This window comes from Vibrio sp. bablab_jr001, assembly GCF_016464285.1.
GTDB classification, from domain to species: domain Bacteria; phylum Pseudomonadota; class Gammaproteobacteria; order Enterobacterales; family Vibrionaceae; genus Vibrio; species Vibrio fluvialis.
The window spans coordinates 1-57,316 of the sequence record NZ_JACDWZ010000076.1 but is presented as its reverse complement, the minus strand read 5'-3'; the positions used below and the strand labels follow the sequence as shown (position 1 = coordinate 57,316).

Annotated in this window: 55 protein-coding genes, 9 tRNA genes and 2 pseudogenes (1 of these 66 cut by a window edge); 26 read left to right on the top strand and 40 right to left on the bottom strand. The window is 50.7% G+C overall.

Annotation, left to right across the window (positions count from 1 at the left end):
• The 11 genes and pseudogenes from JIG40_RS12375 to JIG40_RS12325 all read left to right on the top strand — a co-directional run.
• On the top strand, positions 1–352 hold the end of the coding sequence (locus JIG40_RS12375; RefSeq protein ID WP_348541339.1) for a DUF6701 domain-containing protein. It extends 1,802 nt beyond the left edge of the window; only the last 352 of its 2,154 coding nucleotides appear in the window; the start codon falls outside the window, past its left edge; it ends in the stop codon at positions 350–352.
• 149 nt (positions 353–501) lie between these two features.
• Positions 502–1,545 (top strand): rod shape-determining protein, encoded by a 1,044-nt coding sequence (locus tag JIG40_RS12370; protein WP_020332232.1) that lies wholly within the window; start codon positions 502–504, stop codon positions 1,543–1,545.
• A gap of 54 nt (positions 1,546–1,599) precedes the next feature.
• Complete coding sequence (mreC, locus tag JIG40_RS12365) at positions 1,600–2,487, top strand: rod shape-determining protein MreC (protein ID WP_199465395.1); 888 nt, start codon at positions 1,600–1,602, stop codon at positions 2,485–2,487.
• Positions 2,477–2,965, top strand: a complete 489-nt coding sequence (gene mreD / locus JIG40_RS12360; protein ID WP_020332234.1) for a rod shape-determining protein MreD — start codon at positions 2,477–2,479, stop codon at positions 2,963–2,965. The genes mreC and mreD overlap by 11 nt, the downstream gene beginning before the upstream one ends.
• A pseudogene (locus JIG40_RS12355) lies at positions 2,965–3,541 on the top strand (Maf family protein). Before mreD ends, JIG40_RS12355 begins: the two are co-directional and overlap by 1 nt.
• A gap of 23 nt (positions 3,542–3,564) precedes the next feature.
• Complete coding sequence (gene rng / locus JIG40_RS12350) at positions 3,565–5,034, top strand: ribonuclease G (RefSeq protein ID WP_020332236.1); 1,470 nt, start codon at positions 3,565–3,567, stop codon at positions 5,032–5,034.
• Positions 5,035–5,045: 11 nt separating this feature from the next.
• Positions 5,046–8,936, top strand: a complete 3,891-nt coding sequence (locus tag JIG40_RS12345) for a YhdP family protein (RefSeq protein ID WP_199465394.1) — start codon at positions 5,046–5,048, stop codon at positions 8,934–8,936.
• Between the two features lie 10 nt (positions 8,937–8,946).
• A complete protein-coding gene (locus JIG40_RS12340) occupies positions 8,947–9,774 on the top strand; it encodes a carbon-nitrogen hydrolase family protein (protein WP_199465393.1) in 828 nt (275 codons plus the stop codon).
• A gap of 2 nt (positions 9,775–9,776) precedes the next feature.
• Positions 9,777–11,222: a metalloprotease TldD gene (tldD, locus tag JIG40_RS12335; protein WP_020332239.1), complete on the top strand. Its 1,446-nt coding sequence runs from the start codon at positions 9,777–9,779 to the stop codon at positions 11,220–11,222.
• A gap of 216 nt (positions 11,223–11,438) precedes the next feature.
• Positions 11,439–11,858 carry a ribonuclease E inhibitor RraB gene (rraB, locus tag JIG40_RS12330; RefSeq protein ID WP_020433210.1) on the top strand — a complete coding sequence of 140 codons (420 nt, stop codon included), beginning with the start codon at positions 11,439–11,441 and terminating at the stop codon, positions 11,856–11,858.
• Between the two features lie 120 nt (positions 11,859–11,978).
• Positions 11,979–12,785 carry a hypothetical protein gene (locus JIG40_RS12325; protein WP_020332669.1) on the top strand — a complete coding sequence of 269 codons (807 nt, stop codon included), beginning with the start codon at positions 11,979–11,981 and terminating at the stop codon, positions 12,783–12,785.
• Between the two features lie 49 nt (positions 12,786–12,834).
• On the opposite strand, the gene JIG40_RS12320 is transcribed toward JIG40_RS12325, so the two are convergent.
• The 5 genes from JIG40_RS12320 to argR form a co-directional block, all read right to left on the bottom strand.
• Positions 12,835–13,224 (bottom strand): DUF2061 domain-containing protein, encoded by a 390-nt coding sequence (locus JIG40_RS12320; protein ID WP_199465392.1) that lies wholly within the window; start codon positions 13,222–13,224, stop codon positions 12,835–12,837.
• A 145-nt stretch (positions 13,225–13,369) separates the two neighbouring features.
• Complete coding sequence (locus JIG40_RS12315; protein ID WP_020332671.1) at positions 13,370–13,807, bottom strand: universal stress protein; 438 nt, start codon at positions 13,805–13,807, stop codon at positions 13,370–13,372.
• 107 nt (positions 13,808–13,914) lie between these two features.
• Entirely contained in the window at positions 13,915–16,494 is a 2,580-nt protein-coding gene (locus JIG40_RS12310; protein ID WP_171933311.1) for a TRAP transporter permease, read from the bottom strand.
• Positions 16,495–16,664: 170 nt separating this feature from the next.
• Positions 16,665–17,633: a TAXI family TRAP transporter solute-binding subunit gene (locus tag JIG40_RS12305; protein ID WP_047460013.1), complete on the bottom strand. Its 969-nt coding sequence runs from the start codon at positions 17,631–17,633 to the stop codon at positions 16,665–16,667.
• 348 nt (positions 17,634–17,981) lie between these two features.
• Positions 17,982–18,452 (bottom strand): transcriptional regulator ArgR, encoded by a 471-nt coding sequence (gene argR, locus JIG40_RS12300; RefSeq protein WP_020332675.1) that lies wholly within the window; start codon positions 18,450–18,452, stop codon positions 17,982–17,984.
• Positions 18,453–18,781: 329 nt separating this feature from the next.
• On the opposite strand from argR, the gene mdh reads away from it, so the two are divergent.
• On the top strand, positions 18,782–19,714 hold the full coding sequence (gene mdh / locus JIG40_RS12295) for a malate dehydrogenase (RefSeq protein ID WP_020332676.1): 933 nt from the start codon (positions 18,782–18,784) through the stop codon (positions 19,712–19,714).
• Between the two features lie 353 nt (positions 19,715–20,067).
• Positions 20,068–21,474 (top strand): basic amino acid/polyamine antiporter, encoded by a 1,407-nt coding sequence (locus tag JIG40_RS12290; protein WP_020332677.1) that lies wholly within the window; start codon positions 20,068–20,070, stop codon positions 21,472–21,474.
• A gap of 70 nt (positions 21,475–21,544) precedes the next feature.
• On the opposite strand, the gene ispB is transcribed toward JIG40_RS12290, so the two are convergent.
• A complete protein-coding gene (gene ispB, locus JIG40_RS12285) occupies positions 21,545–22,516 on the bottom strand; it encodes an octaprenyl diphosphate synthase (protein WP_158151516.1) in 972 nt (323 codons plus the stop codon).
• A 271-nt stretch (positions 22,517–22,787) separates the two neighbouring features.
• Between ispB and rplU the strand changes: the two genes are divergently transcribed.
• From rplU to folA, 6 genes are all read left to right on the top strand, one after another.
• Positions 22,788–23,099 carry a 50S ribosomal protein L21 gene (gene rplU / locus JIG40_RS12280; RefSeq protein ID WP_020332679.1) on the top strand — a complete coding sequence of 104 codons (312 nt, stop codon included), beginning with the start codon at positions 22,788–22,790 and terminating at the stop codon, positions 23,097–23,099.
• Positions 23,100–23,119: 20 nt separating this feature from the next.
• Complete coding sequence (gene rpmA / locus JIG40_RS12275; protein ID WP_014205843.1) at positions 23,120–23,377, top strand: 50S ribosomal protein L27; 258 nt, start codon at positions 23,120–23,122, stop codon at positions 23,375–23,377.
• 219 nt (positions 23,378–23,596) lie between these two features.
• A complete protein-coding gene (gene cgtA, locus JIG40_RS12270; RefSeq protein ID WP_158142407.1) occupies positions 23,597–24,772 on the top strand; it encodes an Obg family GTPase CgtA in 1,176 nt (391 codons plus the stop codon).
• A gap of 169 nt (positions 24,773–24,941) precedes the next feature.
• Positions 24,942–25,703, top strand: a complete 762-nt coding sequence (locus tag JIG40_RS12265) for a threonine/serine exporter ThrE family protein (RefSeq protein ID WP_020332683.1) — start codon at positions 24,942–24,944, stop codon at positions 25,701–25,703.
• A 1-nt stretch (position 25,704) separates the two neighbouring features.
• The gene (locus JIG40_RS12260) at positions 25,705–26,178 is read left to right on the top strand and encodes a threonine/serine exporter family protein (protein WP_024373459.1); all 474 of its coding nucleotides are present in this window, start codon (positions 25,705–25,707) and stop codon (positions 26,176–26,178) included.
• A 39-nt stretch (positions 26,179–26,217) separates the two neighbouring features.
• Complete coding sequence (folA, locus tag JIG40_RS12255) at positions 26,218–26,712, top strand: type 3 dihydrofolate reductase (RefSeq protein WP_020332685.1); 495 nt, start codon at positions 26,218–26,220, stop codon at positions 26,710–26,712.
• 31 nt (positions 26,713–26,743) lie between these two features.
• Here folA and apaH read toward each other — a convergent pair whose 3' ends face one another.
• The 6 genes from apaH to lptD form a co-directional block, all read right to left on the bottom strand.
• Positions 26,744–27,559, bottom strand: a complete 816-nt coding sequence (gene apaH, locus JIG40_RS12250; protein ID WP_199465391.1) for a bis(5'-nucleosyl)-tetraphosphatase (symmetrical) ApaH — start codon at positions 27,557–27,559, stop codon at positions 26,744–26,746.
• A gap of 11 nt (positions 27,560–27,570) precedes the next feature.
• The gene (apaG, locus tag JIG40_RS12245) at positions 27,571–27,951 is read right to left on the bottom strand and encodes a Co2+/Mg2+ efflux protein ApaG (protein WP_020332687.1); all 381 of its coding nucleotides are present in this window, start codon (positions 27,949–27,951) and stop codon (positions 27,571–27,573) included.
• Positions 27,952–28,019: 68 nt separating this feature from the next.
• Positions 28,020–28,835, bottom strand: a complete 816-nt coding sequence (rsmA, locus tag JIG40_RS12240) for a 16S rRNA (adenine(1518)-N(6)/adenine(1519)-N(6))-dimethyltransferase RsmA (protein WP_020332688.1) — start codon at positions 28,833–28,835, stop codon at positions 28,020–28,022.
• A 20-nt stretch (positions 28,836–28,855) separates the two neighbouring features.
• Complete coding sequence (gene pdxA, locus JIG40_RS12235; RefSeq protein ID WP_172557947.1) at positions 28,856–29,866, bottom strand: 4-hydroxythreonine-4-phosphate dehydrogenase PdxA; 1,011 nt, start codon at positions 29,864–29,866, stop codon at positions 28,856–28,858.
• Entirely contained in the window at positions 29,847–31,142 is a 1,296-nt protein-coding gene (gene surA, locus JIG40_RS12230) for a peptidylprolyl isomerase SurA (RefSeq protein WP_171933316.1), read from the bottom strand. The genes pdxA and surA overlap by 20 nt, the downstream gene beginning before the upstream one ends.
• Before the next feature lie 61 nt (positions 31,143–31,203).
• On the bottom strand, positions 31,204–33,558 hold the full coding sequence (lptD, locus tag JIG40_RS12225) for an LPS assembly protein LptD (protein WP_199465390.1): 2,355 nt from the start codon (positions 33,556–33,558) through the stop codon (positions 31,204–31,206).
• A gap of 149 nt (positions 33,559–33,707) precedes the next feature.
• Between lptD and djlA the strand changes: the two genes are divergently transcribed.
• Positions 33,708–34,568 (top strand): co-chaperone DjlA, encoded by an 861-nt coding sequence (gene djlA, locus JIG40_RS12220; protein WP_047460026.1) that lies wholly within the window; start codon positions 33,708–33,710, stop codon positions 34,566–34,568.
• Between the two features lie 148 nt (positions 34,569–34,716).
• Here the strand turns inward: djlA and JIG40_RS12215 are convergent.
• From JIG40_RS12215 to mutY, 13 genes are all read right to left on the bottom strand, one after another.
• A tRNA-Asn gene (locus tag JIG40_RS12215) sits at positions 34,717–34,792 on the bottom strand.
• A gap of 14 nt (positions 34,793–34,806) precedes the next feature.
• Positions 34,807–34,882, bottom strand: a tRNA-Thr gene (locus JIG40_RS12210).
• Positions 34,883–34,919: 37 nt separating this feature from the next.
• A tRNA-Asn gene (locus JIG40_RS12205) sits at positions 34,920–34,995 on the bottom strand.
• Positions 34,996–35,012: 17 nt separating this feature from the next.
• Positions 35,013–35,088, bottom strand: a tRNA-Thr gene (locus JIG40_RS12200).
• Between the two features lie 48 nt (positions 35,089–35,136).
• Positions 35,137–35,212 (bottom strand) — tRNA-Phe (locus JIG40_RS12195).
• Positions 35,213–35,446: 234 nt separating this feature from the next.
• Positions 35,447–37,072 (bottom strand): methyl-accepting chemotaxis protein, encoded by a 1,626-nt coding sequence (locus tag JIG40_RS12190; protein ID WP_199465389.1) that lies wholly within the window; start codon positions 37,070–37,072, stop codon positions 35,447–35,449.
• 346 nt (positions 37,073–37,418) lie between these two features.
• Positions 37,419–37,494: transfer RNA gene (locus JIG40_RS12185), tRNA-Asn, on the bottom strand.
• A 36-nt stretch (positions 37,495–37,530) separates the two neighbouring features.
• Positions 37,531–37,606 (bottom strand) — tRNA-Phe (locus tag JIG40_RS12180).
• A gap of 7 nt (positions 37,607–37,613) precedes the next feature.
• Positions 37,614–37,689: transfer RNA gene (locus JIG40_RS12175), tRNA-Thr, on the bottom strand.
• A gap of 55 nt (positions 37,690–37,744) precedes the next feature.
• Positions 37,745–37,820, bottom strand: a tRNA-Phe gene (locus tag JIG40_RS12170).
• A gap of 109 nt (positions 37,821–37,929) precedes the next feature.
• Positions 37,930–39,057, bottom strand: coding sequence for a membrane-bound lytic murein transglycosylase MltC (mltC, locus tag JIG40_RS12165; protein ID WP_199465388.1), 1,128 nt, complete (start codon positions 39,055–39,057; stop codon positions 37,930–37,932).
• A 104-nt stretch (positions 39,058–39,161) separates the two neighbouring features.
• Positions 39,162–39,434, bottom strand: coding sequence for an oxidative damage protection protein (locus JIG40_RS12160; protein ID WP_032080478.1), 273 nt, complete (start codon positions 39,432–39,434; stop codon positions 39,162–39,164).
• A 13-nt stretch (positions 39,435–39,447) separates the two neighbouring features.
• Positions 39,448–40,512: an A/G-specific adenine glycosylase gene (mutY, locus tag JIG40_RS12155; protein WP_047460033.1), complete on the bottom strand. Its 1,065-nt coding sequence runs from the start codon at positions 40,510–40,512 to the stop codon at positions 39,448–39,450.
• Positions 40,513–40,799: 287 nt separating this feature from the next.
• Here mutY and trmB point away from each other — a divergent pair, with 287 nt between their 5' ends.
• From trmB to JIG40_RS12140, 3 genes are all read left to right on the top strand, one after another.
• Positions 40,800–41,519, top strand: coding sequence for a tRNA (guanosine(46)-N7)-methyltransferase TrmB (gene trmB / locus JIG40_RS12150; protein WP_199465387.1), 720 nt, complete (start codon positions 40,800–40,802; stop codon positions 41,517–41,519).
• 172 nt (positions 41,520–41,691) lie between these two features.
• A complete protein-coding gene (gene glsB, locus JIG40_RS12145; RefSeq protein WP_024374554.1) occupies positions 41,692–42,612 on the top strand; it encodes a glutaminase B in 921 nt (306 codons plus the stop codon).
• Positions 42,613–42,642: 30 nt separating this feature from the next.
• Positions 42,643–43,278, top strand: a complete 636-nt coding sequence (locus tag JIG40_RS12140) for a DNA-3-methyladenine glycosylase (RefSeq protein WP_158129776.1) — start codon at positions 42,643–42,645, stop codon at positions 43,276–43,278.
• Here the strand turns inward: JIG40_RS12140 and hemW are convergent.
• From hemW to JIG40_RS12105, 7 genes are read right to left on the bottom strand one after another with little or no spacing between them, the layout of a single operon-like run.
• Positions 43,275–44,447, bottom strand: a complete 1,173-nt coding sequence (gene hemW / locus JIG40_RS12135; RefSeq protein WP_158151879.1) for a radical SAM family heme chaperone HemW — start codon at positions 44,445–44,447, stop codon at positions 43,275–43,277. The two genes, JIG40_RS12140 and hemW, sit on opposite strands and share 4 nt — an antisense overlap.
• Entirely contained in the window at positions 44,447–45,046 is a 600-nt protein-coding gene (locus tag JIG40_RS12130) for an XTP/dITP diphosphatase (RefSeq protein ID WP_024374557.1), read from the bottom strand. Before JIG40_RS12130 ends, hemW begins: the two co-directional genes overlap by 1 nt.
• 23 nt (positions 45,047–45,069) lie before the next feature.
• Positions 45,070–45,501 carry a DUF4426 domain-containing protein gene (locus tag JIG40_RS12125; RefSeq protein WP_158151512.1) on the bottom strand — a complete coding sequence of 144 codons (432 nt, stop codon included), beginning with the start codon at positions 45,499–45,501 and terminating at the stop codon, positions 45,070–45,072.
• Between the two features lie 59 nt (positions 45,502–45,560).
• On the bottom strand, positions 45,561–45,851 hold the full coding sequence (gene yggU / locus JIG40_RS12120; protein ID WP_154184783.1) for a DUF167 family protein YggU: 291 nt from the start codon (positions 45,849–45,851) through the stop codon (positions 45,561–45,563).
• Positions 45,851–46,408 carry a YggT family protein gene (locus JIG40_RS12115; RefSeq protein ID WP_024374560.1) on the bottom strand — a complete coding sequence of 186 codons (558 nt, stop codon included), beginning with the start codon at positions 46,406–46,408 and terminating at the stop codon, positions 45,851–45,853. Before JIG40_RS12115 ends, yggU begins: the two co-directional genes overlap by 1 nt.
• Before the next feature lie 51 nt (positions 46,409–46,459).
• Positions 46,460–47,278 (bottom strand): pyrroline-5-carboxylate reductase, encoded by an 819-nt coding sequence (gene proC, locus JIG40_RS12110; RefSeq protein WP_199465386.1) that lies wholly within the window; start codon positions 47,276–47,278, stop codon positions 46,460–46,462.
• Between the two features lie 36 nt (positions 47,279–47,314).
• Positions 47,315–48,022 (bottom strand): YggS family pyridoxal phosphate-dependent enzyme, encoded by a 708-nt coding sequence (locus tag JIG40_RS12105; RefSeq protein ID WP_154184781.1) that lies wholly within the window; start codon positions 48,020–48,022, stop codon positions 47,315–47,317.
• 25 nt (positions 48,023–48,047) lie between these two features.
• Here JIG40_RS12105 and JIG40_RS12100 point away from each other — a divergent pair, with 25 nt between their 5' ends.
• Together JIG40_RS12100 and JIG40_RS12095 are read left to right on the top strand one after the other, a co-directional pair.
• Entirely contained in the window at positions 48,048–49,085 is a 1,038-nt protein-coding gene (locus tag JIG40_RS12100) for a type IV pilus twitching motility protein PilT (protein ID WP_024374563.1), read from the top strand.
• A gap of 11 nt (positions 49,086–49,096) precedes the next feature.
• Positions 49,097–50,203: a PilT/PilU family type 4a pilus ATPase gene (locus tag JIG40_RS12095; RefSeq protein ID WP_199465385.1), complete on the top strand. Its 1,107-nt coding sequence runs from the start codon at positions 49,097–49,099 to the stop codon at positions 50,201–50,203.
• Between the two features lie 61 nt (positions 50,204–50,264).
• Here the strand turns inward: JIG40_RS12095 and ruvX are convergent, their stop codons facing one another.
• The 8 genes from ruvX to metK form a co-directional block, all read right to left on the bottom strand.
• Positions 50,265–50,690, bottom strand: a complete 426-nt coding sequence (gene ruvX / locus JIG40_RS12090; protein ID WP_199465384.1) for a Holliday junction resolvase RuvX — start codon at positions 50,688–50,690, stop codon at positions 50,265–50,267.
• A gap of 61 nt (positions 50,691–50,751) precedes the next feature.
• The gene (locus JIG40_RS12085; protein WP_032080468.1) at positions 50,752–51,315 is read right to left on the bottom strand and encodes a YqgE/AlgH family protein; all 564 of its coding nucleotides are present in this window, start codon (positions 51,313–51,315) and stop codon (positions 50,752–50,754) included.
• Positions 51,316–51,354: 39 nt separating this feature from the next.
• Entirely contained in the window at positions 51,355–52,311 is a 957-nt protein-coding gene (gshB, locus tag JIG40_RS12080) for a glutathione synthase (RefSeq protein WP_024374566.1), read from the bottom strand.
• A gap of 12 nt (positions 52,312–52,323) precedes the next feature.
• Positions 52,324–53,055, bottom strand: coding sequence for a 16S rRNA (uracil(1498)-N(3))-methyltransferase (rsmE, locus tag JIG40_RS12075; protein WP_032080467.1), 732 nt, complete (start codon positions 53,053–53,055; stop codon positions 52,324–52,326).
• Between the two features lie 96 nt (positions 53,056–53,151).
• Positions 53,152–53,853, bottom strand: a complete 702-nt coding sequence (locus JIG40_RS12070; RefSeq protein WP_199465383.1) for an endonuclease — start codon at positions 53,851–53,853, stop codon at positions 53,152–53,154.
• Between the two features lie 118 nt (positions 53,854–53,971).
• A complete protein-coding gene (locus tag JIG40_RS12065; RefSeq protein WP_199465382.1) occupies positions 53,972–54,472 on the bottom strand; it encodes a SprT family zinc-dependent metalloprotease in 501 nt (166 codons plus the stop codon).
• Between the two features lie 74 nt (positions 54,473–54,546).
• Entirely contained in the window at positions 54,547–55,344 is a 798-nt protein-coding gene (locus JIG40_RS12060; protein WP_047460058.1) for a DUF2189 domain-containing protein, read from the bottom strand.
• 263 nt (positions 55,345–55,607) lie between these two features.
• Positions 55,608–56,762: a methionine adenosyltransferase gene (metK, locus tag JIG40_RS12055; RefSeq protein WP_044366730.1), complete on the bottom strand. Its 1,155-nt coding sequence runs from the start codon at positions 56,760–56,762 to the stop codon at positions 55,608–55,610.
• Between the two features lie 323 nt (positions 56,763–57,085).
• On the opposite strand from metK, the pseudogene JIG40_RS12050 reads away from it, so the two are divergent.
• Positions 57,086–57,316, top strand: a pseudogene (locus JIG40_RS12050) (transketolase); the annotation flags it as partial.

Sequence of the window (57,316 nt, the reverse complement as noted above, 5' to 3'; positions counted from 1 at the left end):
CGGCAGTGGCTCGAGTTCCAAACTCACCGGCTCCGATACGCCTTCCAGCTGGGCGAAAGTGGCTTCGGGCAAGAGTTCAGTGGTGTTTGCCACACCGGCTTCTTCCGATGAAACGGCCGATGTACGCGAACAGGTGCGCTTCTGGCTACGACTGGATGATGACGCTCGCTCGTCGCCCCAGCTTTCAGAGAGTGGTGTTAACTGCGGTACGCAATATACCTCTCAACCTTGGTTGCAGTACAACTGGCGCGACAAAGGGGATGAGGATCCGTCGGCGGTCGTGACCTTTGGTATTCATCGTGGCAACGACAAAGTGATTTTTCGCGGTGAGACCCGCCTGACCGGACAGTGATTCGCGATTTTTTCTAACCCAAGTTAGGAATCTGTTAGAAATTGCGTGTTTCAGTCCATGTTTATACGTCAATGCCTTGCTGTGATGGCAAGGCATTGGTACATTTAGTGCAATTTTCATCTTCATATCTTGCAGGACGAGCGAAGAATATGTTCAAAAAACTTCGTGGCATGTTTTCAAACGACCTATCTATCGATTTAGGTACAGCCAACACACTTATTTACGTCAAAGGACAGGGCATTGTTCTTGATGAGCCTTCAGTAGTCGCCATTCGCCAAGACAAAGGTCGCGGCGGAAAAACCGTCGCAGCCGTTGGTCACGCTGCAAAACAAATGTTAGGTCGTACGCCGGGCAATATTTCTGCCATTCGTCCGATGAAAGACGGCGTTATCGCTGACTTCTACGTGACTGAAAAAATGCTGCAACACTTCATTCGCAGCGTGCACGACAACAGCATTCTGAAACCAAGCCCGCGCGTACTGGTTTGTGTTCCTTGTGGTTCGACTCAGGTTGAGCGTCGTGCGATTCGTGAATCGGCACTGGGTGCAGGTGCTCGTGAAGTTTACCTGATCGATGAGCCAATGGCGGCCGCGATCGGTGCTGGTCTGCGTGTTTCTGAACCGACGGGTTCAATGGTGGTCGATATCGGTGGCGGTACAACCGAAGTGGCGGTTATCTCGCTGAACGGCGTGGTTTACTCGTCATCTGTTCGTATCGGTGGTGACCGTTTTGATGAAGCGATCATTAACTACGTGCGCCGTAACTACGGTAGCTTGATCGGTGAAGCAACTGCAGAAAAGATCAAACACGAAATCGGTTCAGCGTACCCAGGCGATGAAGTTCAGGAAATCGAAGTCCGTGGTCGTAACTTAGCAGAAGGTGTGCCACGTAGCTTTACGCTGAATTCGAACGAAATTCTGGAAGCGCTGCAAGAGCCACTGACTGGTATCGTATCTGCCGTGATGGTTGCGCTGGAACAGTGTCCGCCAGAGCTGGCTTCTGATATTTCAGAAAACGGTATGGTGCTGACTGGCGGCGGTGCGCTGCTGAAAGATCTGGATCGCCTGCTGACTGAAGAAACGGGTATTCCTGTCGTTATCGCTGAAGATCCACTGACCTGTGTGGCTCGTGGCGGCGGTAAAGCTCTTGAAATGATCGATATGCATGGTGGTGATCTCTTTAGCGACGAGTAATGGCTTGTCAGGCGCTCGCAAGGGCGCCCGAATACACTCTAGGATTGTTATAAGATGAAGCCAATATTTGGTCGTGGACCATCCCTTCAACTGCGCCTGTTTTTCGCGGTTGTTTTGTCAGCCAGCCTTATGCTGGCTGATAGTCGTTTAGGCGCATTCTCACATGTGCGTTTTTTACTCAATAGCTTAGTCGCTCCAATTCAGTATGCTGCCGACCTGCCGCGCGGCATGTTTGATGGTTTCTACGAAAATTTCAATTCCCGTCAGCAACTGATGGAATCGAACCGTGCCCTCAAACGGGATGTGCTGACGCTGAAAAGCGATTTGATCCTGTTGGATCAGTATCGCGAAGAAAACCAACGCCTGCGCAAGTTGCTCGGTTCCTCGTTTGTCCGTGATGAAAAGAAAGTGGTCACGGAAGTGATGGCGGTGGACACCTCGCCGTATCGTCATCAGGTAGTGATCGATAAAGGCCGGGTTGATGGTGTTTATGAAGGTCAGCCGGTGATCAACGAAAAAGGTATTGTTGGTCAAGTCACGTTCGTGGCAGCGCACAACAGCCGCGTGCTGCTGCTGATTGACCCAAACAACGCCATTCCGGTGCAGAATATTCGTAACGACATTCGTGTTATTGCCTCAGGCAACGGCCAGACGGATGAGATTCAGCTTGAGCACATTGCAACCAGCACAGATATCGAAGTGGGTGACCTACTGGTGACTTCCGGTCTGGGTGGCGTTTACCCGGAAGGGTATCCGGTTGCTTACGTGTCGGAAGTGGATAAAGACACCCGCCGTGAGTTTGCCTCGATCAAAGCCAAGCCTGTGGTGGATTTTGATCGTCTGCGCTACCTGCTGCTGATTTGGCCGAACGAAGATCGTCAACAAAAAGCGATGAGTGCGGAAAATCAATCAATGACTGAGGACGTAAGCAATGGCCAATAATGATTGGGCAGGCCGTTTGGTTATCTGGGCCTCATTCTTCTTTGCATTAGTCTTGCAGACCATTCCATGGCCGGGTTCGCTGGACTTGCTCAGACCGTCCTGGCTGCTGCTGGTGACCTGTTACTGGGTCTGTGCTTTGCCACATCGTGTCAACGTCGGAACGGCGCTGGTCATGGGCTTGCTGTGGGATTTGCTGCTCGGTTCCACGCTCGGTATTCGCGGCATGATGATGTCGATTGTGGTCTACATCGTCGCGATGAACTTCCTGGTGCTGCGTAACATGGCTCTGTGGCAACAGTCGATCGTGATTGGCCTGCTGTCGATGGCGCTGGAAGTGCTGATTTTCTTCGGCGAATATTTGATTCAGGATGTGACATTCAACCCTTTGTCACTCTGGAGTGGTTTAATTAGCTGTATACTTTGGCCGTGGTTGTTTTTATTGCTGCGCCGAGTGCGGCGTCACTGGCATGTGAAATAGTGGCCAACAATGATTAACAGAAAACTGATCCTGGCATCGGGTTCGCCGCGACGCCGGGAATTGCTGTCTCAACTGGGGTATCAGTTTGAGATTCTGGTTCCCAATGTTGAGGAATCCCAGCAAAGTGACGAAAACGCAGCGCAGTACGTAGAACGTTTATCACGTGATAAAGCGCTGGCTGGTTTGCAACTGGCGACAGAAGACGTTGTGGTACTGGGTTCTGACACCATTGTCGTTCAGGATGGACTGGTGCTGGAAAAACCGCATGACTTTGCGGACGCACAACGGATGTTGCAACACTTATCAGGTAACCGTCATCAGGTGATGACGGCGGTAACGGTCGCTACACAACAGCAGGTTCGTTCTGTGGTAGTGACCACAGATGTATGGTTTAAAGTTTTGTCAGCAGAAGAAATCGAACAATATTGGCAAAGCGGTGAACCTCGCGATAAAGCTGGCAGTTATGGCATTCAGGGATTGGGTGGACGATTTGTAACAAGAATAGAAGGTAGCTATTACGCCGTCGTCGGGCTACCCCTCTACGAAACTGACCAGCTCTTGCACGAATTCTTATAATTTAAAACTATTGAGGTGCGCTCATGAGTGCAGAGTTGCTCTTAAACGTCACGCCGAGTGAAACTCGCGTGGCGATGATTGAAGGCGGTGTCCTTCAAGAAATCCATATCGAACGTGAAGCAAAACGGGGCATTGTCGGCAATATCTATAAAGGTAAAGTCAGCCGTGTCCTGCCGGGTATGCAAGCGGCGTTTGTCGACATCGGGCTCGACAAAGCGGCTTTTCTCCATGCCTCTGACATCGTACCGCACACCGAGTGTGTGGCTGAAACCGAGAAACAACAATTTCAGGTGCGCGACATTTCTGAGCTGGTTCGCCAGGGACAGGATATCGTGGTGCAAGTGGTCAAAGATCCGCTCGGCACCAAAGGCGCGCGTCTGACCACCGATATCACCTTACCTTCGCGTTATCTGGTTTATATGCCGGGTGCCAGCCATGTCGGCGTATCGCAGCGGATTGAAAGCGAAGCCGAGCGTGAACGTCTCAAAGAAGTCGTTGCCCACTACTGTGATGAGCACGGTGGCTTCATCATCCGCACCGCAGCTGAAGCGGCGAAAGAGAAAGAGCTGGCGCAAGATGCCGCGTTCCTCAAGCGCTTGTGGTGCAAAGTGATGGAGCGTCGCGAGAAATACAAAAACCGTTCAACTCTGTATGGGGAGCTGGGCCTTGCTCAGCGTATTCTGCGTGATTTCGTTGGCACCGACCTGACCAAAATTCTGGTCGACTCCCGTCTGGAATATGAAAACCTGCTGGAGTTCACGTCCGAGTTTGTGCCGGAACTGACCGACAAGCTGGAGCTGTACGAAGGCGATAAACCTATTTTCGATATGTACGACACCGAAAATGAGATTCAGCGTTCTCTGGAGCGCAAAGTGGAACTCAAATCGGGCGGCTACCTGATCATCGATCAGACGGAAGCCATGACCACCATCGATATCAATACCGGTGCCTTTGTGGGTCGTCGTAATCTGGAAGAGACTATCTTCAACACCAACATCGAAGCGACTCAGGCGATTGCGCGCCAACTGCGTCTGCGCAATCTGGGTGGCATCATCATTATCGACTTCATCGATATGATTTCAGAAGAGCATCGTAAGCGAGTACTAACTTCACTCGACGCGGCACTGAGCAAAGATCGTGTGAAAACTAACATCAACGGTTTCACTCAACTCGGCTTGGTGGAAATGACCCGTAAACGTACGCGCGAAAGTATTGAACATGTGCTGTGTTCTACCTGTCCAACTTGTGAAGGCCGCGGTACGGTGAAAACGGTGGAAACGGTGTGCTTTGAAATTCTGCGTGAAATTACTCGTGTGAACCGCGCCTACGACGCCGACAAGTTTGTGGTGTATGCCTCACCTGCGGTCGCTGAGACCCTGCAAGGTGATGAATCACATTCACTGGCGGAACTGGAAGTGTTCATCGGTAAGGAAGTACGTATTCAGGCCGAACCTTTGTATGTGCAAGAGCAATTTGATGTCGTGATGATGTAATAGGACTACGGGTGATCTCAACCTTAACTCGCCTTGGGCGAATTGTATTGTGGCTGCTGGTCAGCCTGCTAGTTTTGTTGGCCATCGCCATCACGGCTCTGCGCGTGCTGTTACCGGAAATGAACCGCTTTAAAGGCGAAATTCAGGACTGGGTCAGTGAGCAGAGCCATATACAATTTGTGATCACGGATGTGTGTGGTTTCTGGCGAAACACGCACCCCTCTCTGGCTCTGCAAGGTGTGCAGGCCAATCTGCCGGATGGCAGCAAAATTCAGTTCAACACCGGGCGGATTGACGTCGAATTCGACTTGGTACAAACCGTCCTGCAACGTGAACCAGTTATCGCGAATCTGATTATTCATCAGCTCAAACTGGATATTCGTTCCATTGACTGGACGCGCCTCAATCAAGCGGATGATTCGGCCAGTGACTCAAGCGAATCGAATGCGCAGAGCAAAATTCTGCAGCGTCTCGATGACCTGTTTTTGCGTCAGCTCGACGATTTCACCGTGCAAGATTCCACCGTGCTTTACCAGACTCTGGCGGGCGATATGCGCCAACTGGACATCGATAAGCTGCACTGGAAGAACAAAGGTAAACGCCACTTTGCGGATGGTGAAATCAGTATTGCTGATACTGAAATTAACTCATTGCAAGTGAGTGCTAACTTCGAAGATCACGGTTCGCTCGGCGATATCTCCGGTGATTTCTACGTTAGTGCTGACAAGTTACGGGTACGCCCTTGGTTGAGTCGCTATTTGAAAGATGAAACGGGCATCGAGCGTGGCGTAGTCAGCTTTAATGCCTGGATGACGCTGAAAAACAGCCAGCCTGTCGACGGGTATGTGGAACTCAAACCGTCGGAGTTGGTGTGGCAGGAAAATGAGCGTCATGAACTGCTGCTGGAATCAGGCATTGTGCAACTGTCGCCGACAGAAAAAGGCTGGCAGGTAAATGCGCACTCACTTCAACTGCGCACGGACGATACGCCTTGGCCGGAAGTGGACGCTGCGCTTGACTGGCAACCCCAGCAATGGCGCCTGAATGTGTCGCAACTCGACATCAAAGCCCTGCTGCCATTAATCAAACTGGTGCCAGAATCCAAACAGACAAATCAACTGTTGGAGCAACTGAAACCCAGCGGCCTGGTGGAAGACTTACGGATCGCGCAAGGAGCTGATGAGGCGCCGCTGCGTTACTCGGCCACGCTGACGGATGGCGCGATGGCGCAGTGGGAACTGTTGCCAGAAGTGCATCATCTGCAAGCACAAATTTCCGGCACGCCGACCAAAGCGGTGATCAAAGCCTCACTGGTTGATGATGAGTTGCCGTATGGTGAAGTGTTCCAGGCGCCACTCAATATTCGTCAGGGACAAGTGGACTTGGTGTGGCAAAGTGATGACGCCGGCTGGTCGTTGTGGGCCGATAAAGTGACGGCGGCAACGCCGGATCTGCAGGTGCTTGGTGCGTTTCGTCTCGATTTCCCCAAAGAGAAGAGCCCGTTCCTGTCGTTTTATGCTGAAGCGGATGCTTACAACGCAGGCGAAACCTGGCGCTATCTGCCGACACTGGCGCTTGGTCATGACCTGACCGACTACCTCTCTACTGCGATTCAGGGCGGTAAAGTCAAAACCGCCAAGCTGGTGTGGTACGGAGAGTTGGGAGATTTCCCTTATCGACACCACAACGGTATTTTTCAGGCCTGGGTCGGACTGCAAGACGGCAAATTCAGTTTTGATACCGCCTGGCCGGCGATCACCGACATGCAGCTTGACCTGTTGTTTGAAAATGACGCCATGTACCTCGACTCGCATTCAGCCACTCTGATGGATGTGAAGGCCAAGCGCATTACCGGCCGCATTCCTGAACTGGCACCAGATGGGCATATTGAAATTGAAGCGACCGCGGTTGCTCAGGGCAATGCGGTACGCGATTACATGACCGCGACTCCGCTGGTGGACTCGGTGGGCGCCGCACTGACCGCGATTCAGGTCAGCGGTGAGGTCAACTCCGAGTTTCAGCTCAACATTCCGTTTACCACGGACAAAGAGCCGCGCGCCTGGGGCTGGGCGGATCTCAAACGCAATCACGTTGAAATCGATTCACCGCCCATGACGCTCGAAGCGGTCTCGGGCCGAATCAAGTTTGACAATGATGTGGTGACAGCCGCCGGGCTGTCGGCCAAACTGCTGAAACAGCCCATCTCGTTTGATTTCAAAGGCGAGAGTGCCCAACAAGGCTATGCGGTGAATATCGACTTGGTGGGTGACTGGGACATTAAGCCGTTAACACCTTATGTCGGCAGTCGCTGGCTAAGCAGGTTGCAGGGTGACGCTCCTTGGCAGATGGGGGTGGATATCCAGCTCAATGATGTGGGTTTCACCTATCAGATTGATGCGCAAGCGAACCTCAAGCGCGTGGCCAGCCGTTATCCGTACCCGCTGAGTAAAGCCATCAATACACCGGGCAGTGCACGTTTGCAGGCTTCGGGTAATCAGGAAGCGATTTCCGCGCGGCTGCAACTGCCCAATGCCAAATATCAGGCAGAGATCGACATTACCAAAAAGACACCGGTACTGACCGCTACCAATTTAGTGTTGGGCCAGGGCAGTTTCAAAATCAGTCCGGTTGTCGGCCATCACGCGCAGGTGCGTACGGATAAATTCAATCTGGATGACTGGATCTCCGTGGCGAGTGACGAACCTCAGACGAAATCCACTAAGCCCGCAGCACTGGATTCCCTTAATACGCCGGAGATTCCGTTGCCGCAACGGGTTGATTTGAAGGTGAAAGAGCTGACTCTGGCCGGAATTGAGTGGCATGACGTCAATTTCACTGCGCGGGAAAAAGATCTTGGCTGGTTGATGAACATTGATAGCCAGGAAGTGAATGGTCAGGCTAACTATATTGAACCTTATGACCTGTCGGTTTCGCTGAAGCGTTTGCACGTCTATCTGCCGCAGTTGGACAACAGCGATGGTAAAGCGCGGCTGGTGGATGTCAATAAACAAAATACCCCACTGATTTCAGACTTTGATCGCCAGTTCCATGCGTTGATGCCGAACCTGACTCTGGTGATCGACGATTTCTGGCTACAGGGTTATAAAGTCGGCAAGCTCAACATGGATTTCGAGCGTCATGGCAATACTTTGATGTGGAAACGCATCGACGCCGCCAGCGGAACCAACCAGGTACACATCAACGGCAGTTGGACACTCACCGATACCACCAGTCGAACCGAAATGAATCTGGATATGAAAGGTGACAACAACAGTGACCTGATGGAGCGGTTTGGTATCAGCTCCGGGATTCAGAAAGCGCCGTTTGAGATGTCGAGCCGTACCCAATGGGATGGCGCGCCGTGGTCGATGAAAATCAATACGCTGCAGGGTAATCTCGAGACTAAACTGGGTAAAGGGGTGATCTCCAACGTCAGCGGTGCCGCGCGTCTGCTTGGTCTGTTCAGCCTTGATTCGATCATCCGCAAGATGCAACTCGACTTTAGCGACGTGTTTGATAAAGGGATGGCGTTTAACTCGATTACGGGCAGCGGTGAGTTGTCGCAGGGCGTGTTTGTCACCAATAACATCAAAATGGATGCGGTGGCCGGTGAAATGACCATCAAAGGTCTGGCCGATCTCAATACGCGCATGGTAGACGCTGAAGTGAATTTCGTGCCGGATATTACTTCCGGCATTCCGGTACTCACCGCTTTTGCGGTCACTCCGGCCACAGCGCTGTATGTGCTGGCGGTGACCACGGTGATTTCACCCGTAGTCGAGATTTTCACTCAGGTTAACTATGAAGTGAAAGGCCCGCTCGACTCTCCGACGGTGAAAGAGCTGTCGCGCAGCAGAGGTGAATTCAAATTACCGAAAAAACTCAGAAAGCTGGTTGAATAAGGATAAACACATGGAACGTGTCGGCATCATTCAAATGACCTCAGGCCCGGTCGTCGCAGACAATCTGGCCTACATCGCGGCGCAAGCCAAAGCGCTGGCGGCTCAGGGAGCGACTTGGCTGGTGACGCCAGAAAATGCGGTGGTGTTTGGCACTCGCAGCGATTATCACCAACACGCTGAACCGATGGGCGAGGGCCCGATTCAACGAGAACTGGCCGAGATTGCGCGCAAGAATCAGGTTTGGCTGCTGGTGGGCAGTATGCCTGTCGCACGTGCCAGTGGCGTGACTACCACATCGATTTTATTTAATCCACAAGGCGAAGCGGTAGCACATTATGATAAGCTGCACATGTTTGATGTGGATGTCGCCGACAGTCACCAACGTTACCGCGAATCGGAAACCTTTACGCCGGGCGATGGATTGACGGTGGTTTCGACGCCGTTTGGTCAGTTGGGACTGTCGATTTGTTATGATGTGCGTTTCCCGCATCTTTATTCGCAACTGCGTCGTCAGGGTGCGCAAATTTTACTGGTGCCCGCGGCGTTTACCGCAGTCACCGGACGTGCGCACTGGGAAGTGCTGCTGCGCGCCCGAGCGATTGAAACCCAATGTTGGGTCGTCGCAGTCGGCCAAGGGGGGCATCATCCTTGTGGCCGTGAGACCTGGGGACATTCAATGGTGATTAACCCGTGGGGTGAAGTCGTGGCTTCGCTTGGGCAGGAGGCGGCCACGTTGGTTGCTGACATCGATTTGCATCAGGTGGATCAAGTCCGCCTGACCATGCCTATCATTGAGCACACGCGCTTTGATAATCAATTTAAAGAGAAAAAGAGTTAGCTATGAGTATTACCCGAATTGAAGAAGCACTATTAACCCCCGCAGGGCTGACAGAGCAAGATATCGCTGACACTCTGGCGACCATCGCCACTCGTGAAATTGATTATGCGGATATTTACTTTCAATCCAGCTGGCATGAGTCACTGGTGCTGGAAGACAGCATTATTAAAGACGGCTCGTTCAACATCGACTGCGGTGTGGGTGTGCGTGCTGTGACAGGCGAGAAAACCGGTTTTGCTTACTCTGATCAGATTCAGTTGGAAGGCTTAAAGCAGAGCGCGATTGCGGCTCGCGGTATCGCTCAGCAAGGCCAGAATGGCCGTGTGCAGGCGTTTAAGCGTTCTGACAATCAAAGCTACTACGCGGCAGACAACCCGCTGCAAAGCTGGGAAAAGCAGAAGAAAACCGAACTGTTGATGCAGTTGGATGCTTACATTCGGACCAAAGAGCCGCTGATCCAGGAAGTTTCCGTCAGCCTGAGCGGCGTCCATGAGCAGATGCTGGTGGCGGCAACCGATGGCACGTACGCAGGCGACATTCGTCCGCTGGTACGTCTGTCAATCAGTGTGCTGGCACAGAAAGGCGATCGCCGTGAGCGTGGCAGTGCCGGTGGCGGTGGCCGCTTCAACTACGATTACTTCCTGACCGAAGAGAATGGTCAGAAAATGGCGTTTGCTTACGCGGATGAAGCGATTCGCCAGGCATTAGTGAACTTAGAAGCTGTTGCGGCTCCTGCGGGCACTATGCCTGTAGTTCTGGGGTCAGGTTGGCCGGGCGTGCTATTGCACGAAGCGGTTGGTCATGGCCTGGAAGGCGACTTTAACCGCAAAGGCTCGTCGGTGTTCTCGGGCAAAATGGGCAAGAAAGTGACTTCAGATCTATGCACCATCGTCGATGACGGTACGCTGAAAGATCTGCGTGGTTCCCTCAACGTCGACGATGAAGGTGTCAATGGCCAGTACAACGTGCTGATCGAAAACGGTGTGCTGAAAGGCTACATGCAAGACAAGCTCAACGCGCGCCTGATGGGAGTGGCGCCAACGGGTAACGGTCGCCGTGAATCATACGCACATCTGCCGATGCCTCGTATGACCAACACCTACATGCTGCCGGGTCAGCATACGCCGGAAGAGATCATCTCAACCGTGAAAAAAGGCGTCTACGCACCCAACTTTGGTGGTGGTCAGGTGGACATCACCTCCGGCAAGTTCGTGTTCTCTGCATCGGAAGCGTACCTGATTGAAAACGGTAAGGTGACTCGCCCAATTAAAGGCGCCACATTGATCGGTTCGGGTATTGAAGCGATGCAGCAAGTCTCGATGGTGGGCAACGACCTGAGCATTGACCGCGGCGTTGGTGTGTGTGGTAAAGCAGGGCAGAGCGTGCCGGTCGGGGTTGGACAACCCACACTCAAACTCGACGCGCTGACCGTTGGTGGCACCGAGTAACTCTTTTAAAAGCTGCGTTCAACGCAGCTTTTTTGTTCGCTCCCGAAGTTGATGCCAAAGGGGCGATCGCGCGCCGCAGCATTTGCGACTATTTTTGGCGCTTACAACCAGAAAGATCGCGCGGAGATCGTTTTGTGGGTAGCAATTCGTGACGATCCGTGCCATATTTCGTCGCACTGAAATTTGATCCAACTTAACCATTCTGGAGCCACATTTATGTCTCACGAAGATGAATATCTGTCCGTTGAAGATTTTATTGAGATTCAAAAAGAAGAGACTCGCGACATCATTCAAGCGTTGCTCGAGGACGGCAGTGATCCAGAAGCTTTGTATGAGATCGAACACCACTTCTTTGCTGAAGATTTCGACAAGCTGGAAAAAGCTGCGGTTGAAGCATTCAAACTAGGTTTTGAAGTTCTGGAAGCCGAAGAAGCAGAAGATGAAGACGGCAGCAAACTGCTGTGCTTCGATGCCACGATGCAATCTGTGCTGAATCCAGAAGCGATCGATGCACAAGTTGAGAAACTGGTGAATCTGGCGGAAAAATACGACGTTATTTACGACGGTTGGGGCACTTACTATGAAGGTGAAGATGCACTGTATGCCGACGAAGACGAAGATGACGACGAAGAATAATTCGTAAAGCATCGTACGATACCAGCCCTCAGGCTGGTATTTTTTTATGCAACAGGGGTTTGTAAGCGCGAAATGAACTGTGTTTAAATGGCGCAAACCCGCACGACGTGATCATTGACTATGCAGCTTTCCCTCGCCGGACTCTGGCAACTTTCTCCGCTGACCGATTTATCCATTCCTCAGGACGACATTACCTTTCCTGCGCCACTCAGTGCAGTGCTGCCGGAAGCGTTGTCTGAAGAGACGATTGCCACGCAAGAGTGGCACCTGATGCACGATATCGAAGTGGATGATGTGCTGCTGGGTTTTGCGGCGATTGATCTGGTGCTTGAAGGGGTCGATTACCATGCCGAAGTACGCCTCAATGGCGTGGCGCTGTTTGATTGTGATGGTTCTCAGTCGGTATACAAAAAAGATATCCGTCCGCTGCTCAATCCGGGACGCAACCGCTTTGAGATTCTGTTTCTTGAACAGGAAGAAGAGTGGCTAATTGATGACGAGGACGATTCTGGGGAGTTGTGTTCACTGGCACAAACCCAAGTGGAACCTTACGATTCCCGCATCGGGATTTGGCGTGCGCCTTATCTGCAATGCATTCGTCATCTTCGCCTTGAGCATGTGGCGACGGAGCAAATCTGGCACCATGGCGGAGGGTGTGAGCTGTTGGTGAACCTGTTTTTCACCACGTATTCGCCTGGTCTGGTATCTGCGGCGGTGCGTTTTGATGGCATGACCTACCATTTACCCATTGATGTGCGTAGTGATCATGCCAGCGCTCTGTTTCAGGTCGAAGCACCGAAATATTACGATGCGGAGCACCCGAACCCCGGCGATCTTTACGATGTCAGTGTGGAACTCGATGGTCAGCGTCAGGCTTTTAAACTGGGTCTCAGCCACGATCTGTGTGTCACCCATTTCCCGGTGTGAATTCTGAATAACACAAAGCCCCGTTTAAGCGGGGCTTTGTGTTTCTATCTCAGTGGGCACATTGCCAAGGCGTAGAACCCTCGTGTTTGCTTTGCCATACTTTTTCATGGAAGTAGTAAGCACAAGTGTTAAAGCTTGGTTCAATCAGTGCCATTACACCACCTACCAGGAAGCTACCGGTCAGAAGGTAGGCGACGTTGAACGCAACGGTAAAGTGAATCACAGCAAAACTGGCAGTTTTGAGGCGAGGATTCGAGGCGTAACGTTGCAGCGGTGCATATTGGTTCCACGTTTTTTCGTGGAAGTAGAAGGCAACCGTGTTCACCATTGGTTCGAGCATCGCGATCAGGCTACCGATGATGATGTCACCGGTTAGGGCGTACGCGACGGTAAAAGCAATGCTAAAGTGGATAGCGGCAAAACTCAGCGTCTTTTTCATGGTAATCGTCCAATCTCGTTTCTCTTTGATGGGGTTATTATTGATAACTATTCTCATAAAAGAAAATGGGAATGAACGATTAGTTTGATAGTTAAAAACTAATAAAAAAGGCGCATTGAGCGCCTTAATCTATTAATTCTTAGTTTCAGCCTTGCGGCTTGACCACCAGAACGTTGATCGGGGAGTGTTCCACCACTTTACTGGCGACGGAACCGAGCATCACTTTGTCGATTCGCGAGCGTTTATGGCTTGGCATCACGATCAGGTCAGCCCCCAGTTTTTCCGCGTAGTCGAGAATGGTGGTGTAAGGTTTACCTTCGGCGACGTGCAGTTTATACACTACGTCTTCCATTATGTGCTTTTCCGCGAACGCTTTAAGCTGCGCGCGCACATCGTCTTTCATCTTGGCGGCGGCATCTTTCGGAAAGTATGTCGCGACCATAGACATATGAATACCTGGCAGCACGTTAAGCAGGTGTAGCTCCGCATTGGAATGTTTCGCATGCCATACAGCAAGCTGAACGGCTTTGTCGGAAAAGCCTTTTTCATTCAAATCAACAGGAACAAGGATGTGTTTATACATTATTCGTTATCTCTGTTTAGGTTGAGCCTGACGGCAACAGTTCGTTGGCTTAAGTATATGCCCTGCTGACGCAGGGCATTTTGATTAAGCGCGGATTTTGTTAAACATTAACTACGAATAGCTTCTTTGGCGGCCCGTCGTTTCTGGTTCCAGCCTAAAAGCAGAGTCAGCAGCAGCGCAGGCACAAACACCCACTCTTTCATCGGGCGATCGCTATCCACTACGATAGAACGGATTTCCCAACCAAAATCGATTCCAGCAGATTCAGCCGGACTGCCGAATTCCACCATGTCGATCATCATACGGTTCTTCTCGTGATTGAGCATCAGACCCATAGACGCGATACGATCCTGCGCGGTCGTTGCTCGGTCATCAAACGGCAGTAGTACGGTTTTCGACACATAGTCTCCATCCAGCGTTTCGCCCGCGACCAGCATTGCGATCGATTGGCCAACCGGAGTTTGCTCAACGATGTGTTCCAATTCCGTTCCCGGATAGAGGGTTTGCGCCGGGTAAATCATGTCCCACCAGAAACCCGGGCGGAAGAAGGTAAACGTCAGCAGCAGCAGCGCCAAAATTTCCCACCATTTGGTCTTGGTAAACCACCAGGCTTGCGTTGCTGCCGAAAAGAGCAGCATCGCTATGATGGAGGATCCGACCGTCAACGCGAGATGCCACCAAGTGTCGATACCCATCAGGAGCAATTGAGTATTGAACACGAACATAAACGGCAGAATGGCCGTTCGAATATCGTAGGCAAAGCCCTGAATACCAGTGCGGATCGGGTCCGACTTAGCGATCGCCGCTGCGGCAAACGCGGCCAAGCCCACCGGTGGCGTGTCATCCGCGAGAATACCGAAGTAGAACACGAATAAATGCACGGCGATGAGCGGAATGATCAAGCCATGTTGCGCGCCCAACGTCACGATAACCGGAGCCATCAGAGTCGATACTACGATGTAGTTGGCGGTGGTTGGCAGGCCCATTCCCAGGATCAGACTGATGACTGCAGTAAAGATCAACATCATGATCACGCTGCCGCCGGAGATGAACTCAACGAAGTCGGTCATCACCAGACCAATCCCCGTCAGGGTGACCACACCGACAACTGTACCCGCCGCCGCGGTGGCAACACCGATACCAATCATGTTGCGCCCGCCTGAAACCAGACTTTCAAGCAGGTCGGTGACCCCTTCCTTCGCTTGCGAAGCCAGATCACCTGACTGGTTAAAGATAGCCATCAACGGGCGCTGCGTGAGCAGAATAAAGATCATGAACACCGTGGCCCAGAATGCAGACAGACCCGGTGAGAAACGCTCAACGGTCAGGCACCAGACCAGAACCACGATCGGCAGCAGGTAGTGCAGCCCTGATTTAACAGTCGGGCCGGTATCTGGAATTTCCTGAATGTCTTCATCGATGTCCATTCCGCCTTCAGAAGCGTATTTGGACGAAATGCGCACCAACAGCACGTAAACCAGCAGCAATGCCACCGTGACAATCGGTGTGGCGGCAGCGCCAAACACATCTTTGGTCCAGCCAACGCCGTAGTAAACCACGGCACTGATGACACACAGACCGAGAATGGTGCCAGTAAACGACAATAAGCTTTGCAGCAGAGTCGGGTTGTGACGACGCGGAAGGCCTTTCATTCCTGCCTTACATGCTTCCAGGTGCACGATGTAAATCAGAGCGATGTAAGAGATCAATGCCGGCAGCAGTGCCGCACGAATCACTTCCACATAAGAAATTCCGACATATTCAACCATCAGGAATGCTGCGGCGCCCATGATAGGCGGCGTAAGCTGACCGTTAGTTGAGGCGGCGACTTCTACCGCACCTGCTTTGGTGCCCGGAAAGCCGACACGTTTCATCAGCGGAATGGTAAAGGTACCAGTAGTCACTACGTTCGCGATGGAGGAACCGGAGACCAAACCCGACAGACCCGATGCCACTACAGCGGCTTTCGCCGGGCCGCCACGCATATGGCCGAGCATTGAGAATGCGACTTTGATGAAGTAAGCCCCGGCGCCCGCCCGCTCCAGCATGGCGCCAAACAGCACGAACAAGAACACGAAAGAAGTGGATACTCCCAGTGCGACACCGAATACGCCTTCGGTGGTCAGCCACAGATGAGACATCGCTTTATTCAGGCTCGCACCTTTGTGAGCGATAACTTCCGGCATATACGGGCCCGCGAAAGTGTACAGCAGGAATACGGCTGCAACCGCCATCAACGGAGGACCGAGTGCCCGACGGGTAGCTTCCAGCAGCAGCAACATCCCCATAACCGACACCACAACATCGAGAGTCGTCGGTGCGCCAGAGCGGCTTGCCAGCTGCTCATAGAAGATATAGATGTAGGCGGCGGAAAAGCTCCCTGCCAGCGCTAAAATCCAGTCTGCCAACGGAATGTGATTGCGTGACGAGTTTTTCATTGCCGGATAGGCAGTGAAAGCGAGGAAAATAGCAAAGCTGAGGTGAACAGCTCGAGCTTGTGTATCGTTGAGTACGCCAAAATCGAAAATGAACGGCAGCGGAGAAGCGTACCACAACTGGAACAACGACCAGCATAACGGCACCAGCCACAGAATGCGGCCCGGAATGCCCTCTGGATTCCTTGCGCCTGTATCAGCCTGTGCAACCATCTCTTGCACATCTTGCGACGGAGTATTTGTCTGCGTCATGTACGTTATCCTTATTATTTGATGGTCTTAAAAGAGAAAGGTGGCTTTCTTAAACGGTGTTAAAGCCAAGTTGAGCATGGTGTCTAAGTTCGATTTCGCATCAGACCCAGAACCAATATCAATAAGGAGGCACCAGGCCTCCTTATTTAATGGAGCGATATCTGACTTAATTACTTAAGCAGACCCACTTCTTTGTAGTATTTCACTGCACCTGGGTGTAGCGGAATTGAGATACCCGCTTTAACCATGTCTTCTTTTTTCAGGTTAGCAAAAGCCGGGTGAAGACGAGTAAAGGTGTCGAAGTTTTCAAACACAGCTTTGGCTACGTTGTAAGCTACTTCATCTGGCACGTCTGAACTGGTCACCAGTGTTGCTGCCACACCAAAACTTTTCACGTCAGTGTCTGTACCACGGTACATACCAGCCGGGACGGTGCTGTATGCGTAGTAAGGGTTTTGTGCCACGATTTTATCGATTTCTGGACCAGTTGCTGGTACCAGTTTGGCATCACAAGACGTTGTTGCTTCTTTGATTGAACCGTTCGGGTGGCCAACCATGTAGATGAATGCGTCGATCTTGTTGTCACACAGGGCTTGAGAACGCTCAGAGCCTTTCAGTTCCGATGCCAGTTTGAAGCTGTCGTTAGTCCAGCCAAAAGCATCCATCACAACCTGCATGGTCGCGCGGTCACCAGAACCCGGGTTACCGATGTTAACGCGCTTGCCAACCAGATCTTTTACGTTGTTAATGCCTGAATCTGAGCGAGCGATAATGTTAAAAGGTTCTGTGTGAAGAGAGAACATTGCGCGCAGTTTCTTGTATGGGCCTTGCTGCGCAAATTCACTGGTACCGTTGTAACCGTGATATTGCCAGTCAGACTGAACGATACCGAAGTCCAGTTCGCCAGAACGGATAGTGTTGACGTTGTAGATAGAACCACCAGTGGATTCTACAGAGCAGCGGATGTTGTGTTCCTTACGGTCTTTGTTAACCAGCTTACAAATTGCACCACCAGTCGGGTAGTAAACACCAGTTACCGAACCCGTACCAATTGTGATGAATTCCTGAGCGTTAACCGCGCCTGCACCCAATACTGCAGCAGCAATCGCACCGACCTTAATAATTTTATTCAAAACCATGAATTTCCCTTCCTTCTTTTCATTATTTGCCCCAAAACAAGTGTAGTTGCTTTGGACGTTTCTTCATCGAGAAACGGAAGCTTTTTCAATCCATATGTTGAAAAAGTGGCTGAATAATACCAAAAAATTGAAAGATAATTATAGGATTGTAAAAAAATGTAGCGAAACAGGCTGGTTTTCTAACCAGAATTCAGTGGGAAACTGATGGGCTAACTATCTAAGAATCAAAGGGTTAGAAGTGGTTGTCAGCAGGGAAGAAGAGTTAGTTAAGATGTGATTGGAGTCACGCGCAACGAGCACTGCGTGACTCCATCATTCTGTTTTCTCTACAATTTCTCAATTGTGAGATTAGCCGGCGTACTCAAAAAGTTCACATACGGACTTAAACAGCTGCTTGGTGGTGATACTCATGGTCGGCGTGATGAAGATAGTGTCATCGCCGGCGACAACACCTAAAATGCCTTCAGATTTACCCAGTGAATCCAGTAGACGGGCAATCAGCTGAGCAGCGCCTGGGCCAGTGTGGATCACGACCAGAGCACTGTTGTGGTCGATATCAAGTACCAGTTCACGCAGTGAGCTGGAAACGGTCGGTACACCAAGCTCAGCGGGCAGACAGTAAACCATCTCCATTTTCGCATTGCGGGTACGAACTGCGCCGAATTTGGTCAGCATGCGTGACACTTTCGATTGGTTAATATTATCAAACCCTTCGTTTTTCAGTGCGTCCACAATATCGCCCTGAGAGCCAAAGCGTTCCTCTTTAAGCAGAGCTTTAAAAGCTCGGACTAGATTGTCTTGTTTGTCTGTATGGCGCATCGTTCTTCTTACTATCGCTGATTCAATAACTGTCGCACATTTTCCCATAGGTGGGGGAGCTGTGCCAAATTATCGCTCAAAACTGTCTAAAGGGTCACTGTAAAAGTGACAATTATTCGCTTAGATAGCACTTTAAACCTTTGTCATCGAAGAAAAATAGACCCATAATCGCCCGCGGAGTTGTAGCACGCCAATGCGTGGTTGCGCAAAGTCGCAAAGCTGAGGTTAATTGATTGTAATCAACTTGTGATTGCTATAGCTTCTTGGGGTCGGATACTAGATACCCTACCAAAACATTAATAAGAGAATTACTCTCAAGGAGAACTACGATGAAAGTCGCTGTTATTGGTGCCGCTGGCGGCATCGGTCAAGCCCTAGCTCTATTATTGAAAAACCGTCTTCCTGCAGGTTCTGATCTTGCTCTGTACGATATTGCTCCGGTAACTCCGGGCGTTGCAGCGGACCTGAGCCACATCCCAACTCCTGTTTCTATTAAAGGTTACGCAGGCGAAGATCCAACTCCGGCACTGGATGGCGCAGATGTTGTTCTGATCTCTGCAGGTGTGGCTCGTAAACCAGGTATGGATCGTGCGGATCTTTTCAATGTCAATGCGGGTATTGTCAAAGCACTGGCTGAGCGCATCGCGGTAGTTTGTCCTAATGCATGTATTGGTATCATCACTAACCCTGTTAACACGACTGTGCCAATCGCGGCAGAAGTGCTGAAGAAAGCAGGCGTATACGACAAGCGCAAACTGTTCGGCGTGACGACTCTGGACGTGATCCGTTCTGAGACATTCGTTGCTGAGCTGAAAGACAAAGATCCAGGTCAGGTTCGTGTTCCGGTTATCGGTGGTCACTCAGGTGTGACTATCCTGCCTCTGCTGTCTCAGGTTGAAGGTGTTGAGTTCACGGCAGAAGAAGTAGAAGCGCTGACTAAGCGTATCCAAAACGCAGGTACTGAAGTGGTTGAAGCTAAGGCGGGTGGCGGCTCTGCAACTCTGTCTATGGGCCAGGCTGCATGCCGTTTCGGTCTGTCTCTGGTGAAAGCACTGCAAGGCGAGAGCGTGGTTGAATACGCTTACGTTGAAGGTGCAGGCGAGCACGCGCCATTCTTCGCACAACCAGTGAAACTGGGCAAAGACGGTGTTGAAGAAGTACTGAGCTACGGTGAGCTGAGCGCATACGAGCAAGCTGCACTGGAAGGTATGCTGGACACGCTGAATGGCGATATCCAGATCGGTATCGACTTCGTGAAATAATCACGTCGTATCCGAAGATTCAAGGGAGCCGCTTATCGCAGGATAAGCGGCTTTTTTACGTCTATGGTTGGGTGATTAGCAATAGAGCACACTCGTTAAGTTGCTGAATTAATAGTCATTAAGTTTATGTTGTTGCGTATTTTTGTTTAAACATGCTGTTTAAATTGTATTATCTGGAGTTTTTTACCAACTAAAGAGAATTTTGCGTGCAGAAGTGTAAGACTTTTTGATCATTGGCAATGAATGTGTCGTTAATGACACTTTCTCGGTGACATGGATCACGCCATGTCTGCAGACTTGTTCAATTTGTCATTAAAATAGCGCTCTTCTCGAATGCAGAATCGGAAATCACCATGGATAACAAACTGGGTTTAGGCTCTTTAACCGCGTTGGTCATTGGTTCAATGATTGGCGCTGGTGTCTTTAGTCTGCCGCAAAACATGGCCGCAGTCGCAAGCCCTCTGGCTGTCATGATCGGCTGGACCATTACCGGGGTGGGCATGATCTTTCTTGCACTCTCATTTCAGCAACTGGCTATGCACAAGCCACACATCAACAGCGGTGTGTTCGGTTATGCACGCGAAGGTTTTGGCGATTTCACCGGATTCTGCTCCGCCTGGGGTTACTGGTTCAGCGCCATGGTGGCGAATGTCTCGTATCTGGTTATTGTCTTCAGCACGCTCGGCATGTTGTTTGATACACCGGAGCGTACCCTATTTGGCAGCGGAAATACCTTGCTGTCGGTCGGCGGGGCATCAGTGCTGCTGTGGGCTGTCCATCTACTGGTTCTGCGCGGTGTTAAAACGGCTGCCCTGATAAATGTCGTTACCACCTGCGCGAAGATGGTGCCATTGCTGCTGTTTATCGTCTGCGCCGCATTGGCGTTTAAATGGCAGACATTCACGGTCGATTTCTCGGGGCTCCATTTTGGCGCGGATCATGATCTCTGGGCGCAGATCAAAGCAACCATGTTGATCACTGTGTGGGTATTCATCGGTGTCGAAGGGGCGGTCGTCGTTTCCAACCGTGCGCGTCATCGTAAAGATATCGGTCGGGCAACCATCCTTGGCCTGCTGACCGCGCTGTCCATTTACGTATTTGTGACGTTGCTTTCAATGGGGGTGATTCGTCCGGTTGAACTGGCGCACTACCAGAACCCGTCAATGGCAAAAGTACTTACAGAGATACTCGGCCCGTGGGGCCAGTACATCATTGCGGGGGGGCTGCTCATTTCAGTGTGTGGTGCGTTCCTGAGCTGGACGGTATTGGCGTCAGAAGCACCTTATCTTGGCGCCAAGGACAAGATGTTTCCGTCACGTTACGCCAAGCAGAATGCGGCTGGCAGCCCATATCAAGCTCTGACGCTGACCAACATCTGTATTCAGATTTCACTGATCCTAGTGATGTTTGCAGGTAGCACTTACGACACGCTGCTGGTATTGGCGTCTGAAATGATCCTAGTGCCGTATTTTCTGGTGGGCGCTTATACCCTGAAACTGGCGCTGGAGCGCAAGGACAGAGGCCGCATGCTGGCGATTGGTGTCGGGGCAAGTCTGTATGGTGTTTGGCTGTTGTACGCATCCGGGCTCAATTACTTGATGCTGTCAGCGCTGCTATATCTGCCGGGGATGCTGTTTTACGTCAAAGCAAAGAAAGAGCAAGGCAGAAGCCCGTTTATGGGAAAAGAGCGCTTGGGTGCTTATTCTCTCACGGCCGTCGCGGTGGTGGCATGCGGTATGCTATGGCAGGGATGGCTGTAAGTCGCTTGAATGGCTAATAAAAAGCCTCGCAATGGCGAGGCTTTTTTTGCTCAAAGCAAAGTGCAGGAGATTATTTACTGCGATTGACGGCCATGTGCGCCAGTGCCACCAGAGCCTCTTTGTATTCACTCTCGGGCAGAATCGCCAGCTCTGTGATCGCTTTATCCGCTTCTTCGTTAGCTTTGGCAATGGTGTATTCCAGCGACCCCGTTTCTTGCATCGCCGCTAAAATTTCTTCCAAGCGTTCCATGCCGTTCGCTTTCTCAATCGCTTCGCGAATCATCTCTGCTTGCTGAGGGTTACCGTGGCGCATCGCGTACAGAAGCGGCAGAGTTGGTTTACCTTCAGCGAGATCATCGCCGACGTTTTTACCCATCTCTTTGCCATCGGAGGTGTAGTCCATGACATCATCAATCAGCTGGAATGCGGTGCCCAAATATTTACCGTAGTTTTGCAACGCGGTTTCAATCTCGGGTGATGCATCGGCTAAGATGGCTCCAATTTGAGTGGCTGCTTCGAACAGACGGGCGGTTTTGGAGTAGATGACCTGCATGTAGCTTGCTTCAGTGGTGTCCGGATCGTTGCAGTTCATTAATTGCTGCACTTCACCTTCAGCAATGACGTTCACGGCTTCACTCATTAGTTGCAGGATCTTCATGGATCCCAGTTCAACCATCATCTGAAACGAGCGAGTGTAAATGTAATCGCCGACCAACACGCTGGCGGCATTGCCAAATGCAGCGTTTGCGGTGGCTTTACCACGGCGCATGTCCGATTCATCGACCACATCGTCGTGCAGCAGCGTGGCGGTGTGGGTAAATTCGATAAATGCGGCTGCGAGTGTATGACCTTCGCCTCGATAACCCAATGCTTTTGCTGATAACACAGCCAGTAGCGGGCGTAGACGTTTACCACCACCACTGACAATGTAGAAGCCAAGTTGGTTGATGAGAGAAACGTCAGAGTTGAGTTGGGCTTGAATAGTTTCATTCACTTTTGCCATGTCATTGGCAGTAAGCGTTTGGATAGCTTTAAAATCCATCGTAAATCCGGCTGAAGTTAGAGCGTGTAAGGCATTTTGTTCTTCGATAATCAGTGAATAATACACTAAAAAATATTGATTAATACATGGCTTAAAGGCATGATTGCGGCACTTTTGATTGGCGATTAGCTTTTCGCCAATTTTTTTCAAATATGGCTTGTCATAGGGACGCCATTCACGTAGAATCTGCGCCCTATTGATGATTAGTTTAGCGCACACCCTTATTGCTCAAAATATAAGCATTGGCTGTGCGGAAAGAGCGGAGTAAAATATGTACGCTGTTTTCCAATCTGGTGGTAAACAACACCGTGTAAGCGAAGGTCAAACTCTTCGTTTAGAGAAATTAGACGTTGAAACTGGCGCAACTGTAGAATTTGATAAAGTTCTGCTGGTTGCTAACGGTGAAGAAGTGAAAGTTGGCGCTCCTCTTGTAGAGGGCGGCAAAGTGACTGCAGAAGTTGTACAACACGGTCGTGGCGATAAAATTAAAATCGTTAAGTTCCGTCGTCGTAAGCACTCTCGCAAGCAACAAGGTCACCGTCAGTGGTTCACAGAAGTGAAAATCACTGGTATCAACGCTTAAGTTATTAGGAGAGTTTAACAATGGCACACAAAAAAGCTGGTGGTTCTACTCGTAACGGCCGCGATTCTGAAAGTAAACGTCTAGGTGTTAAACGTTTCGGCGGTGAATCTGTTCTTGCAGGTAACATCATCGTTCGTCAACGTGGCACTAAGTTCCACGCTGGTACTAACGTAGGTATCGGTAAAGACCACACTCTGTTCGCTCTATCTGACGGTAAAGTGAAGTTCGAAGTGAAAGGTCCTAAAAACCGTAAATTCGTTAGCATCGAAGCTGAATAAGTTTAGTTTCTCGATGAATTTAAAAGCCCTGCCGTTAGGTGGGGTTTTTTATTTATCTGGACGTGAGAAGAGCCAATAACAAGAGGCCCTGCGCTGCAGAGCGGCTTGTTATCTGTTCCCAAGCAGAAGGTCTGGACCGTTCATTGCGGTGGCACTTCTGCTAAAATTTATATCATTGGTAAGTGATGATATTGCAACGCAAGTAATGCGGAGTAAGTAATGAAATTCGTTGATGAAGCGGTAATTAAAGTCGAAGCGGGCGATGGCGGTAACGGTGTTGTTAGCTTTTGGCGTGAAAAATTCGTAACGAAAGGTGGCCCTGACGGCGGCGACGGCGGCGATGGTGGCGATGTCTACATCCAAGCTGATGAGAACTTAAATACCCTTGTTGACTATCGTTTCCAGCGTTTTTACGCAGCAGAACGTGGTCAGAACGGTGGCGGTGGTAACTGTACTGGTAAGCGCGGTAAAGATATTACTCTGAAAGTGCCTGTAGGTACTCGCGCAGTGGATATTCACACCAATGAAATCGTGGGTGAAGTCGCTGAACACGGCAAGAAAGTGATGGTTGCAAAAGGCGGCTGGCACGGTCTGGGTAACACCCGTTTTAAATCGTCTGTAAACCGCGCTCCACGTCAAAAGACGATGGGTACCAAAGGTGAAGTTCGTGAACTTCGTCTTGAGCTTCTGCTGCTTGCTGACGTAGGCATGTTGGGTTTACCAAATGCAGGTAAATCAACCTTTATCCGCTCTGTATCAGCAGCGAAACCAAAGGTTGCGGATTATCCGTTTACGACCTTGATCCCTAGCTTGGGTGTGGTGAGTGTTGTACCTGAGAAAAGCTTTGTCGTTGCTGACATCCCAGGACTTATCGAAGGTGCCGCTGAAGGCGCAGGTCTGGGTATTCGCTTCTTGAAGCACCTTGAGCGTTGTCGCGTACTATTGCACATGATTGATATTCTGCCGATTGATGGCAGTGAACCGGCACAAAACGCTCTGACCATTATGGATGAGCTGGAGCAGTACAGTGAAAAGCTCGCGAAAAAACCAGTTTGGTTAGTGTTTAACAAAGCCGATCTGATGCTTGAAGAAGAAGCGGATGAAAAGATCCAAGAGATCTTAGAAGCGCTGGCGTGGGAAGGTCCATACTTCAAGATCTCTGCGGTCAACAAGCAAGGCACTGCTGAACTTTGTCGTGAACTGGCTGATTTCATGGAAACTCTACCTCGTGCAGAAGAAGAGTTAAGCGAAGAGCAAAAAGTGGAGTTTATGTGGGACGATTACCACAAAGACGCCATGGCTGGCCGCAATGTTATCACTGAAGAAGATGACGACGACTGGGATGACTGGGACGATGAAGAAGATGACGGCCACGTTATCTACGTCCGCGAATAATTCATTTCTGATGAAATAATCAAGAGCCGCATAGTATTTGCGGCTTTTTTGTGTCTAAATCATGTTTCGTTGCGTTATTTTCATGCAGACTATTGGCTTGTGCCGTTTATTGGGCACACATTTTTATTGAGTCATTTTTTGTGGTAAGTCGGACGTTAGGAAAGGAATCATGGCATCCAAACAGAGAGCGGTTTCTCGTTTGATTGCTCAGGCCGGGCAAATGCTGCTGGCCCATGGAGCAGAAAGTACTTTAGTTGGCGACATCATGCGTCGTATCGGGCTGGCGAGCGGCATGAGCGAAGTCGAAGTGTCATTGTCAGCTAGCTCACTGGTCGTGACCACGGTCTATCAGGAACACTGCATCACGACCACTCGGCGCTGTCCGGATCGTGGTATCAACATGCGCGTGGTGACTCAGATCCAGCGGATCTGCATCATGATGGAGAAGGGCATTCTCGATCATTCACTGGCACAAAAAAAACTCAACGCGATCAGCCCTGAACGCTATAACCGTTGGTTGGTCGTGTTGATGATAGGACTATCCTGCGCTGCTTTCAGTCGTCTAGCTGGCGGTGACTGGACCGTATTCGCGATTACTTTTGTTGCCTCTTCTGTCGGGATGATTGTGCGTCAGGAAATCGGCCACCGTCATTTCAACCCTCTGCTTAACTTTGCCGCAACCGCTTTTGTCACCTCGGTGATTTCCGCCCAAGCGGTGATTTATCATCTCGGCAATAAACCCACGATTGTGATGGCTTCATCGGTATTGATGCTGGTGCCCGGTTTTCCGTTGATAAACTCGGTGGCAGACATGCTCAAAGGTTACATCAATATGGGCATTGCCCGCTTTGTCATGGCGAGTTTACTCACATTAGCCACTTGTCTGGGAATTATCGCGGCGATGAGTGTGACCGGAATATGGGGATGGTAACATGTTGAGCTGGCAACTTTTGTTCGGACTGATTAACGATATGTTCTTTGCCGCCATTCCGGCGGTGGGGTTTGCGTTGGTGTTTAATGTGCCGGCTCCGGCACTGAAATACTGCGCGTTGGGCGGCGCAATTGGTCACGGCTCGCGCTACCTGATGATGCACTTTGGCGTTCCGATTGAGTGGGCTACCTTCTTTGCTGCCACCATTGTTGGCATGATCGGGGTACAGTGGTCGCATAAATTCCTCGCTCACCCTAAAGTGTTTACGGTGGCCGCGCTCATCCCAATGGTGCCCGGAGTCTTCGCTTATAAAGCGATGATTGCGATGGTTGAGATCAACCATCTTGGCTTTACACCTGAGCTACTGGAAACCTTACTGGAAAACTTCCTCAAAGCGATGTTTATCATTGCGGGCTTGGCGGTTGGCCTTGCGGTTCCGGGGCTGCTATTCTATCGCCGCAAACCGATTGTATAGATCCCACCGACCTGGTGGCACGAGCTTAGGAAGAAATTGATGATCATCAGCATGATTGCCGCGATGGCAAGCGACCGAATTATCGGCAAGGATAATCAGATGCCGTGGCATCTTCCGGCAGACTTTGTCTGGTTTAAACGTTGTACGATGGGAAAACCGGTGGTGATGGGGCGTAAAACGTATCAATCTATAGGCCGTCCATTGCCGGGTCGTCAGAACATTGTGATTAGCCGGGATCCGAATCTGGTCATTGAGGGTGTCGATGTAGTGACCTCTATTGATGCTGCGCTGGACAAAGCGGGAGCGGCACAAGAAGTGATGATCATTGGTGGAGGAAGCATCTACGCAGAATGTCTGCCGCGCGCGGATAAGCTGTATGTAACGCTGATTGATGCTCATCTTGACGGTGATACTCAGTTCCCGGATTGGGGGACTGGATGGTTGGAAACTCATCGCGAACACTATCACTCGGATGAGAAAAACCAATACGACATGGATTTTGTGATTCTGGAACGTGAGTCAGTGCGCGAATGAAAAAGCCCGGTGAGACCGGGCTTTTTGCTGTTTAATCGTCGTAGCGTAGTGCGGGTTGTTCAAAGTACGTTTTGTCTTCCCAGCGCAGCAGGGTCAATGTGCCGCCCCATACACAGCCTGTATCCAGGCCGATGATGTCACTACTGCGATAGCCTTCCAAAGCGGCCCAGTGACCAAACACCACGGTTTTATCAAGTGCAATACGGTTTTGCAGTGCAAACCAAGGCACCAAGCTGCCATCGGTGACCTCATTCGGGGGCAGTTTGCATTTCATGTCCAACCGCCCGTCAGCAAAACAAAAACGCATCCGAGTGTAGCTGTTAATAATGTAGCGGTAGCGTTCGATACCACTGAATTCGTCATTCCAGTGATCCGGTTGATTGCTATACATATTCTCAATTAGCCAGCCCCAGCGCTCACTCTGTAGCAGGGTTTCAATTTCTCTGGCTGTCGAGCGGGCAGTGGGTAAATCCCACAGTGGAGAGATACCAGCGTGGGCCAAGACAAATTCATCGTGCTCTTGCAGCAGTGGCTGTTGGCGAATCCATTCCAATAGCGCAGGGCCATCCTCTGCCTCTAATATCGGCAGAGTTTTATCTTTCTTTTTGATCGGATGAATGCCACGAGCGACGGCCAGAAGATGCAGATCATGGTTACCGAGCACGACTTTAGCTGATGTGCCCAACTGGCGGATAAAACGCAGGGTTTCGAGCGATTTTGGCCCGCGGGCAACCAGATCGCCGGCAACCCATAGAGTATCTTGCTCGGGATTAAACGCTACCCGATCAAGCACCAGCTGCAATTCGTCGAAGCAGCCCTGAATGTCACCAACAATGTAATTCGACAATGCAGACTCCGTTAATTCAGTACATTGGGAACTGCAAGGCGGAACGGCTCGATATCGGCAATAAATTCCTCACCTGCCTGATTATGCATGATGTAGTGGCCTTGCATGACGCCAACCGGGGTTTCCAGCGCGGTACCGCTGCTGTAGGTGTATTCGTCATTGGCCGGAATCACGGGTTGTTCTCCGACCACGCCATCGCCTTCCACGGTCATCTGTTTGCCGTTGGAATCAGTGATGAGCCAGCGGCGGCTGATCAGTTGCACGTTTTCATTGCTGAGATTTTTAATCGTGATCAGATAGGCAAACACATAACGCTGGAATTCTGGGTTGGATTGCTCAGGGATGTATTTGGTGTGAACCTGGATCTTGATACAAGGATTGGAAATATCCATGAAAACTCCTTATCCGGATATCGAGGCGTGAAAATAGACAAAGGATGACACTCGGTCATCCTTTGTATTTATGCCTGTTGCACGTGGTTGGCGTCAAGCCAGTTGGCCATGGCCACGAACTGTTGCAGGGTCAGGTTTTCAGGGCGCATGCCAGCATTGACACCGAGCTCTTCCAACACCTCAAGCTCAAGTAAGCCTTTGTAGCAGTTGCGTACCGTTTTGCGACGCTGGTTAAAGCCTTCACGCACTACGCGATCCAGCCATTTCAGGCTGGTGGTTGGGTGTGGCAACACTTCATAAGGCACCAGACGTACCACGGCAGAATCTACTTTTGGCGGCGGAACGAACGCTGTTGGTGGCACTTCCAGTACAGGCACCACTTTACAGTAATACTGCGCCATCACGGTCAGACGTCCGTAAGCTTTGCTGCCTGGGCCTGCTGCCAGACGATTGACCACCTCTTTTTGCAGCATGAAATGCATGTCCTGAATATCTTTGTGAAATTCGAACAGGTGGAACATCAGCGGTGTAGAGATGTTGTATGGCAGGTTGCCGAAGATGCGTAGTTTATTGTTTGGCTTCACCAGCTGGGTGAAATCAAAACGCATCGCATCGCCTTCATGAATGGTCAGTTTATCGGCCAGTTCAGGGTGATTACGCAGACGCTCAGCCAGATCTCGGTCCAGCTCAATCACAGTAAACTTATCGACTTCGCGGCCAACAGGTTCGGTGATCGCGCCCAGACCCGGACCGATCTCAACCAAGTTTTGACCCGGTTTAGGGTTAATCGCTGATACGATTCCATCAATGATGTAAGGATCGTTCAGGAAGTTCTGACCAAAACGTTTACGCGCTTTGTGTCCTAAGTGGACATCGTTTCTCATAGTGTTCTCGACATTCTAGATCATCGACAAGAGGATGATTTCTTATCAACTAATTCAATAGCTTGAGCGAGTGCTGTTCTAAAACTTCCCACATCGGCCTGACCAGTACCCGCTAAATCGAGCGCGGTGCCGTGGTCGACGGATGTTCGAATAAAAGGCAGACCCAACGTGATATTCACGGAGCGGCCAAAGCCTTTATATTTCAGGACGGGAAGAACCTGATCGTGGTACATGCCCAGAACAGCATCGGCTTGCTGCAAATATTTGTCATTGAAGATGGTGTCGGCCGGTAACGGGCCAATCAGTTGCATGCCATCTTGCTGACGTAATTTTTCCAGGGTAGGGGTGATGGTGTCGATTTCTTCGTGACCCAAAACACCGTCTTCCCCGGCATGTGGATTGAGGCCGCATACATAAATGGTAGGCGTTTCAATCGCAAATTTCTCGACCAAATCCTTGTGGAGAATGTGAATGATCTTTTCCAGACGTTCGCTGGTGACCGCTTTAGACACATAAGCCAATGGAATATGTGTTGTCACCAGTGCCACACGCAGTCCTTCGGTTGCCAGCATCATCACCACCAACGGGGTGTTGGATTGCTCGGCAAAGAACTCAGTATGACCACTGAATGCGACGCCTGCCCGGTTGATCACTCCCTTGTGAACGGGACCGGTGACAATAGCATCAAATTCATCATTCATACAGCCCGCAGCGGCTCTTTCTAGTGTTTTTAACACATAATGGCCGTTACTTTCGTCCAGTTGCCCGGCAATAACCGGGGTAGCTGCTGGAACATGATCGACGACCAGAGTGCCTGCCTGCTGTGGTTTTGGCTCGGCACTGGCATCGTAGTCTAATAGCGTAACCTGAATACCTAACGTTTCTGCACGCTGTGCCAACATTTGTTTGTCGGCACAAACCACCAGTTGGTGCGTCCAGTCTTCGGTGGACAGGGCCAGCACCAAATCCGGGCCAATGCCGGCAGGCTCGCCGGCAGTGACCACAATTCGCTTAATTGCCATCTTCATCATCCTTCAGGATTTCGACGAATGCACCTGCACGCAGTTCTTGCAGCCAGGCACTGGCTTCTTCATTGAACTTGCGGTTGAACAGAATTCGGTACGCCTTGTTTTTCAGCGCAGAGTCGGTGCGGTCGACTTCACGGCGGTCTAACACTTCAACGATGTGCCAACCATGCACGGTTTTAAATGGCTGGCTGATCTGGCCAACGGGCAGCGTCTCAACCTGATGTTTAAATTCCGGCACGTACAGATCTGGCGTCTGATAACCCAGTTCGCCGTTCTGGGCGGCCGAACCCGGGTCTTGACTGTATTGCTGCGCCAGTTCGCCAAAGGTCGCTTCACCCGCTTTAATGCGGCGAATAAACTCGTTGAGCTGCTTCTGTGCGCCTTCATCGCTGAGAATTATGGTTGGCTTGATCAGAATATGACGGGCGTTTACTTCGGTGACTGCAACGGTTTCCAGACCTTTCACGTCATCAATTTTCAAAATGTGGAAACCTACACCGCTGCGGAATGGACCGATAATGGTACCTTTATTCTGCATTTTGATTTGATCAGCAAAAATGGTTGGCATCTCTTCTTTACGCATCCAGCCCCAGTCACCGCCTTCCAGCGCTTTTGGTCCTTTTGAGTAGGTGATGGCCATTTTGCTGAAGTCCGCGCCGTTGTTCAGTTCATCCACCAGTTTTTTCGCTTGGGCTTCCACTTCAGATTTATCCTGACCGTCGTTAAAACGAAGTTGAATGTGGCTGATTTTGTACTGCACTGTCGCGTTGGTCTCTTTGGCCAGGAGATCGGCCAGTGTATCGACTTCTGCCGGCAGAATATTGATACGGCGGCGAACCAGAGCGTTGCGCGCTTCGCTGGTTGCCATCTCTTTGCGCACTTGTTCGCGGAATTCTGGGTATGTCAGTCCCTCTTCAGCCACTGAAGCTCGCAGTTGTTCCGGCGTTTGTTTATTGTCACGTGCAATATCATTAATGGCCTGATTGAGGCGATCGTCATCGATACGAACGCCGATACGCTCAGCTTCTTGCTCTTGTAGCGTATCAATAATCAGTTTCTCAACGACCTGACCGCGCAGCACGCCCTCGTCCGGGAGCTCACGTCCATTCTTTTTGGCGTTGGCTTTGACGGTCAGGAGCGCGGCATCAATATCACTTTGTAAAATAACGCCGCTGTTCACGATGACCGCGACACGATCCATTTCAATCGGCTGTGCGTGCAGGGAACCGATGCTCAGCAGCCCGATTAGCGTTAGTAGAGTGTGTTTCCACAATTTCATTAGAAGTCCTATCAAAATCAACGGCCTGACTCTTCAGGCCGGATGGTCGTAATTAAGAAACTCAGTTATTCAGGAAGAATGGTCGGCCGTAACCCAGAGAGTTACTTGAACTGCTCAGCAGATCAGAACCCGCACCTACGCTGGTGCCGAAGCCGATGATGCCAAAGTTAACACTGAAGTTATTTTCGTAAATCGGATCTTCAAAGCTACTGTAGCCGCCGCTAAGAGTTTTATCCCAGTTTTTCAACTGATTACTATAACTAAAGCCCATATACCAACAGTCAGAGGTATAACGAAGTCCCGCCAACCATTCAATCGCCTGGTCGGTGGTTAAATCATAGAAGTACTGACCGTTAAACTGCCATTTGGCCGACAACTGGTAACTAGTCAGCAGGCCTGCCTGAGAAATACCATCTTCCGTCAGATTAGAAACATCAAAGTTAACCGTGTCCTCGATGTACTCTTTGGGAACGTAGCGGTAGTTCGCTTGTACAAAGCCGCCATCAAACCGGTATTCGAGCGTGCTGTTGGCCAGTTGGACGGCGCTGGTATCGATATCATACTGAATACCACCGTGATAGAAGAGGAAGTCATCGTAGTTGAAATCCATTTCTACCGCCCAGGCTGAATAGCTGGACTGGCTGTCATCATCAGAGCTGGAACTGGTCGCTTTGAAGTTCTTATCGATATAGAAAATCTGACCAAAGGCGATATTCAGGCGCTCTTTATACTGATCGTCGAAAAAGCGAGTGGATGCGCCGTAGCTGATTTGGTTTGCCGGAGCAATATAGTCCACACTGCTGTACTTACGGCTGCGGAACAAGCCGTAGTAATCGGTTTGCAGCAAGGTGGTGTCATAGCGGGCGATATTGCTCTGATCTTCTTTTGGCACGTACAGATATTGAATCTGTGGCTCCAGTGTCTGTGTGTAGTTATCAAACAGAACGGTATCACGCTCCAAAACAATACCTGCGTGAGAGCGGAACTCAGGAATGACACGAGCAACACTCTCTTCGAGGTCCTGATAGTCTTCGTCGGTCAGGTCAACACCGTTGAGATCCTGTTGGTAGTATGTGCCGAGAACGCGTGCTTCGGTTGTCCACGTGCCCCAGGTGGTCGCCAGCGGAATCTTCATACCAGGCTCAACATGCAAACGTGTCGCTGATGGTTTGCCTGATGCGTCAGTTTCAAAACGTGACAGATGGGATTTCAAATCGAGATCCAGATAGCGCATCACTTCCGGCGCGTAGTAGTTGAATGACAGTTGTGGCATCAGACGATACGGCTGACTGGTGCTGGTAGAATCAGATAACAGCAATTGGAACTGACGTACCAGAATCGAAGTATCCCAGTTAGCGCTGCGGTATGACACTTCACCTTCCTGAATCAGCTGACCGTCTTCGCGGTTACCAATGGAGGAACTCAGGTCCGAGAAATAGTTAATGTCGCTGACTTTCGAATAATCAACGTCCAGTTTCCATGCCTGCTGATAGATACCACTGTGTTCGTACTGGACGCCCCAACGTTTACCTTCTTCTGGGTTCAATTTGTCATCAGGCAGGTATTCCGATTTTATACGGCCTGAACCGAAGTCATTCAGGTAACGGAATACGGAGTTCAGTTGGGTACCACGTTTGTCCATGTAGTGCAGCGTGGTTTCCAGATCGTAATTCGGTGCTAAGTTCCAATAGACAGGAACTTCTAGTTCAAAACCGTCACGTGAGCCGTAAGAGAGGGTTGGGTAGAGAAAACCGGTTTTACGGGTATCACCAATCGGAACCGTCAGGAATGGTAAATAGAAAATAGGTACATTCTGCACTTCCAGACGCGGGTTGTAGAACGTGGCCTGTTCTTCGTCCTGGTTAATGTCAATGCTGGATGCTTTAAGGCGCCAAGAGCTGTCACCTTCAGGACAAGAGGTAATTGAACCATCTTCGATTTCGTACATTGCCTTGCCCGTTTTAGAAACGTAGGCTGCTTCACCACGTCCAGGCTCACACAAGAATTTATACTTGGTGTTCTCCAGTGTCATCTGGTCGGTGGTGAGGTTATTGGTGGCTTTATCGGAAGTGGTTTTCACCTGACCGTCACTGAAGTTTACGTTACCTTCTGCGACGACCACGTTATCTTTCTGGTGCAAAGTGACGTTGTCTGCCCGAATATGTTTTTTCCCCTGAACCACTACCACGTTGCCGGAATAGGTCGCGCGGTCGCCATTAATTGCTTCTAGCTTATCCGCTTCGACATTGATAGGCTGTTCATTCGGGTTCGTTGGGTCGGGCTGATTCACTAAACATTGATCGATAGTGGGCAGTTCCTGCACACTGTCATCCACCGTAGCGTCTGCTTGAGTCTGAGGCGCGAAGAGCGCGGCGCTAATCGAAGCGGCTAAAAACGTGCGGGAGAAACGTGACATCGAATTGTACTATCCTGTTGAAATTGTTTGAGTCCGATATTGGGAGATTTTTATCAAATAAAAAGCGTTCCCTATCATAAAGGAATTTAACTCTCCCGGCACTATCAGACCACCGCACACCTAAAAAATTCATAGATTGAGAGCACATAATGCATATTTTTGGCAAAATTCTTGGCGCTTTCTTCGGCTTCCTGTTTGGGGGCCCGTTTGGCGCAATCTTTGGCCTGTTTCTTGGGCATCAGTTCGATAAAGCTCGTCGTTTTAACCAGGCTGGATTCAGCACTGGCGGGTTTGGCAATGGTCCTAGCCAGGCTGAGCGTCAGGAAGAATTCTTCAAAGCAGCCTTTGCGGTCATGGGCCATGTCGCGAAAGCGAAAGGGCAGGTCACTAAAGAAGAAATTCAGCTTGCCAGCGTAATGATGGATCGCATGAATCTGCATGGTGATCAGCGTCTTGCTGCACAAGATGCCTTTCGCCAAGGTAAAGAGGCTGATTTTCCGTTGGAACAAGTGTTGGAGAAAGTCCGCATTTCAACTGGCGGTCGCTTTGATCTGTTGCAGTTCTTTCTGGAGCTGCAAATCTCCGCAGCGTTTGCCGATGGCGATATTCATCCTAGTGAGCGCAATGTACTGCACAAAATCGCGCGAGGTCTGGGGTTCTCTGCTGACCAGCTGGAGCGCCGCCTGCGCATGCAGGAAGCCGCGTTTCGTTTTCAACAAGGTGGCGGATTTGGTGGTCAACAGGGGCAACAAGGCTATGCTGGCGGTGGTCAGTGGCAACAGGCTTCGAGCAAAGATCGTCTCGCAGATGCTTATTCCGTGCTAGGTGTGGGTGACGGCGCCGACGCCAAAGAGATTAAGCGTGCGTACCGTAAACTGATGAACGAACACCATCCGGATAAATTGATGGCCAAAGGCTTGCCTCCAGAAATGATGAATGTCGCTAAAGAGAAATCACAAGAGATTCAACATGCTTATGACCTGATCAAAAAGGAAAAGGGCATCAAGTAAGTTTTTATGCGTGATAAGGCGGGCTCAGGCTCGCCTTTTTTCTGGCTGTTTAAATAGAGTGGCGTGGATTCAATCGTGTGTAACAGGGTGCGGATCTAGGACCGACAGATAAAAGAAAAGCCCAGTCTTTCGACTGAGCTTTCTAATGTGGCTCCCCCTGCAAGACTTGAACTTGCGACATACGGATTAACAGTCCGCCGTTCTACCGACTGAACTAAGGGGGAATGATTTTTTGTAATGGTGCCGACTACCGGAATCGAACTGGTGACCTACTGATTACAAGTCAGTTGCTCTACCTACTGAGCTAAGTCGGCCTTTCAACAAGCTTAATCATAAGCTCACTGATAAAAGTGGCTCCCCCTGCAAGACTTGAACTTGCGACATACGGATTAACAGTCCGCCGTTCTACCGACTGAACTAAGGGGGAATTGTTTTTTAGATAAATGGTGCCGACTACCGGAATCGAACTGGTGACCTACTGATTACAAGTCAGTTGCTCTACCTACTGAGCTAAGTCGGCACACTTAATCTTGTTGCATGCTCGTGCGTTGCACCAACATCTAAAATATGGTGCCTCGAGGCGGAATCGAACCACCGACACGGGGATTTTCAATCCCCTGCTCTACCGACTGAGCTATCGAGGCAACGGGGTGTATTAAACGAGTTTTCGTTGTGGGCGTCAACAGCAAAATGCAAAAAAAATATCGTTTGTTGCTTTTCTATACTTAGTGGCCTGTTTTTATCCATTTTTGTTAGAAAATATCGTGTAAACAGGCGACAAAAAGGTTTGAAACCCGCGTTGATAGTAAGTCACGCCCCAAATAACACCGCATAAAGCACGTGAAAAAACGGGCTTTATGCGAAGTGGCAGGGGAGGGTTAGGACTTCATTGAGAACTTCGTCACCCATTTCTCCAGATCATGACTCAGATCGCTCAGGGTTCGAGTGCTGTTATGGCTGTCAGAAACCACCGTACTTAACTGCGCGCCGCTCTCTTCGATCATGTTGATACGTAGCGAAATATCATCGCTGACTTGAGTCTGTTCCGCCGCTGCCGTGGCAATTTGATGACTCATGGCAGAAATACTTTCCAGAGCCGACACAATCACCGACAGCGCTTCAGAGGCACTTTGTGATTCCGCTACCGTACTCTGACTGGTTTGCGCGCAGACACTCATGGTGTTGATCGCGTTACGTGAACCCGACTGAAGGTTTTGAATCATCTGCTGAATTTCTTTGGTACTGGTTTGCGTGCGGCCCGCCAGATTACGTACTTCGTCGGCAACCACCGCAAAACCACGGCCTTGTTCGCCAGCTCGCGCTGCTTCAATGGCGGCGTTGAGCGCCAGCAGATTTGTCTGTTCGGCGATGTCGCCAATCACATCCAGAACTTTGACGATGTTATTCACGTCGTTATCAAGCGCTGCCACCGCTTGGCTGGCGGTATCGAGTTCATTGGCCAGCCCCTGAATATTGGTGACCGTGTTGGTAATTAATTGCTGCGTATGCTGGCTCTGCTTATCCGCTTCGTCAGTATTTCGCGCCGTATCACGCGCCGAGTTCGCCACTTCAGTTGCGGATGACGCCATTTCTGTCATCGCAGTGGCAATCATTGCCGTCGATTGCTGCTGATTTTCAGTCAGGGTGCTCAGCGAACGGGAGCGAGATTCCACCGCAGACAATTCATGACGTAGTGCCTGCATCGATTGATCGAGGTTCTGTACCAGTTGTGCCAATGACAGGCTCATCATCTGCACCGCGCCATAAATACTCTCTTTCGGAGCGGAATGGGTAAAGTGTGTCTGGATTTCACCTCGCGCGACAGCCTGAACTGCGTCGCGGACATCATTGGGCTCGCCGCCAAGCAAGGCCAGCATACGGCGAATCGACACGATCAACGTCGACAAAATGCCTGCTGCAATGCCTAGGCAGAGCAGCAACTGCCACTGAGCGGTAGACCAGAAGCGCGCGTTGGCTTCGTTAAAACCGATACCCGTGCCGACAACCCAGCCCCAGTAAGGAGTCTTTTGAGCGATAGACAGTTTCTCTTCGATCGAACCATCGGCTTGTTTTTGAGTCCAGGTGTATTCAACGATTTGATCATGCTTGTTGCGCAGAACATTCTGGATCAGCTGACCGACACTGTTGCCCTGACCATCTTTGAAATCGTTGAAGCTGGTGCCGTGCAGTTGGGGATCGAGGGGCGTCGCGACGAAATTCATCTTTTCATCCGCCACATACACATACTCATTGTCTTTATAGATGTTATTACGCATCAGGCGGGTGGCGAGCTGTTTAGCATCACTGTCGCTCAGTTTTCCTTCCTGAGCCATCTTCTCCACTTCAGTCAGAATACTGTATGCGCTCTTAAAATGTTCGGTAACACGGGCTTTGTTGTCCATGTTGCTGGCTACGCGCAGTGTCGAAAGGCCGCTAATGCTAAGCGCCAGAAGGGCTGTTAGGATAATTCCTGATAATAAATAAGCTTGTTTTTTTAGTTTCATGAGCAACCTTTTGGCGTCGGCTAAATGAAGTGACGCGAAGTTAGATGACATTTAAATGACAAAATGCATCTTATTGATTGCTGGTAGCGCTGGATATGAGCAAATGGTGAAACTATGATGTTGATTAAATTTTTGTTGCGAAAAAAGTGTTCGAGTTGAAAATGTTGTGAGTCATTGATGCAGAGGAATGAGAAAGAATGGCTGGCTAAGGGGTGGGGGAGGAATGTGTTTTTGAATAAGAGAGGAGGGCAGTGATTTTGCGAGGAGCACGGCGATGAACTTAAAGACCCCTTTGCAACGCGCAGATAAAAGAAAAGCCCAGTCTTTCGACTGAGCTTTCTAAAAGTGGCTCCCCCTGCAAGACTTGAACTTGCGACATACGGATTAACAGTCCGCCGTTCTACCGACTGAACTAAGGGGGAATTATTTGTGCGTTGTAAAACAACTGCACCAAATAATGGTGCCTCGAGGCGGAATCGAACCACCGACACGGGGATTTTCAATCCCCTGCTCTACCGACTGAGCTATCGAGGCAAAAGAATGGTGCCGACTACCGGAATCGAACTGGTGACCTACTGATTACAAGTCAGTTGCTCTACCTACTGAGCTAAGTCGGCGCACTATATTCTTTGCTAAAACTGTTCGTGCTATGCACCAACAATTATCAAATTGTGGTGCCCGGAGGCGGAATCGAACCACCGACACGGGGATTTTCAATCCCCTGCTCTACCGACTGAGCTATCCGGGCAACGGAGCGCTATTAAACGGATTTTCCCTTCTGCCGTCAACCAGTTTTTCTAAAAAAATTCAAAAAACGGTTTGTTTGGCGCTATTTTAAGCAAACTGATTGTTTTTTCTCAACCTGCGTTAAATTCTTTCTTAAATTGGGTCACTTTTTCCAGATAACGGCGTGATTCGGCATTCGGATGTTTTTTGGTTAATGCCCAATAAACTTGGTTCGGTTGCAGCGCATTTAAGTCTCTCATTGCTCGCTGACGGTCACGACTGAACGTATTTAACACGCCGCCCGTCCCGCCGTTGTAGGCCGAAATCATGCTGTATTCGAGCGAAGTGGGATTTTGCACATCGCGCAGATAGCGATTTTTCAGAATGTAGAAATACGCGGTGCCAGTATCAATGTTGTTTTCCGGGTTAAACAGATATTCCGGTGTCGGCTCTCCGGAACGGTTTTTGATCAGCTTAAAGACATCGCGCCCGGCTGTTTTCGGCACAACCTGCATCAAACCATACGCGTTGGCCCAGCTCACCGCATATGGGTTAAAGCTGCTTTCAGTTTTGATGATCGCATAGATCAAATCTTCCGGAATGCCGTATTTACGCGAAGCGCGCTGCACGATATCGGCGTACTGATAGCTGCGAATCTGAATCTGATCCGCCACCATCGGAATTTCGACGTAATAGGCTTTTTTGAAATCGACTTGCTTCACTTTGAGCTGATTGGCGATCAGATAATCGGCAAAGCGGTTGGCACGCCAGCTCCACTGAATAGGCTGATTTTCCTGATCCACCACCTGACGATAAAGGAACGGCTGGCCTTTGAGTTCGATGTTTTTGGACGAGAACAGATCAACGTGCGCTGGATCGTCGGGCGTGAGCAGGGTAGTGATGATCGCCTCTTTCAAATGGCCTTTAGGATCGGTCGGCGAGACGGTTTCAATGATGATTTTACCGTCGCTGAAGTTGACTTCCGCGCGGCTGAGGTAGTTATCGATGTATTTGACGTAATTGCTTTTGCCAGCAATTTTTACTTCGCGGCTTCCCCAACGTTTTTCGATGTTGCCAGAGAAACTGTTGATCAGTGCATCAAGTGCGGCGGTGTCTTTTTCGAACTGACCAGGCAACTGAGCCAAGTTTTTCGCAAAACGGTTGGTCGGCTCATAGTTGACGTCATAAATACTTTCGACGAATTCACGACTGCAACCCACTAGCAGTATGGCGGCAAAGCAATAGACTAACTTTCTCATGCGCTCCCCGGCGATGGTTGGGTGAGGGGTCAGAGACAAAAAAGACATCATACCAGAAGGTGATGATGTCTTTCGTAATAACCTCAGCAATAACAGGTGTTCTATTATTGGCTTGGTGGCGTGTAGCCTTCGATATGAACGTCTTTCCCCTCAAACAAGAAGTTCACCATCTCTTGCTCAAGCAGTTTACGGTGCTCAGGATCCATCATGTTGAGCTTCTTCTCGTTGATCAACATGGTTTGCTTGGTTTGCCATTGCGCCCAGGCTTCTTTCGAGATGTTGTCGAAAATACGCTTGCCCAACTCGCCCGGATAGAGTTGAAAATCCAGGCCATCCGCTTCTTTTTGTAATCGAACACAAAATACAGTGCGGCTCATAATGACTTCCTCTTTAATTTTTTTTCGTGTGAATTTCGTACGGAAGACTTTGCAATAGCTGCTTCACCGGAGCAGCTAAGCCGATCTCTTCAGGTTGGCTTAAGTTATACCAAAGACCTTTGTTGGCTTCCATGATGATGTCGGGTTTGCCGGACAATTCCAGCAAAATCGGTGTAATGTCGAGATGATAGTGACTGAATGTATGGCGAAATGCGATCAGTGGTTTCTGCGACAACACCTGTTTTTCGCCAATGCCACGCTTATCGAGCGCATATTCAATCGCCGCATCGCTGTGTTCCGGAAAACAGAACAGGCCGCCCCAGATCCCGCTTTGCGGGCGTTGTTCAAGCCACACATCTTCGCCGTGATGCAGCATCACAAACCAGGTCTCTTTGACCGGTTTTTCGCTTTTAGGCTTTTTGCCCGGATAATCGAGCGGGTTGCCTTGCTTATTGGCTACGCACATCTCTGCGATTGGGCACAGGGTGCATTTGGGCTTAGATCGGGTACAGATCATCGCGCCCATGTCCATCATCGCTTGGTTGTATTTATCGACATCCGATTGCGGCGTGTTAGCTTCTGCGTGTTGCCATAGCTGATTTTCGACTTTCTTTTGTCCCGGCCAGCCTTCAACTGCGAAGCTGCGCGCCAGAGTACGTTTCACATTCCCATCCAAAATCGCGTGAGGCTGTTTATGCACCGAAGAGAGTACGGCTGCTGCCGTTGAACGGCCAACGCCGGGCAGGGCATTCATCTGCTCAATATCGGTTGGAAACTCGCCCTGATACTGCTCAGCAACGATTTTGGCCGCTTTGTGCAGATTGCGCGCGCGGGCGTAATAACCTAAGCCTGTCCAATAGTGCAGCACTTCATCCTGCTCGGCGCTGGCGAGATCGGTTACGGTAGGGAAACGCTGCATAAATCGTTGGTAGTAAGGGATTACGGTCGCTACCTGAGTCTGTTGCAGCATGATTTCCGACAGCCAGACACTGTATGCGGTTTTGTTCTGCTGCCACGGCAGGTTTTTGCGCCCGTATGCGTCGTACCAGGTAAGAATTGCCTTAGCGAAAGGAGTCACAACTTGCTCTATATTGATTGGAATTATGGGGCAAAATTGCACCATAGAATGGCGAGGATGTAAAACAGATGATCAAAATTGCCGCGCGATTAACATCCTTGTTGAGCAAGGTTCAGAGCGTGGTGAGCGCAGGCAATGAAGTGTGTTTGTTGATGGGATAAGCACTTAGCGCCAACTCACGTTGCTCGGGAGTGGCGTTCGACGACAATAACACTTGCGCCCAAAGCAATTCTTTGGATAATCACAAGCCCTTTGAGTCGAGACTAAAAATTGAACAGGCAATACCAATGACTGAAGTAACCAAAAACGAGTTCACCGAAGATGGCAAAATTGTGCGTAAAATCCGCAGTTTCGTGCGTCGTGAAGGCCGCCTGACGAAAGGTCAGGAAGCAGCGATGAAAGAGTGCTGGCCAACGATGGGAATTGATTATCAGGATGGTCTGCTTGACTGGCAGCAGGTGTTTGGCAACAACAATCCTGTGGTACTGGAAATCGGCTTTGGTATGGGCGCCTCACTGGTTGAAATGGCGAAAAACGCACCCGAGAAAAATTTCTTCGGTATCGAAGTGCACAGCCCGGGCGTGGGTGCTTGTCTGGCGTCTGCCCGTGAAGCAGGTATCACTAACCTGCGCGTAATGTGTCACGATGCAGTGGAAGTGTTTGCCAACATGATTCCAGACAGCAGTCTGGCCACGTTGCAACTGTTTTTCCCTGACCCATGGCATAAGAAACGTCACCATAAGCGTCGCATCGTTCAGCTTGAGTTTGCTGAAATGGTACGCCAGAAGCTTATGCTGGGTGAAGGCGTATTCCACATGGCGACCGACTGGGAAAACTACGCAGAACACATGATCGAAGTGATGAATCAAGCGCCGGGTTTCGAGAACATTGCGCAAGAGGGTGACTTCGTGCCACGCCCTGAAGAGCGTCCGCTGACTAAGTTTGAACAGCGTGGCCATCGTCTGGGACACGGCGTTTGGGACATCAAATGCAAACGCATCAGTTAATACTGGACAAGCCGCGGCCGGGCGGCAGATACTAGCCCGGCACGTAACGTGAACGAAAGCCAACATTGCTGCAATGTTGGCTTTTTTGACTGTATTCCTCAGGAAATCGCCGCGGATATGGCGTGCTCTGCTGGAATAGGGACGATAACAATAAGAAAGTAAAGCCGACACAATGAAACCGACACCAGAATTACTGGCGAGCATATTGGATGAAGTTCGCCCACTGATCGGACAAGGAAAAGTCGCGGATTACATACCGGCACTGGCAGAAGTGCCGAATTATAAACTGGGGATTGCGGTCTACACCAATCAGGGTGAAGTGATCACAGCGGGAGATGCTGAGGAAGGATTTTCCATTCAGTCGATCTCTAAAGCGCTGAGCCTGACGCTCGCCATGGGCTTGTATCAACCGGAAGAACTGTGGAGCCGGGTGGGCAAAGAGCCATCCGGACAAGCGTTCAACTCCTTGATTCAGCTTGAAATGGAGCAGGGCATTCCTCGCAATCCCTTCATCAATGCAGGCGCGATTGTGGTGGCAGATATGCTGCACAGCCGATTATCGGCACCGCGTCAGCGTTTGCTGGAATTTGTGCGCCAACTGTGCGGCGAAGAGCAGATCATCTACGATAAAGTGGTGGCGAACTCGGAAATGCAGCACAGCGACCGCAATGCGGCGATTGCCTATCTGATGCGCTCATTTGGCAACTTTGATAACGAAGTGCTGCCGGTTCTGGCCAACTATTTTCACGCCTGTGCGCTGAAAATGAGTTGTGTCGAGCTGGCGAAAACCTTCAGCTATCTGGCCAACAAAGGCGTGTCTGTACTGACACAAGAGCCGGTGATCACGGCCACGCAAAGCAAACAGATTAATGCGCTGCTTGCCACCTGCGGTCTGTATGACGGTGCTGGTGAGTTTGCTTATCGGGTCGGTATGCCGGGCAAATCCGGCGTGGGCGGTGGCATTATCGCCATCGTGCCGGGCGAAATGACCATCGCGGTCTGGTCGCCAGAGCTGGATCCGTCCGGCAACTCGCTGGCAGGCACCAAAGCTCTCGAGCTACTCGCGCAGCGGATCGGTCGCTCTATTTTCTAGGCTCACGACAGGTTGTCAGGGACGGGGATTATGACGAAGGACATGTCACACCAGATTCATCAGACTCTGCTCAACGCGACGCAGCCCTATACGTTGCTCAATCAAGCGATTGCTACCAATGGTGTGCAATCGCTGAACCTGCAACCTGAAGCGCTGTTCTTTCCTTATCTGGCTCGTTCCGTTGCGGGCCAGCAACTCTCCAATCAGGCGGCAAAAACCATCTGGCAACGTGTTGAAGCGCTGCTCAGCGATGATGTGACGCTGTTTGACCTGTTTACCGAACCCAACAGCACGTTACTGCGCCGCTGCGGATTGTCGAATGCTAAAGTGCGCACCATTTGCGGTGTGCGCAGCGCGTTGGAAGACAAGCAGATTGAAACTCATCAACTGGCCATGATGACGGATGAAGAGCTGATTCGCAGTTTGACCCAGTTGTGGGGCATCGGGCCGTGGACGGCCGAAATGACTGCCATTTTTTTCTTTGGCCGCCCCAATGTATGGTCACAAGGTGATGCCTCGTTAAAGCGCGGGCTGGCTTTGTTTGCGGAAAAAGAAAACGCGACCCCAACAGAGCTTCTTGCTGTGGCCGCGCCTTATCATTCCTATTTCGCTCTGCATGTGTGGCAGAGTCTGGATACTGATTTTTTCACGCAAATGGCGGATTAATCTTCTTCCGCCATAAACGCTGCCAACAGATCGTTCAGAAACAGTTTGCCCTTCTCGGTGATCTGCCAGTGGGTATCATTTTCACTCAGATAACCCTGTTCGATAGCCCAGTCCAACGTGGGTTGAATCACAGTGATTGGCAGGCCGGTAGTGGCGCTGAAATCGGCCTTCGGGCACGGTTCAATCAGGCGGAAGCGGTTCATGAAGAACTCAAACGGACGATCCACATCCTCCACCAGTTGTTCGCTGTCGAGGTAAGGCTTCGCCAGGTTCTGGTACGCCGCCAGATAACCGCGCGGGTGTTTGACCTTGGTGGTGCGCACAATGCGTCCGTCAGCAAAACTCAGCTTACCGTGCGAACCACAACCGATACCCAGGTAGTCACCAAAACGCCAGTAGTTGAGATTGTGCTGACACTGATAGCCCGGTTTGCTGTAACCCGAAATCTCATACTGCACATAACCTGCCTCGGTCAGTTTCTGATGACCGAGATCGAAGATGTCCCACAGCGCATCGTCGTCCGGTAAGGTCGGTGGCTTGAAGTAGAACATGGTGTTCGGTTCAATGGTGAGCTGATACCAAGACAGGTGCGGCGGCGCGAGTTCGATGGCGCGATCGAGATCCGCCAGCGCTTGATCCAACGTCTGATCCGGCAGGCCGTGCATCAGATCGAGGTTAAAGCTGTTTAAGCCAATCTGATGCGCCAGCTTGGCGGCATTGACGGCTTCGTCCCGACCGTGAATACGCCCCAGACGAGAGAGTTTCTCCGGTTCAAAGCTCTGCACCCCAATCGAAATACGCGTCACACCCACGTGGCGATAAGCGGCAAAGCGCTCGGCTTCGATGGTGCCCGGGTTGGCTTCCATGGTGATCTCGATATCGGGTTTAAACGCGATACGCGCTTCAATTCCGCGCAGTAAGCGGCCGATGCCGTCGGCCGAGATCAGGCTTGGCGTGCCGCCGCCGATGAAGATCGAGTGCAGCAGACGCGGATCGCCCGCCAGCTGGTAGCGCTCGATATCGGTATCGAGATCTTCCAACAGCGCATCAATGTATTCCTCTTCCGGAATGTCGGCTTTGAGAGCATGCGAGTTAAAATCGCAATACGGGCATTTCTGCACGCACCACGGTATGTGTACGTATAGGCTGAGTGCCGGAGGAGTCAACATCACTGCTTTTGCTCTTCAATCGCCTGAAACAGTTTTTTCAGCGCCTGACCGCGGTGCGACAGCTGCTTTTTACGCATCGGTTCAAGCTGAGCCGATGCGCAGTTCTCTTCCGGAACGAAGAAGATCGGATCGTAACCAAAACCGTTGCTGCCGTGTGCTTGTGTCAGGATACGACCTTCCCATTTGCCGTGGCAAACCAGCGGCGTCGGATCGTTCTCATGGCGCATCAGAACCAATACGCAGTGAAAACGTGCGCTGCGCTGCGCTTCTGGCACGTCTTTCATCGCATCGAGCAGCTTTTCCAGGTTTTGTTGATCGGAGGCATCCTCACCCGCGTAGCGCGCAGAGTAAACACCGGGTGCGCCGCCAAGGTAATCGACTTCCAGACCGGAGTCATCGGCAATGGCTGGTAAACCCGTTTCTTTGGCCGCGTGGCGCGCTTTGATGATGGCATTTTCGATAAAGGTAGTGCCGGTTTCGGCCACCTCAGAGACATTGAATTCGCTTTGTGCGACCACATCAAAACCAAAATCAGCCAACAGGTCGGCCATTTCACGTACTTTGCCCTGGTTTCCGGTGGCTAATACAATCTTCTTCATCGCACTCTCTTTTCGGTTAAAGGTTACTTCTCAACGTAAAACTTCTGAGTGAATCTCAGCTTTCCAGCGCCTTTGAGGCCTGCGTTGACATCAATATCAAAGCTGAGATCCTCTTCATTGCTGATCGGGAATTCTGCCAGATAGTAAATCGCATTACCTTCTTTGACTTCGCTGAACTCCAGTACGCGCATGTTGCCGATCAGGTTCTTCACCTGACCTGACAGCTTCGCTTCTACCGCGGGCTTACCCGCAGTGCTGGTATCAAGCACGCTGATGTTGAGCACCGCTGAATAACCATTACGGGTCAGCTTGTAGCTTTTCGCCACCTGCGGCGTCAGAAACGTTGAGTTAAAAGCGGAGTAGTGTACCTCAACATCCTTAATGTTGATCAATTGCTCTGCATTGGCAGGTAACGCGGCACAAGCGAGCAATAGGGCGAGTATCCATTGACGCATGGGTTTTCTCCTTCTTGAAAAAAATATTCCCCACCATATGAGGGCGGGGAACTGGCTATTTAGTCGAGTATGGCTTGAACTTCGGGCGGAATCTGTGCCGGAGTATGGATGCGTAGTTGTTTATGACGCCCCAGTTCTCCTTTCTCTATATCGATCAGGCCCTTGGCAACTTTACACTGTTTGGCCAGGTATTTACTGAGATGAGCGTTGGCTTTTCCGTCCACTGGTGGCGCGGTAATCGCCACCTTCAGTTCATCTCCGTGCAACCCCACAATGCTGTCGCGACTGGCTTTGGGTTGAATATAGAGTCGCAGCAGCAGATCGTCCCCTTCAAACCATGCTGCTTTCATTATAGCTGATACCAGATTGGGCCGATGATATCGCCCATCAGGAAGTTGGCAAACTGTAGTGCGATAAACAGCACCAGCACGCTCAGATCAAAGCCACCCATCACCGGAATAATGCGGCGAATTGGTGCCAGCATCGGTTCTGTCAGTTGGTGGAATACGTATTCTACCGGGCTACGACCCTGGCTGACCCAGCTTAGAATCGCACGCAGCAGCAGTACCCAGAACAGCAGGCCACCCGCCGCTTTAACAAGCGACAATAGACCCAGAAGAAGGAAGTCTGCACTGAACACAACGCCGCCGCGAGACGCAATCAGGATCAGCGCGACGTATTTGAGAATACACAGCACGTAACCAAACAGCACGGTGGCTAAATCCAGACTGCCGATCGATGGAATCACACGACGTAGTGGGCCAACCACGGGTTGCGTCGCTTTGACCACAAACTGAGAAAATGGGTTGTAGAAATCTGCACGCGCTGCCTGTAGCCAGATTCGCAGAATCACGACCATGATATAAATATCAAACAGGGTGGAGATTAGAAAACTCATTGCATTCATAAGAAGCCCTTACTACATATGGTGGTCACTCAACACTGGGTGACCGTCAGTTTAAAATAATTTTTCCATCTCTTCGGCGCGGCTGACTGCCGCGCGCATCGCTTTGGCCACGATGTCCGTTAACTGATGTTCGTTAAAGGTACGGATGGCTTCTGCGGTGGTGCCGCCTTTCGATGTCACCTGTTCGCGTAGCGTTGACAGTTCGATGTCAGGATTGGCTTGCACCATTTCAGCGGCGCCCAGCGCTGATTGTTGCACCAGCAGGCGCGCGGTCTCTTTATCAAACCCTTGCGCCATCGCTTCGGCTTGCATTGCTTCCATAAACAGGAAGAAGTACGCCGGAGCGCTGCCCGCTGCCGCAATCACGCTGTTGATGCTGGATTCCTGTTCTACCCAGCACACTTTGCCTACCGCAGCCATCAGTTCGGCGGTGAACGCTTTATCGGCTTCAGACACGGATGCGGACGCATATAGCCCGGCCATGCCGCGATTCACCAGTGATGGTGTGTTTGGCATCACGCGCACCAGATTCAGTGTACTGCCAAGCATGGCGTTGAGACGTTCCACCGATACACCTGCGGCGATGGAAATCACCAGCTTATTAGAAAAATCGATCACTTGCAGCGGCTTACATACGTCCGCCATCAACTGAGGTTTGACCGCCAGCACCACCACGTCAGCTTCGCTTGCCGCAGCCAGGTTGTCGCTGGTGGTACGAATGCCATAGTTGTCTTCCAATGGTTTGCGACGCGTCTCTGACGGTGCGGTGGCGATTATGTGTTGCGCCGGGTAGCCGCTGCCCACTAAGCCTGCAATGATGGCGTGCGCCATGTTTCCTGCGCCAATAAAGGCGATGGTTCTCTGTTCCATGATCTCATCCAAATCAAAAATAGGGTTGATGCATTGTTACGAGCGACTGTAGTCACGCTGACCAAAAATCGCCGTACCAATCCGCACAATCGTGCTGCCTGCTTCAATCGCGGCTTCCATGTCGCCACTCATGCCCATCGACAGAGTGTCGATGCCGTCATATTTTTCGGCCAGCCGGTCTTTCAATGCCGCCAGTTGGCGAAATGCCGCAAGTTGCGACGGGTAGTCCGGCACGTTTTCCGGAATGGACATCAATCCTCTTAAAGTGAGGTTTGGCAGGCCGGAAATCAATTCTGCAAGTGTAAATAAATCATTCTCGCTGATGCCGGATTTCGAGGCTTCGCCACTGGTGTTGACTTGAATCAGCACCTGCAGTGGCGGCAAATGAGCGGGGCGCTGCTCACTCAGGCGCTGTGCAATCTTGGCGCGGTCAATGGTGTGCATCCAGTCGAAATGCTCGGCGATCTGCCGGGTTTTATTGGACTGCAGCGGGCCGATGAAGTGCCATTCGAGATCGAGTTCCGGGTGATGCTCGGCAAAAAACTGCACTTTATCGCAGCCTTCCTGCACGTAGTTTTCGCCAAAGGCACGCTGACCTGCCTGTGCCGCTTCGAGAATTGCCTCGACCGGTTTGGTTTTGCTGACAGCCAGAAGTTGCACAGAGCTTCGAGGACGGCCACACTTTTGTTGTGCGTTTTCGATCTGTGAAGTGATATGTTCAAGATTTTGTTGAATACTACTCATAGCCAGACTTTACTAAGGAAAATAGATGGATATCTCTGAGTTACTGGAATTTAGTGTAAAGCATAATGCGTCAGATCTACATCTTTCTGCGGGTGTTCCTCCTATGGTACGCATCGATGGTGAAGTGAGAAAGCTTGGCGTACCTGCGTTTACACACGCTGATGTGCATCGATTAATTTTTGAAATTATGAATGATGCCCAGCGCAGTGAGTACGAAGAAAAGCTGGAAGTGGACTTTTCCTTTGCGTTACCGGACATCGGCCGATTTCGTGTCAACGCTTTCCATCAGTCGCGCGGCGCTTCTGCGGTATTTCGTACCATTCCGACCGTGATCCCGACTCTGGACCAGCTTGAGGCTCCGGAAATTTTCCACAAAATCGCCAATTACGAAAAAGGTTTGGTGCTGGTGACCGGACCGACTGGCTCGGGTAAATCAACCACGTTAGCGGCGATGGTCGATTACATCAACGCAACCCATAACAAGCATGTGCTGACTATCGAAGATCCGATTGAGTTTGTGCACAGTAACAACAAATGCTTGATCAACCAACGTGAAGTACACCGCGATACCCACAGTTTTAAAAACGCGCTGCGCAGCGCATTGCGTGAAGATCCGGATGTGATTCTGGTCGGTGAGTTGCGCGATCAGGAAACCATCAGCTTAGCGCTGACGGCGGCGGAAACCGGCCACTTGGTGTTCGGCACGCTGCACACCAGTTCGGCGGCGAAAACCATTGACCGCATCATCGATGTGTTCCCGGGCAGCGACAAAGACATGGTACGTTCAATGTTGTCAGAATCGCTGCGTGCGGTGATTGCGCAAAAACTGCTCAAACGTCTGGGTGGCGGGCGAGTGGCGTGTCATGAAATCATGTTGGCGACGCCTGCTATCCGTAACCTGATTCGCGAAGATAAAGTCGCGCAGATGTATTCGATCATTCAGACTGGCGCCTCCCATGGAATGCAGACTATGGAGCAGCATGCCAAACAGTTGATCGCGCAAGGGCTGGTGGATCCGGCAGAAGTGCAGAAGAAAATTGAACTGGAAATGTCCGCGTTTTAAGAGAGAACACGATGCAACTCGAGGAGTGCCTGCAAGGCATGATGACGCATAAAGCGTCAGATCTATATATTACTGTGGGCGCCCCCGTGCTGTACCGGGTCGATGGTGAACTGCGCGCGCAGGGTGAGAAGCTGGATGAAGCGCAGGTCAGCGCGCTGCTGGCTGCGATGATGGATGAGGCGCGCCATGCGGACTATCTGACGACGCGTGAAGCTAACTTTGCCATCGTGCGTGATTTGGGGCGTTTTCGCGTCAGCGCCTTTTTTCAGCGCGAACTACCCGGTGCGGTGATTCGCCGCATAGAAACGCAGATTCCGACCTTTGATGAACTCAAACTGCCAGCGGTGCTGAAAGATCTCTCGATTGCCAAACGCGGTTTAGTGTTGGTGGTTGGGGCTACAGGATCGGGGAAATCGACTACCATGGCCGCGATGACTGGCTATCGCAACACGCACCGCAGCGGGCATATTCTCACCGTCGAAGATCCGATTGAATTTGTCCATGAGCACCAGCGCTGCATCGTGACACAGCGTGAAGTGGGATTGGACACTGAAAGCTATGAAGTGGCGCTGAAGAACTCGCTACGCCAGGCGCCGGATATGATTTTGATCGGTGAGATCCGCAGCCGTGAAACCATGGAATACGCAATGACCTTCGCCGAAACCGGTCACTTGTGCATGGCAACTCTGCACGCCAACAACGCCAACCAAGCGCTCGAACGTATTTTGCATCTGGTGCCAAAGGAGCTGCGTGAACAATTTCTGTTTGACCTGTCGATGAACCTCAAAGGCGTCGTAGGTCAGCAACTGATCCGCGATAAAAACGGGCAGGGGCGTCACGGCGTGTTTGAAGTGTTGCTCAACAGTCCACGGGTGTCGGACATCATCCGACGCGGCGATTTGCATGAGCTGAAAAGCACCATGGCGAAATCGAAAGAGGTCGGCATGCAAACCTTTGATCAGGCGTTGTATCAGTTGGTGGTCGAGAACAAGATCAGCGAGCAGGATGCGCTGCACTGTGCCGATTCGGCCAACGATCTGCGCTTGATGCTCAAGACTCAGCGGGGCGATGTGACCAGCAGCGGTTCGCTGGATAACGTGCAAATAGACATGGAATAAAAAACAGCCACGACAGTGGCTGTTTTTTTAATTCGCGAGATACTTTTCATGTGCACCGAACTTACTGGTTCCACAAGCTCTCAAACCAGCTTTCTAGAATGATGACCGCCGACTGGCAATCGACATTGCCTTTGCTCAATGCTTTATAACCACCCATCGAGAACAGTTCGGAGCGCGCTTCAGTGGTTGAGAGGCGCTCATCGTGCAGTTCAACTGGCAAACCAAAACGGCCATGCAGGCGCTGGGCAAATTTCTTCGCCCGCGGCGTGATGGTCTCCAGCGCTTTGCCGTGCAGATCGGTTGGCAGGCCAACCACCAACAGATCCGGTTGCCACTCTTTGATCTGTTTTTCAATATCATCCCAATTCGGAATGCCGTCATTGGCTTTGAACGCTTTCAGCGGTGACGCGGTGCCAGTGATCTCCTGACCGATTGCGCTGCCGATACTTTTGGTGCCGAAATCAAACGCCATAATGGTACGTGACATAGGGTGTTTCTCGTGGGTCTAAACGTAAAAATAAACAGCGCTTCGAGAAGCGCTGCTGCAATTAAGCGTGGCCGGACTGAGTCGACAACTGGTGCGGATTAATGCCGAGCTTTTGAATCGCCTTGTTCCATTTTTCGTGGATTGGCGTGTTAAAGATCAGCTCCGGATCGGCTTCAATCGTCAGCCAGGAGTTCTCAGCCAGTTCATCTTCCAGCTGGCCCGGAGACCAGCCAGAGTAGCCAAGGGCGACGATGTAGCCGCTTGGTTCTGCTTCGGTGCCGAGCACGGTCAGAATGTCTTTGGACGTGGTGACGGCAATGTCGTCGGTCATACGAATGCTGGATTCGTAATGATCTTTGGGGCGATGCAGAATAAATCCGCGATCTTCCGACACCGGCCCACCGTTGAATACCGGACGTTTCAGGCTGTCTTCGTGTGATTGCGGATAAGCGGGTTCGACTTCCACCTGCTGCAACATGCCGCCGACCGTAATATCGATCGGCGCGTTGATCATCAGCCCCATCGCGCCTTCTTCGTTATGCTCGCAGATGTAGATGACACTGTGCTTGAAGTACGGATCCTTCATGCTCGGCATCGCTACGAGAAAATGGTTCGTCAGATTCATCTTGTCTCCAACCTTCTAGCGTTCAGGAGCTAATGCTCCTTACAGTGACAATGCTTTAATGCGACGCTCGATCGCATCCATGAGTTTGCCAGTGATTGAGATATCGAACGCCGCCTCAATTTCGCGAATACAGGTTGGGCTGGTTACGTTAATCTCAGTCAGTTTATCGCCAATAACGTCGAGGCCAACAAAGATCAAGCCTTTCTCTTTTAGTATCGGAGCGACGGTTTCTGCAATCTTGCGATCCGTCTCGCTCAGTGGACGTGGTTCGCCGCGTCCACCGGCCGCCAGGTTACCACGGGTTTCGCCTTGTGCCGGAATACGCGCCAGGCAGTAAGGCATCGGTTCGCCGTCGACCACCAGAATACGCTTGTCACCGTTGCTGATGTCTGGGACGAACGTTTGCGCCATGCAGTAATTCTGGCCGTGGTTAGTCAGGGTTTCGATGATCACAGAAACGTTTGGATCGCCTTGTTTGACGCGGAAAATGGATGCGCCACCCATGCCGTCCAGCGGTTTCAGGATCACATCACCATGTTGTTCGCGAAACGCTTTAATTTTCTCTGCTTTGCGGGTCACAATGGTGGTTGGAGTCAATTCCGGGAACCAAGCGGTGAACAGTTTTTCGTTACAGTCACGCAGGCTCTGCGGTTTGTTTACGATCAGCGCGCCATCATCTTCCGCACGTTCCAGGATATAGGTGGCGTAGATGTATTCGGTATCAAACGGAGGATCTTTACGCATCAGTACAGCATCAAGTTCAGACAGCACGATGGTTTGTTCAGATTTGAATTCGTACCAGCCGTTTGGATCTTCTTTCAGTTCGACGACTTTGGTGTCAGCCATGGCGACGCCTTGATCTAAGTGTAGATCATTCATCTCCATGTAATGAATCTCATAACCGCGACGTTGCGCTTCTAGCATCATGGCGAAGCTGGAATCTTTCTTGATGTTAATGGACGAAATCGGGTCCATAACGATACCGAGTTTAATCATTGCTCATCTCCGTTAGCCAAGATCGCCGAAACGAACTTGCAGGGCTGTAATTGCGGTAAGAGCTGCGGTTTCGGTGCGCAGCACACGAGGGCCTAGCAGCGTCTCTTCAAAGTGGTATTGCTGGGTCATGTCGATCTCTTCTGCCGACAGACCGCCTTCAGGACCAATCAGCAGACGCACTTTGGTCACTGGCTCCGGAAGGGTGTTGATCGAATATTTGGCGCGTGGGTGCAGGTTGAGTTTCAGTGCGTCGGTTTGTTCGGCACACCACTCTTCCAGCGTCATGATGGGGCGAATTTCAGGCACTACGTTGCGGCCGCATTGCTCGCAGGCACTGATGGCTATCTTCTGCCATTGTTGCAGTTTCTTCTCGAAACGTTTGGCATCAAGCTTCACGCCGCAGCGTTCAGACAGCAGAGGCGTAATGGTATTGACGCCAAGTTCGACGGATTTCTGGATGGTGAATTCCATCTTATCGCCGCGCGAAATTACCTGACCCAAATGCAGATGAAGTGGGGATTCAAGGTTAGTTTCGATGCGCTCGGCCAGATCAACCACGACCTGCTTTTTCCCCGCTTCACTGATGATGGCCGGAAACTCCGCGCCGCTGCCGTCAAACACCAGCACTTCCTGACCTTCCTGCATACGCAAAACGCGAGCGATATGACCGGCAGCGTCTTCGCTTAAAACCAACGGGCCAAGGTGAGTGATAGGTTGCGGATGATAGATACGGGGAACTCGCATGCTGTTTTTCCTGAAATTGCGCTGTTTACTGGCATCTAACATGGATGCTCAAAGTGAAAAAAACAAGGGCGATGTCATGATTGTCCTCAGATTGGTTTAACTGCGGCACTGCTGGCGCACAAACGGGTTGTGGTTGCCCTGAATCTTGAAAATGCGCTGATCGCGTTCGCATTCCCATTTATCGACCGGATATTGGCGATTCCACACCTGCATCAGTTGGGTCTGGGATTTGGACAAACGAAAACCATATTCCTCGCTCATGTAGAGGTAGGTACGTGCAATCGCGCCGCGCGCCCGTTCCGGCGGCATCACTTTACGCTGTTGGAAATTGACCTGCATTTCGCATTGACCGTAAGTGGCGCCGTCCGTGCCGTTCCACTGGCTGAAATTGAGATTGGAACGATCGCCGTTCACTTCGCCGATGGCCGGTGTCAGGTTATGCAGGTCCGCTTCCATGCGCTTGAACGCCGTATCGTTGCGGCTGCACTCTTTGCGCCCGCCCTTTTGCCAGCACTGTAACTGGTGGCCGAACTGCCAGGCAGGAACTACGTGTTCCCATTCAATCTGGCTGGCACGCGTTTTCTGCTTGCGGACTTTATAGCCGCAGCCTTGCAGATCGGGCGTGCCTTTTTTACCTTGCCACTGAATATCACAGCCGCAATAGAAGGAGACCGGATGATCCTGATAGATCTTCACGGCCTCTTTTTTGGCCTGGGAAAACGAAGCGGGCGCGGACGCCCACGCAAAAGAGGCGGCCAATAACAGGCTGCCAGTGAGTGACAAGCGAAAACGAAACATAAATAAAGACTGGTTTTAGTATGATTTTTATCAGTCTATCACTCAAAAATCTGAAATCTAGCATGGGGTTGCATTCATGCAGCAACATAAGTGCATTGCGACAGATGAGGGAATGTTCTCAGGACAGTTGGTTGCCTGTGAAGGTCAGCGTTTGCTGGCACTGCTGGCAGCGATATACGGCCTGATTACGCAGAACTTTGTTATGACGGCGAATCGACAGCGGGTAGCGATTGCAGGCGCACAGATATTCAAAAGTTTTCCCTTGTACCGACTCCACGGAAAAGCGATGCGTGGTATTGGCAGCAATGGCGAATACCTGCGTCATCACTTGCTGCCATTCGGCACCGTGAGGTTTGACTCGGCCATAGACGGCATAAGTGATCAAGTGGGCGATTTCGTGTGGAATGACTTCATCCAGAAAGGCCTGACGGTTTTCCGCAAACAGGACCGGGTTGAGACGAATTTCCCATAACTGCAGATAGGCTTTGCCTGCGACTTTGCCGCGCAAACGAAAGCTGAGTTTGGGCCGAGCAAAGGCACGGCCAAAGTGGCGGGATGCGATGTCGATACAGCGTTGAATTTGCGTTTGAGCGCGGTACTGCAGTTCAAAATCGACCAAGAAAAATCTCCAAAAAAAGCCTCAACGTACTGTTGAGGCAATCATAACACTATTTGCAAAGTAAGGTTGGAGACCTAGGAGTTGTGTTTTTTCTTAATAATAGCGTGGTAGGCATGCCAGGTGCTGTAACCCAGAATTGGCATAGTGAATAACATACCGATACCGTAGGTGGCAAAGCCAATCAGGAGGCCGCCGCAGATGATTCCTGCCCAGACGATCATGGCCGGAATGTTCGATTTCACGGCGTTAAAACTACTAAAGACCGCGGTCATGACATCCACGCGGCGTTCCATCATTAACGGAATGGAAAACGCAGAGATGCTGAAGATGACACAGGCGAACACAAAGCCCACCAGAGAACCGATAACCAAGAAGGGTAAGAAGTCGGTGATTGGTGCGCCCTGAACGGATGGATAGAGTGCGTGCAGCAGTGCGGCGATGCGCATCCAGAATATCATGGCGACCGCCAGCATGACGGCAAAAGCCCATTGTGAGCTGGAGTTACGCGTAATCGCTTTGATGGAGTGCAGCAGACCTGCGGAATGGCCTTTTTCCCGTTCCCAACTGGCGGCGTACAAACCGAGAGCCAAAAACGGACCAATCAGCATGTAGACCACAAGGCTTGGCAGGATCACCAGATGGGTTCCTTGCCATTGCACCAGCAGCACAATACCAATTGCGGCGGCCATAAAGCATAAACCATAAAAAGCACTGATTAACGGCATGCGGATGAAATCATGGAGTCCAAGCGCAAGCCAGTGAAACGGAGTCGACACGCTGATCTTGTTGCATGGCAGCGTGTGGGCATACTCCGGAGGGCTGACTTCTTTTTGCTTCTGGTCGAAGTCAGATGGGTTAACCGTACGAGGCATACATCCTCCTTGATCGAGGTGGCAGAGACAGAATGATGCGATGCTCGCTGTATCAACCTGCTACGCAGCAACGCACTGTGATTACGTTGTGGGTTAATGAGCTTGGTTTTGAATTTATACTCATTAACACTTTATTAACTATTGCCGAGCGGCAATGAAAATACAAACTTGTTGAATAAAATTTGTTCAGCAAGAGCGTTTGAGAAGAAGAAAATAAAAAAGCCCCTGTCTTGCGACAAGGGCTTTTTCAGGATTCGGTCGGCTTATTTCAGGCCAGCGAATTCACGCAGTTCAGCTGCTTTGTCAGTCGCTTCCCAAGGGAACTCTTCGCGACCGAAGTGACCGTATGCTGCTGTCTTCTTATAGATAGGTTGCAGCAGGTTCAGCATCTCTTGCAGACCGTATGGACGCAGGTCGAAGAACTGACGTACGGCTTCGATAATGATGTCGTGAGACACTTTCTCAGTACCGAAAGTTTCGACCATGATAGATGTTGGGTCTGCCACACCGATCGCGTAAGACAGTTGGATTTCACAACGATCTGCCATGCCAGCTGCTACGATGTTTTTCGCTACGTAACGTGCTGCGTATGCGGCTGAACGGTCTACTTTTGATGGATCTTTACCAGAGAATGCACCGCCACCGTGACGAGCTGCGCCGCCGTAGGTATCAACGATGATCTTACGACCAGTCAGACCACAGTCACCCATTGGACCACCGATAACGAAACGGCCGGTTGGGTTGATGAAGTATTTGGTTTCTTTGGTCAGCCACTCTGCTGGCAGAACAGGTTTGATGATTTCTTCCATCACCGCTTCGCGCAGATCTGGAGTAGAGATCGAATCACAGTGTTGAGTTGACAGAACAACCGCATCGATACCGACGATTTTGCCTTGCTCGTACTGGAAAGTTACCTGTGATTTTGCATCCGGGCGCAACCATGGCAGAGTGCCGTTTTTACGCACTTTCGCCTGACGCTCTACCAGACGGTGAGAGTAAGTGATTGGCGCTGGCATCAGCACTTCGGTTTCGTTACATGCGTAACCGAACATGATGCCCTGGTCGCCGGCACCTTGCTCCTTAGGATCGGTTTTATCAACACCTTGGTTGATGTCTGGAGACTGCTTACCGATGGTGTTCAGTACTGCACATGAGTTAGCGTCAAAGCCCATATCTGAGTGGACGTAACCAATTTCACGCACAGTTTCACGAGTCAGTTCTTCGATATCAACCCACGCTGATGTTGTGATCTCACCGCCGACCATTACCATGCCGGTTTTTACGTAAGTTTCACAAGCAACACGTGCTTTTGGATCTTGTTCCAAAATGGCATCTAGAACCGCATCAGAGATTTGGTCTGCGATTTTATCTGGATGACCTTCTGATACCGATTCAGAAGTAAACAAGTGCTTAGCCATGATAGCTCCAATTCTATAATCAAAAGAGTAGCGAAAAGGGTCCGCTACTCTGCAAAATCGTTCATTATGTAGGCGTTTCTACATCTAGACGTCTATTCTAGTTTTGAATGCTCAAATTACAAGCTCTTTTTTCTTCTATCTCATAGCCAAACGTTTGCCCAATTCAGGGGTTTTTCAGCCATTGTTCAGCGATATGTTGTAAAGCATTGCAAAAATAGAACAAATCGCCAGCAAAAGGTTTGCAGTGCCGAAAGGGCTTTGCGACAATATTGGCCACTCAATTTTCGGATACTTTTACTTCGCTTATCGCTTTAGGAGCTGACATGTCTTCTCGCAAACAACTGGCTAACGCAATCCGTGCACTGAGCATGGACGGTGTACAAAAAGCTAACTCTGGCCACCCGGGCGCACCAATGGGTATGGCTGACATCGCTGAAGTGCTTTGGCGCAGTCACTTGAACCACAACCCACAAAACCCGAACTGGGCAGACCGCGACCGTTTCGTGCTGTCCAACGGCCACGGCTCAATGCTGATTTACTCTCTGCTGCACCTG

Coding starts and splice junctions, on each gene's coding strand:
- JIG40_RS12060 (WP_047460058.1), bottom strand. CDS start 55,344: ATGCCTCGTACGGTTAACCCATCTGACTTCGACCAGAAGCAAAAAGAA.
- JIG40_RS12115 (WP_024374560.1), bottom strand. CDS start 46,408: ATGAATGCAATGAGTTTTCTAATCTCCACCCTGTTTGATATTTATATC.
- proC (WP_199465386.1), bottom strand. CDS start 47,278: ATGGAACAGAGAACCATCGCCTTTATTGGCGCAGGAAACATGGCGCAC.
- ruvX (WP_199465384.1), bottom strand. CDS start 50,690: ATGTCACGTACCATTATGGCGTTTGATTTCGGCACCAAAAGTATCGGC.
- metK (WP_044366730.1), bottom strand. CDS start 56,762: ATGGCTAAGCACTTGTTTACTTCTGAATCGGTATCAGAAGGTCATCCA.
- apaG (WP_020332687.1), bottom strand. CDS start 27,951: ATGGATATTTCCAATCCTTGTATCAAGATCCAGGTTCACACCAAATAC.
- glsB (WP_024374554.1), top strand. CDS start 41,692: ATGAAACCGACACCAGAATTACTGGCGAGCATATTGGATGAAGTTCGC.
- JIG40_RS12125 (WP_158151512.1), bottom strand. CDS start 45,501: ATGCGTCAATGGATACTCGCCCTATTGCTCGCTTGTGCCGCGTTACCT.
- JIG40_RS12100 (WP_024374563.1), top strand. CDS start 48,048: ATGGATATCTCTGAGTTACTGGAATTTAGTGTAAAGCATAATGCGTCA.
- mreD (WP_020332234.1), top strand. CDS start 2,477: ATGGCCAATAATGATTGGGCAGGCCGTTTGGTTATCTGGGCCTCATTC.
- JIG40_RS12340 (WP_199465393.1), top strand. CDS start 8,947: ATGGAACGTGTCGGCATCATTCAAATGACCTCAGGCCCGGTCGTCGCA.
- lptD (WP_199465390.1), bottom strand. CDS start 33,558: ATGTCACGTTTCTCCCGCACGTTTTTAGCCGCTTCGATTAGCGCCGCG.
- hemW (WP_158151879.1), bottom strand. CDS start 44,447: ATGTTGACTCCTCCGGCACTCAGCCTATACGTACACATACCGTGGTGC.
- trmB (WP_199465387.1), top strand. CDS start 40,800: ATGACTGAAGTAACCAAAAACGAGTTCACCGAAGATGGCAAAATTGTG.
- rsmA (WP_020332688.1), bottom strand. CDS start 28,835: ATGAGAAACGATGTCCACTTAGGACACAAAGCGCGTAAACGTTTTGGT.
- JIG40_RS12085 (WP_032080468.1), bottom strand. CDS start 51,315: ATGAATCTGACGAACCATTTTCTCGTAGCGATGCCGAGCATGAAGGAT.
- JIG40_RS12310 (WP_171933311.1), bottom strand. CDS start 16,494: ATGACGCAGACAAATACTCCGTCGCAAGATGTGCAAGAGATGGTTGCA.
- JIG40_RS12105 (WP_154184781.1), bottom strand. CDS start 48,022: ATGAGTAGTATTCAACAAAATCTTGAACATATCACTTCACAGATCGAA.
- JIG40_RS12070 (WP_199465383.1), bottom strand. CDS start 53,853: ATGTTTCGTTTTCGCTTGTCACTCACTGGCAGCCTGTTATTGGCCGCC.
- JIG40_RS12290 (WP_020332677.1), top strand. CDS start 20,068: ATGGATAACAAACTGGGTTTAGGCTCTTTAACCGCGTTGGTCATTGGT.
- JIG40_RS12190 (WP_199465389.1), bottom strand. CDS start 37,072: ATGAAACTAAAAAAACAAGCTTATTTATTATCAGGAATTATCCTAACA.
- rpmA (WP_014205843.1), top strand. CDS start 23,120: ATGGCACACAAAAAAGCTGGTGGTTCTACTCGTAACGGCCGCGATTCT.
- JIG40_RS12130 (WP_024374557.1), bottom strand. CDS start 45,046: ATGAAGAAGATTGTATTAGCCACCGGAAACCAGGGCAAAGTACGTGAA.
- surA (WP_171933316.1), bottom strand. CDS start 31,142: ATGAAATTGTGGAAACACACTCTACTAACGCTAATCGGGCTGCTGAGC.
- JIG40_RS12305 (WP_047460013.1), bottom strand. CDS start 17,633: ATGGTTTTGAATAAAATTATTAAGGTCGGTGCGATTGCTGCTGCAGTA.
- argR (WP_020332675.1), bottom strand. CDS start 18,452: ATGCGCCATACAGACAAACAAGACAATCTAGTCCGAGCTTTTAAAGCT.
- rplU (WP_020332679.1), top strand. CDS start 22,788: ATGTACGCTGTTTTCCAATCTGGTGGTAAACAACACCGTGTAAGCGAA.
- mreC (WP_199465395.1), top strand. CDS start 1,600: ATGAAGCCAATATTTGGTCGTGGACCATCCCTTCAACTGCGCCTGTTT.
- ispB (WP_158151516.1), bottom strand. CDS start 22,516: ATGGATTTTAAAGCTATCCAAACGCTTACTGCCAATGACATGGCAAAA.
- mltC (WP_199465388.1), bottom strand. CDS start 39,057: ATGAGAAAGTTAGTCTATTGCTTTGCCGCCATACTGCTAGTGGGTTGC.
- JIG40_RS12320 (WP_199465392.1), bottom strand. CDS start 13,224: ATGAAAAAGACGCTGAGTTTTGCCGCTATCCACTTTAGCATTGCTTTT.
- JIG40_RS12370 (WP_020332232.1), top strand. CDS start 502: ATGTTCAAAAAACTTCGTGGCATGTTTTCAAACGACCTATCTATCGAT.
- pdxA (WP_172557947.1), bottom strand. CDS start 29,866: ATGATGAAGATGGCAATTAAGCGAATTGTGGTCACTGCCGGCGAGCCT.
- rng (WP_020332236.1), top strand. CDS start 3,565: ATGAGTGCAGAGTTGCTCTTAAACGTCACGCCGAGTGAAACTCGCGTG.
- mdh (WP_020332676.1), top strand. CDS start 18,782: ATGAAAGTCGCTGTTATTGGTGCCGCTGGCGGCATCGGTCAAGCCCTA.
- JIG40_RS12160 (WP_032080478.1), bottom strand. CDS start 39,434: ATGAGCCGCACTGTATTTTGTGTTCGATTACAAAAAGAAGCGGATGGC.
- JIG40_RS12095 (WP_199465385.1), top strand. CDS start 49,097: ATGCAACTCGAGGAGTGCCTGCAAGGCATGATGACGCATAAAGCGTCA.
- folA (WP_020332685.1), top strand. CDS start 26,218: ATGATCATCAGCATGATTGCCGCGATGGCAAGCGACCGAATTATCGGC.
- cgtA (WP_158142407.1), top strand. CDS start 23,597: ATGAAATTCGTTGATGAAGCGGTAATTAAAGTCGAAGCGGGCGATGGC.
- rraB (WP_020433210.1), top strand. CDS start 11,439: ATGTCTCACGAAGATGAATATCTGTCCGTTGAAGATTTTATTGAGATT.
- JIG40_RS12260 (WP_024373459.1), top strand. CDS start 25,705: ATGTTGAGCTGGCAACTTTTGTTCGGACTGATTAACGATATGTTCTTT.
- djlA (WP_047460026.1), top strand. CDS start 33,708: ATGCATATTTTTGGCAAAATTCTTGGCGCTTTCTTCGGCTTCCTGTTT.
- JIG40_RS12140 (WP_158129776.1), top strand. CDS start 42,643: ATGACGAAGGACATGTCACACCAGATTCATCAGACTCTGCTCAACGCG.
- gshB (WP_024374566.1), bottom strand. CDS start 52,311: ATGATTAAACTCGGTATCGTTATGGACCCGATTTCGTCCATTAACATC.
- JIG40_RS12265 (WP_020332683.1), top strand. CDS start 24,942: ATGGCATCCAAACAGAGAGCGGTTTCTCGTTTGATTGCTCAGGCCGGG.
- yggU (WP_154184783.1), bottom strand. CDS start 45,851: ATGAAAGCAGCATGGTTTGAAGGGGACGATCTGCTGCTGCGACTCTAT.
- JIG40_RS12315 (WP_020332671.1), bottom strand. CDS start 13,807: ATGTATAAACACATCCTTGTTCCTGTTGATTTGAATGAAAAAGGCTTT.
- JIG40_RS12325 (WP_020332669.1), top strand. CDS start 11,979: ATGCAGCTTTCCCTCGCCGGACTCTGGCAACTTTCTCCGCTGACCGAT.
- tldD (WP_020332239.1), top strand. CDS start 9,777: ATGAGTATTACCCGAATTGAAGAAGCACTATTAACCCCCGCAGGGCTG.
- rsmE (WP_032080467.1), bottom strand. CDS start 53,055: ATGCGAGTTCCCCGTATCTATCATCCGCAACCTATCACTCACCTTGGC.